Source organism: Cyanobacteria bacterium QS_8_64_29, assembly GCA_003022125.1.
In the GTDB taxonomy this organism is placed as follows: domain Bacteria; phylum Cyanobacteriota; class Cyanobacteriia; order Cyanobacteriales; family Rubidibacteraceae; genus QS-8-64-29.
Genome location: PXQH01000001.1, coordinates 1 through 55,443, shown reverse-complemented (window position 1 = coordinate 55,443; position 55,443 = coordinate 1). Strand labels below are relative to the sequence as shown.

Below are 55,443 nucleotides of genomic sequence, written 5' to 3'. Positions count from 1 at the left end.
TTGACGAACAGGGGCACGGCCAGAGCATGCTAAATAGGAACTGATGGCATTGTAGGGGACTGGCTGTGGCTGGCGATCGCTGCCTGGGCCTGATTGCGCTGCTTCCGCCCAAGCGCGTGGCGCGCGAGATCGAAGCGATCGAGCAGTACTTTGCCCGGACCTACGGCAGCCGCCACGCCCTGAAGTCACCGCCTCACCTAACGCTGCAGCCCCCGTTTCGCTGGCCGGTCACCCAGTGGAGCCCCCTCGAGGAACGCGTGCAGCAGTTTACCCAGGGCCATCCGCGCTGGCGCTGCAACTGTCGGGCTTTGGGGCTTTTGCACCGCGCGTTATTTACGTCGCGGTTGCCAAGACCCCCAAGCTGGAAGCCCTCCACCGAGCTCTGGTGGCTTCGCTGTCCGATCCGCTGGGCATCAGCGATCCCAAGGCCAAAAAGCGCCCGTTCAATCCCCACATCACCGTCGCGCACCGCGATTTGAGCGAGCGCGCCTTCCACCAGGCCTGGCCGGCGTTTCGCCAGCGCGAGTGGCGCGAGCGCTTTACTGTCTCGCAGCTGACGCTGCTGGCCCATAACGGGCAGCAGTGGCAGGTCAGCCGCGAGTTCCCGCTCCAAGGAGCGGAGGAGCCTACTCGATCTGGAGCTTGAACGGCAAGCGAGCATAAGCGCCGTGGGGATCGTTGAGCGTTGCCAGCACGGCGGCTTCTGGGCGCCAGCGGCGCCATGCCTGCCCCATCAAGCGGCGCTCGAGCGGCAGTTCCAGCGCTAGCTCAGTCTGGCCCAGCAGCGCCTCCAGAATCCGTTGCTCCAGCGAGCGCTGCTCGGGATAAACGCGCACGGCCCAATCTTGGCCCAGCTCGGCTGCTTGCGCTGCTGTTTTGATGGCTGCATCGACTCCACCCAAGCGATCGACCAGGCCGCGCTGTTGGGCGGCTCGGCCGGACCAAACGCGCCCACGCGCGAGCTGAGCGACACGCTCGCGCGATAGCTCGCGCGATCGGGCAACGCGCTGGAGAAAGCGGTCGTAGATGCGCTCGACTTGCTGCTGGTAGACAGCCAGCTCTCGCTCGGTTTTGGGGCGCGCAACTGTGGTGATATCGGCTAACTCGGCGGTTTCAATGGTCTCGACGGTGACGCCGTTATCGTTGGCGAGGTTCTGGAGGTTGGGCAGGAGGCCAAACACCCCAATCGAACCGGTCACTGTCGTGGGCTGGGCCAAGATGGTGCTGCCGCCGGTGGCGATCCAATAACCGCCCGAGGCAGCCGTATTGCCCATGGAGACAACGACCGGCTTGCGCTCGCGCGCAAGCTTGAGCTGGCGCCAGATGGCCTCTGAGGCGACCGCGCTACCGCCGGGGGTATTGAGGCGCAGCACGATCGCTTCAACGGCCTCGTCTTGGCGCAGGTCGCGCAGCTGTCCGACCAAGCGCTCGCTACCGATGGTCTGCAGGGTGCCTTCGCCGCTGACGATGGGCCCATCGGCGCGGATCAAGGCGATCTGGTTGTTGGCGTCGCGCTGCCGCTCGGCCACCACAGGGGCCTGGGCGTAGGCGCTCAAGCCCAGATGCGGAAACGACTCGGGCTCGGTGGATCCCGAGATTGTCTGCAAGCGCGCGCGCACGCGATCGCGATAGGCGACCTGGTCAATCAGGCCGGCTTCGCGTGCTTGCTCGGGCAGCAGCGTGCCGCGCTCGTCGGCGATGGCCTGCAGGCGCTGTTCGCTCAAATCGCGGCTCTGGCCCACCGCCGAGCGGAATTCGTTCCACAGATCGCCCAACAGCGCTTGCGTTTGCTGCCGGTTCTGGGGGCTATAGCCCTGTCGCGTCAGCGGCTCGACAGCCGATTTGTAATCGCCCACCCGGATCACCTGGATGCCAATCCCCAGGCGCTCGAGCGCACCGGCAAAAAAGGCCTGCTGGTTGCTAAAGCCGTTCCACTCCAGCGATCCCACCGGCGCAATCGCGATCCGATCGGCCACCGAGCCCAGGTAGTACTCTTTTTCGCTCCAATCGCTATCGGCAGCCACAATGGGCTTGCCGCTCTCGCGGAATGCCTGCAGCGCCTGCCGGACTTCTTGGAGCGCGGCATAGCCGCTATCGTTGCCCCCGCCACGGTTACCGGCCAACCACAGCCCGGCAATCCGGTCGTCCTGGGCAGCGGCCTCGATGGCCTCAGTTGCCTGACGCACAGTCAGCACAGGCGGACCATCATCGGTCAGAGCGCGACCGAGGGTCGTGGGGGGCTCGGTCTCGCGAATTTGACTCGAGAGGTCAAAACGCAAGATCGTGCCGCTCTCCACTTGCGGGCCGGTATCGCGCGAGGCGATCCCCACGAGCAACGCAATCGCGCCGCCCATTCCCAAAGCAAAGAACAGCGCCAAGCCGGCAAAGCTAGCCAGCGCTTGTCGTAGAAAGCTGCGCATGGTTGGGGAGGTAATCGGCAGGACACGGCACCCGGGCTGCGGGCGCGAACACCGCCCATCCTACCGGGCACCGGCCTTAATCGGGGGGAGCTTTCTGTAAGGTTACGGCCGTGCGGCCGTCGGTCGCCTCCAGTGCCACCTGGACCTGCTCCTCCAGGGCCGTGGGGAGCGTTTTGCCGGTAAAGTCAGGGTGAATGGGGAGCTGGCGGTGACCGCGATCGACCAGTACCACTAGCCAGATGGCCTCAGGGCGGCCGTATTCGGTGATGGCATTGAGCGCTGCCCGCACGGTGCGCCCCCGATAGATGACATCATCAACCAGCACGACAATCCGGCCGGTGAGATCGCAGGGAATGTCGCTCTGGGCAGGCGGCCGCATCCCCACCCGGTCGAGGTCGTCGCGGTAGAAGGTGACATCGAGCGCGCCCACTGGCAGGCGGACTTCTTCCAGGCGCTCGATTTGCTCTGCCAGCGAGCGCGCGAGCGGCACGCCGCGCGTCTGCACCCCAATCGGCGCCAACCGGTCCAACGTTGGCGCTACTTCCACTAGCTGAGACGCCAGGCGCTTGAGGGTGCGCCGGATCTCCTCGGCCGATAGGATCTCGATTTCGGCGGCCGACATGGCAGCCGAGCCCGCGCGATTGCCAATCGGCTCATCCTAACGCGATCACCAGGTAGGCAGTTACAGTACCTGGGCGCCCAGCACTCCTGCCACGCCCAGCAGCAGCCCCGCCAGCGCGCAATCGCGGGTCAGCCGCAGCGCGCGCTCGACGTGCACCGGTGCAATGGGCTCGAGGGGCTCCCCCAGCAAGGGCTTGTCGGTCCGGATGCCGCCGTACCAGTTGGGCCCGCCCAGCTGAATGCCCAGCGCAGCCGCGTAGGCGCACTCGCTCCAGCCCGCGTTCGGGCTGGGATCGCGGGGGGCGTCGCGATAGCACCAGCGCCAGACGCGCTTGAGCTTGCCCGAGCGCAGCGCCAGCGCCACCACGGTCAGGCGGCAGGGCAACCAGCTCAGGCCATCCTCCAGGCGGGCGCTGGCCCAACCCAAATCGGTGTAGGGCTCGCGCCGGTAGCCCACCATCGAATCCAGGGTGCTGGCCGCTTTGTAAGCCATTGCCAGGGGCGCACTTCCAATGCCAGGTAGGAACGCGCCGGCAATGGCATAAAACAGTGGGGCCATGACGCCGTCGGTGGCATTCTCGGCCACGGTTTCGACCGTGGCGCGCCGGATCTCATCCGGCGACAGGCCGTCCGTATCGCGGCCGACGTATTGCCCCAGCCGCTCGCACGCCTGGGCCAGCTGCCCGGCCGCCAGCGGCTGCATGATTTCCTCAGCTGCCGCGCGCAGGCTGCGGCCAGCCAGGCAGCTCGCGACCAAAACTGCCTCAATACCGCTACCCAAAAGGGGCTGGATCGCAGCTGCCCCGCGCACCAGCAGCCAAGCCGCCAGCCCGCTGGCCAGCACCAGCCCAACGGCAAGGCCTGCCCCCGCCCAGCGGCGCCCGAGTGGGTGTCGCACCCGCTGCTGCAGGATGCGGGTGCTGCTGGCGATCGCTAGCCCCATGCCGCGGACAGGATGGGGCCAACCGGGCGGATCGCCTAAGAGGCGGTCCAAACCGGCAGCCAACAGCAAGACCCAGGCAGCAACCATGGCAGCGACTCAGACGACAAAGTTGGTGCCTTCGCCCTGCGCGGCTTGCCAACTGCGTGCGTCGTAGTAGAGGTCGGCTAGCGTGATGCCGTAGAGCGCCTCGGTCAGCTTGCGGTGCAGCTGCTGCCAAACGCTATAGGCAACCCAGTCTTCGGCCCGCTCGGCCTCGGGGGTGCGGGCGGCGAGCGGATCGGCGGTCTCGCCGACGGCTTCCAAAATCTGGCCCAGCGAGATATCGGTCGGCGGTAGCGCGAGCCGGTACCCGCCGCGGGCGCCGCGCACCGAGCTCACCAACCCGGCGCGGCGCAGCTCGATCAAAAGCTTTTCCAAATAGGGGGCTGGAATGGCCTGCCGGTGCGCGATCGCAGCTGTCGAGGCGGTCGCGCGAGCAGGCTGCAAGCTCAAATCGAGCAGCGCCTTGACGCTGTAGTGGCCGCGGGTGGTGAGTTTCATGGTGCTGCCGCAGCACTTACCGCAAATAGATCAGCGTCGCCTGCAGGATCCCCACCAGGAACCCCAGCGCGCCTCCCAAGTTGACGATCGCGCGCAGCTCGCGCCGCACGATGCCCTGGATGTTGGCTTCTAGCTGCTCGGGGGAGGTGGCGTTGACGCGCTCGACGATGGTCTCATCGATCGCCAGAATGGGCACGATTTGGGCCACGAGATTGCCCAAATCGCGCTCCAGGTAGCGCTCGAGCACCAGCGCCAGTTCTTCGCTGACCACCTCTAGCGACGCGTTCATGGTCTCGGAGGCTTGCAAGCGCCGCACGAGCAGTACAGCGACATTGTCCCAATCGAACGATTCGCTCAGGCCGCGCAGGGTCGTTGCCCCGCGCTCGCGCAGATAATCGCGAATGGTCTCGCGCGTGGTGGCGCGCAGCTGCCGCACGGTCGAGACCGGCAGGTTTTGTAGCGACAGCTCCTGCAACCATGCCTGCAGGCGATCGCGCACCTGAAACGACTGCACGATCTCGGCCAGCCGGGCGTTGGCGGTCTCTTTTTCATCCAGGCAAAAGGCCCGCAGGCGGGTGAGGATGTTGCGCATCCCAATCACATTGGCCACAATCCAGTAGGCGCCCGTGCTGCGGCGGCGCGAATAATCGTCGATCAGTTCGATGTTGCGATCGGTAAGAACGTCGACGATCGCTTGCCGCAGGACGTTGGGCGGCAGTGCCTCTTGCAACAACCAGTCCGAGAGCTGGCGGGCTTGGGTTTCGGTGAGCCGGAAATCCAGCAGGACCTGGTCGAAGATGCGGTCGATCTGCTGCTCGAGAAAGTCCTCGCGCCGCGCCAAAACCCTCACCAGCCGGGGCAATGACTCCTCAAACAAATCGCGCAGGATATCGGCTAGGATGCGCGCCGTTCGATCCTGCTTGTCCCGGCCGACTTGCTCGAGGGCCAACTGCAACAGCCACAAGATGGCCGCTTTGACGCGCTCGGTTTGCAGCAGCCGCCCGGCCAGCCGCTGCAGCTCCTCGGGGGTCAGCAGCGACCCCATGATGGTCTGGGAGACGCGCTGAGCCAAGTTGGGCTGGTTGCGCGGGATCAGCCCCGGCGTGAACGGAACTCGCCGGCCGAAGGCATACCAGGGCTTGTAGGGGCGAAACAGCATCTTAATGGCTAAATCGTTGGTGAAATAGCCAATGATGCCCCCCGCAATCGGCGGGACGAGCAGCAGCCAGAACTCAGAGGAATCCAAAACTTGCTCGGCAATGGCGTCAGTAGGCGCGGGCGCCGCGGCGCCCGCTATCCCAAAGCGATGGATGGAGAGCGCTAAGCGGCTCGATCGCCGAACGCTCGCCGCTTGCCTCCCCTATTGTAGGGAGCTGTCTGCAGTACCAAAACGCCCATCAGGCCGTGCGCGATGGGATAGTGAGTTGCCCGAGCGAATCCCGCACGCTCGGCCAGTTGCAGTTGTTGCCCGCGATCCAAAAAACGCTCGACGCTGGCTGCTAGGTAGGCATAATCGGCTTCTAGTCCGAGCTGCCGCGCCGCGGGGACAACCACCGCGTTTAAGTACTGCCGCTGGAACCAGTGCGCCACCGGCGTTTGGGGACGGTTGAACTCCAAAATGGCGGCGCGGGCACCCGGCTTGAGAATGCGATGCAGCTCTTGCAGGCAGCGCAGCCGGTCGGCAACATTGCGCCAGCCGTAGCCCAGGGTGGCGCCGTCAAAGCGCGCCCGGGCAAAGGGCAGATCGAGCGCGTCGGCTTGCAGCCACCGAATGGGGGCAGCGCGGGGCGCAGGCGGCGTTCGCTGGCGCGCGATCGCCAGCTGGGTGGGGGCAAAATCGGCGCCCACCACTTGACCCGTTGGGCCCACGGCATGCGCTAGCAGTCGGGCCAGATCGCCACTGCCACAACACAGATCCAGGACAGTGTCGCCGCGCTGGGGCTGCACCCACTTGACCGTCATGCGCTTCCATATCCGGTGCTGCCCCCAGCTCAACCAATCATTGAGCCGGTCGTAGATGGGGGCAACACGCTCGAAGCGAGCGCGAATGGCGGCCGCATCCGAGTCCACGAGTCCCGTTCGTTCCGGCCAGCGGCCCAACTAACAAAAGCCAGCTAGCACCAGCGGCACGAACAGCAGGGCGGTAATGACGGCTACTGCCGTAGCCGGATCGCTTTGGCGGCGGGGCGGAGGCGCGCTCACCGAGTAGGCTCCTGCCAGTCGCTAGGATCGTAGCAAACGCACGCGTTGGCTGCGCGAGGCACTCGCTCATGGCCCCCTATCGGCAAGCTCAAGCGCTTTTGGCTCAGCTCAAGCGCGGTCGCTCCCTTCCGCCCGGCGCCCTCATCCGCTTGGGTCGCTGGGTTTGGACGGCGATGTGGCAAATCATGATGTCGGAGCTGGCACCGCGCGATTGCGAGGGGGCCTACGTTCGCCCCGAGAGCCAGTTTCGCTGCTGGATCGGTAGCAACCATCCCTACCCCCCCGAAGCCGGACGCTACCGCCTGTATGTGGGCATGAGCTGCCCGTGGGCCCATCGCACGCTGGTGGTGCGCGCGCTCAAGGGCCTCGAGCAGACCGTCCCGGTCTCGCTGGTGGTGCCCTCGCCCGAGGATGGGGGCTGGGTGCTCGAGCGCGGCGACTACGGCTGCCGCCGGCTGGCCGATCTCTACCGCCGGGCCGAGCCTGATTATGCGGGGCGGGCCACCGTGCCGGTGCTGTGGGACGAGCGCACCCAAACCATCGTCAATAACGAAAGCGCCGACATCATCCGCATCCTCAATAGTGCCTTCGATGCCTTTGCCGCCCACCCCGAGCGGGACCTGTATCCGCCCGAGTTGCAAGCCGCCATTGAGGAGTGGAACACTGCCATCTACCCGGCGGTCAACAACGGCGTCTACCGCTGCGGGTTCGCTCAGACCCAGCAAGCCTACGATCGCGCCTGCAGCGAGCTGTTCGCCCAGCTCGATGCCATTGATCGCGCGTTGGCGAACCAGCGCTATCTCTGCGGCGATCGCCTGACCCTAGCCGACGTGCGCCTGTTCACCACGCTGTTTCGCTTCGATGCCGTGTATTTTGGGCTATTCAAGTGCAACCGGCGCCGGATCCGGGACTATCCTCACTTGGGCCCCTACTTGCGCGATCTCTACCAGTGCCCCGGCATCGCCGAGACTTGCGACCTCGAGCGCGTCAAGCAAGACTACTACGGCAACCTCTTCCCACTCAACCCGGGCGGGATCGTGCCGGCCGGGCCGGACGGCAGCGATTGGAACGAGCCGCACGGCCGCCAGGCCCTGAGTGCCGCCGCCGCCTCCCAGGGGTAAGTCCCCTGCGCTACACGCTCGATAGGGCAGCGCGCAGGTTGCCCTGGTGGGCCTCCAGGAGCCGCTCAGCTTGGTGCAGATCGATGCCGCCCCAATGCATGAGCAGCGCGTGCTTGACGCGGTAGTTGCTATCCGCCAGCAGGCGGGCCGCGCTCTCGCCATCCAAGTCGGTGAGCTCCTCGACCATGCGCTGGGCGCGATCGCGCAGCTTGGCGTTGGTTGCCGCCACATCCACCATGCGGTTGCCGTAGGTTTTACCCAGCCGCACCATGACGCCGGTCGAGAGGATGTTGAGCGCCATCTTGGTAGCCGTTCCGGCCTTGAGGCGCGTTGAGCCCGCTAAAACCTCCGGGCCCACTAGCAAGCGGATGTCGATATCGACCTCGGCGTTGGCTTGCTCGGCGGGGACGCAGGCCAGCATGAGCGTCGTTGCCCCAACCGCGCGCGCGGCTTGCAAGGCACCCACCACAAAGGGCGTCGTCCCGCCGGCGCTGATGCCGGCAACAATATCGCCGGCGCGAACGCCGCGCTGCGCGATGGCGCTTGCTCCGTCCTCGCTGCGATCTTCTAGGCCTTCGGCACTGCGGACCAGCGCCTCGCGGCCGCCGGCAATAATGCCCTGGACCAGCTCGGGTGGCGTACAGAAAGTAGGCGGGCACTCGGCCGCGTCCAGAACGCCCAGGCGACCGCTCGTGCCGGCGCCGACATAAAACAGCCGCCCCCCATCGCGCAGGGCAAGGCTGGTTGCGTCAATGGCTTGGGCCAGCGGCAAGCGGGCCGCAGCGATGGCCGAGAGCGTGCAAGCGTCCTCGCCGTTGAACAGATCGACTAGCTCCAGGGCAGTGAGCCGGTCGAGATCGCAGCTGTTGGGGTTGCTTTGCTCGGTTAGCAGGTGTCCGCGCGAGCCCGGTACCTCCATGCCCCTATCTCCGTGGCGGCGGCCTCAGAGGAGCTTTTCCAGGCGCTCGCGCACGCTATCGAGATCGGTGTCTTGTTGCAGTTGCGGCTGCTGTTGCTTTTGGTTGGCCTGCTGCCAGTCTGTCTCGTCCACGCTCTGCTCGGGCGGCGTTACGAGCTGACCTTCATCGATCGTTTCGCACTCGTAGCCCGCTTCGCGGCAGAATGCCTCGATTTCGTCCGAGTCGATTGCTTCCACAGTGGGCTGTGGGAAGTCCTGCGCCTCCAGCATGAGCGCATAGCGGGTGGCATCATCCTCGGAGCGAAACATCAGAACCTTATTGTGGCCGTCGGCTTGGACGGAATGGATGCCTTCGTTTTCCGTGCGAGCGTTAAACAGCAAAACGTACACGCGCATGGGCAGGCCGGTCAACTCGGCGAGAAACGACAGCAGAGGTGGCTTCGTTTTCCTACGGTAGCTGACAAAGCGCTCCTGTGCTACTGCCGCCCGCAGCTACCCCGAGGGTGACTCGGCCCGCCCGTAGTAGGCCACCCAAGCTTGCTGCGGGGCTTCGCGCTGGCGCTGCTGCGCCCACATGCGATCACCGTAGGAAAAGTGCCACCACTCGCGCGGATGGCGCCGGAAGCCCCCCGCCAGCATGACCTCATGCAACAGCTGCCGCTGGGCGGCGTAGCGGCGTCCCGGCTCGCTCGGGCTGCCATCGTAATGCCCGGGCCGCGATCGCGGCGAGAGCTCGTCGATGGCCGAGCCCATATCCAGGGGGTGGCCGTCGCCATCAACGACGGTCAGATCGATGGCGGCGCCGGTGCTGTGGGGCGGCGGCGTTGCCGGATCGATGCTGGGAGGCGCCCAAATTTCGCGCACGCGCGCCCAAAGGGCTTCCCGCTGTGCCGGCGATGCCGCCTCAGGCGAGATGCCTTGCGCCCGCGCAGCCGCCGCAAAGGCTTGCTCGACCATAAACTGCTGCACTGCCAGCGGCCGGTAGGCATCGAAAATTTGCAGGGTCCAGCGCGGGTAGCGCCGCTTGAGATCCGCTCGCGCCTCAAGCAGCCCAGCCAGCACGCTTTGCCGCAGCCAGTAAGGCGATCGGTTGCCGTACGGGGCGCCCAGGCGCCAGTAGGGGTGCGGCGATTCAAAGGCAAACACCTCGGCGGGCAGCGGCACCAGCGGCTCGCCGCACTCGCAAATGGGAATGCGCGCATCAGGGTTGGCGATCGCGGACCTCCTTATCCTCCAGCTCGGCTACCGTTGGCACCGGATCGTAGCCGCCTGGCTGCAGGGGATGGCAGCGCAGCACCCGCTTGAGCGCCAACCAACTCCCCCGAGCGGCTCCGAAGCGCGCAATGGCCTGCAGCGCGTACGCCGAGCAACTGGGATAAAAGCGGCAGCTGGGTAGCAGAAGCGGCGAGATCGCTGCTCGATACACCGTGATCGTGCCCATCAGCACGCGCTTTATAGGCGCCAAGCGATTTAATAGAGTAGGGATACCTCTCAATCGAGTTGAGTGCCTTGCCCGACGTTGCTGTCTGGTCGCCAACGCCCGATGCCTGGCCGAATGCGTTTGGCACCATTTTTGCGTATTTGGCGGGGGTGTTTGCGCTGGCCGAGGGGCTCAACCGCTGGCTCGCTATTGACTCGGAGCTAACGCGCAAGATCGTTCACATTGGGACCGGCAACGTTATCGGGCTGGCATGGTGGCTGCAACTGCCGGCTTGGCTGGGTGTGGCGGCTTCGGCTAGTGCCAGCTTGCTGGCGCTGCTCTCCTACTTTGTCGCGATTCTGCCCAGCATCAACAGCGTCGGCCGCAAAAGCCTGGGGACCTTTTGCTACGCCGTGAGCTTTGGCGTCCTGTTTGCCTGGTTTTGGCCGCTGGGCCAGCCCCAGTACGCAGTCATGGGCGTTGGGATCATGTGCTGGGGCGATGGGCTGGCTGCCTTGGTGGGGCGCTACTGGGGCCGGCATCGCTATCGCATCGGCGGCATGACCAAAAGCTGGGAAGGCTCGCTAATCATGGCAGCGATCACCTATGGCATCAGCAGCGCTGTCTTGGTGGGAACCTTGGGCAATATGGGCGCTGCATGGCTGGCCTCGCTGGCAGTGGCTGCCCTGGCGACAGGCCTAGAAGCGGTTTCCCAATGGGGCATTGACAATTTGACTGTCCCGCTCGGCAGTGCCGCCTTGGGATTCGGTTTGGGGCAGTGGTTGGGATAGGCAGCGGCTGTGCTAGACTTTCAAACCGTGAAAATTCGCCGCGGGTCGGTAGCTCAGCCTGGTAGAGCACTCGGCTTTTAACCGATTGGTCCAGGGTTCGAATCCCTGCCGACCCACATTTGACCTGCAAACGAATCCCCTGGGCTTAAGCTCAGGGGGTCCGTTTGGGATAGTTGCTAGCCGCTAGCGCTTAGACGGTCGCAGGCTGCTTCTCCAGATCGGGAGTGTAGCTGCCGCTGCTGGCGGCGCTGTTGCACTTGGCGCGATGGTGCAGCAGCTGCTGGGACTCGGGAACCTTGGCGCTGTCGCCCTTCCAGTTCGCGAGTGCAGGCTCCTGGATGGCGCGCGCGTAGGAGAAGGTGATGGGCCAGGGAGCCTGCGAGCGCAGCGGCTCGGAGTTCATGGCATTGAGGTGCTCGGCTGCCTCTTGCGGCGTCTGGCCACCGGAGAGGAAGGCAATGCCAGCAACGTCGGCCGGGACCGTCTCGCGCAGGCACTTCACTGTCCACTCGGCAACTTGCTGGATGCCGGCCCGGTTGGGGCAATCCAGCCCGGAGATGACCATGCTGGGCTTGAGCACCATCTGGTCGAAGGCAATGCCGTGGCGGTAGAGGTGGTCGAAGACCGTCCAGAGGGTTTGCTTGGTGACCTCGTAGCAGCGCTCGATGGTGTGATCGCCATCGATGAGCACCTCAGGCTCAACGATGGGCACGAGCCCGCCCTCTTGGCACAGCGCGGCGTAGCGAGCCAGCGCGTGGGCGTTGGCTTCGATGCAGGTGGGCGTGGGAATGCCATCGCCGATGGTGATGACGGCGCGCCACTTCGAAAAGCGGGCGCCCATCTGATAGTACTCGGCGATGCGATCCCGCAGGCCGTCCAGGCCTTCCGTGACTTTCTCCTCAGGGAAGCCAGCCAGCGGTTTGGCCCCCGTGTCAACCTTGATGCCCGGGATGACGCCCTGCTCGTTCATGACCTGCAGGAAGGATTTGCCATCCTGGCTCGATTGCCGGATGGTTTCGTCGTAGAGGATGGCGCCGCTGATGTAGTGGCCCAGATTGGGCGTGGTCAGGATGAGCTCGCGGTAAGCGCGGCGCATCTCCTCAGTGGAGGGGATGCCTTGCTTATCAAACCGCTTGTTGCAAGTCCGATTGCTTTCGTCCATTGCGAGGATGCCTTTGCCCTCGGCAACCATCGCTTGGGCCGTCCGCCGCAATTCCTGGGCGTATTGGCTCTGCATGCTGATACCTCCTTATACTCCGCTACCGCTGTCCCGGGGACGCTTTCCAGTCAAGCAGTATAACGGACCGATTAAAGCATTATTAAGCTTTTCGCTAGAAAATCATAGCGAATGCTCCCAGGTGAGCCAAACAGCCTCCCCGGCATTCCCCTGCTGCCATCAGGCGCCTTGCTGTAGGGTGGCAGGCGAGCGCTCGCGTTGCGAGCGTTGGCGCTGTTGGAGGAGCGATCGTGCTGATTGGAACGGGAGAATTGCTGCAAATTGCGCGCCACAATGCTTTTGCCGTGGGCGCATTTAACGTTTACAACTTAGAAGGCGTCAAAGCGGTGGTAGCGGCCGCCGAGGCCGAGAACAGCCCGGCCATGCTGCAAGTCCATCCCAGCTCGCTGACCTACGGGGGCACGCCGCTGGTGGCGCTTTGCCTGGCGGCAGCCAAATCGGCAGCCGTTCCCATGGCCGTACAGCTCGATCACTGCAGCGAGGAAGCCGACATTCGCACTACCCTTGAGGCCGGCATCCAGTCCGTGCTGGCAGACGGCTCGAAGTGGTCGTTTGCCGACAACTTGGCCTTTACCCGGCAGATGACGGAGCTGGCCCACGCTCGTGGTGCTGCCGTTGAGGCTGAAGTGGGGCGCATCAGCGGCACCGAGGACGGCCTAACCGTGGCTGAAAAAGAAGCCAAAATGACCGATCCCGAGCAGGCGCGCGAGTTCGTGCAACAGACTCAGGTCGATGCGCTGGCGGTCACCATCGGCAACGTCCACGGCACCTACCAGGGCGAGCCCCAACTGGATTTCGAGCGGCTCGATGCCATCCGTCAGGCGCTCAGCCTCCCGTTGGTGCTGCACGGCGCTTCGGGCCTGCCAGCCGAGCTTATCGATCGCTCGATTCAGCTGGGGGTGGCTAAATTCAACGTCAACACCGAGGTACGCCACGCCTACTTAGATTTTTGGCGCGAGTACGGCCAAGCCAACTCGCAAGCCGATCTGCTCGATTGTATGAAATCGGCGACGGAGCGGATGCAGGCCATTGTGGCTGACAAGCTGCGGTTGTTTGGCTCCCGCGAGCGCGCCCCGCTCTACCAAGGGGTCGCCAGCCCCGATCGCTCGGCGCTCTCGGTGGCGGCATCCTAAGCCTCTACCCCTGATGGCGCCGGCCAGCGGCGGTGCTGCAGGCAGGGCAGCTGGCCGCGCACCCGCTCGAGCCGGTCCGGTTCGACAGTTGCAATCGCGGCCCCCGGGCGCTCGCCGGCCTCGGCCAACACTGTCCCCCACGGGTCCGCAATTAGGGCATGGCCGTGGGTCTGGCGCGCGGCATCGTGCTGCCCGACTTGCGCCGGCGCAATGACGTAGCCCGTATTTTCGATGGCCCGGGCGCGCAGCAGGACCTCCTAATGGCCCGCGCCGGTATAAGCAGTGAAAGCAGACGGCACAAAGGCGATCGCGGCGCCAGCACTGGCCAGGTAGCGGTAGAGCTTGGGAAAGCGCACGTCATAGCAGATGGAGAGTCCTAGCGTCCCCTAGTCAGGGGATGCCCACACCGGTGGCGGGGCCGATCCAGGTGCGATCGTGCGGGATTCGCGGTAGGTGCGACCGTCGGGCAGATCGGCATCGAACAGGTGTATTTTGCAGTAGCGAGCGCGCTCGCTACCGTCGCGATCGACCAAAACGGCCGTGTTGGAAGCGCGATTTTCCCCCGCAATGGGAACGGGGAAGCCGCCACCCAGCAGTCTGATGCGGAAACGCTGCGCCACGCGCTGCAAAAAACGCTCGCTATGGTGTGCGATTTGAGGAGCTTGGGCGAGCTTGTCGGCGTCCTCGCCCATAAAGGCAAAGTTCTCCGGCAGCGCCACCAAATCGGCTCCCTGGCGGACGGCGCGCTCAATGTGCACTTCAGCGCGCCTCAAATTGTCGGCCCAATCGGCCGTACTAGTCATCTGGATGGCGGCGGCGCGATAAGCCTCCATGGCTTTGACCCCGCAGGCAATTCGGCATCTCAAGGGCTGGCTCTGCACCGCTGAGGCGGCACAGCGCTTTGCAATCTTGACCTTTTACGCACGCGAGCGGGATCCGGTTACGCTCCGGGCAACCGCGCGCTAGATTGAAAGCACTCCCGTACCTGAATCAGCGCCCATGACGAACGGGCCGGACTCCAACCAGCAACCGGATGCCCCTTCCCCAGGCCGCCCGCGGCGCAGGCGGCAGCTGCTGCTGGGGGCACTGCTGGTGCTGGTGTTGGGCCTAGGCGGCGGCATGGGCTACGCCTGGTTCTTCATCCAGCGGCAGCTGGCCCCGTTTGTCTCGCAAACGCTCAGCAAGGGGTTCGACCGACCGGTCGAGCTGGGCAAGGTCGAGCGGGTCACGCTCAACAGCATTCGCTTTGGCGAAACTCGCATCCCCGCCACCTCAACCGATACCGACCGGGCAACTGCTGAGGCCGTCCACATCAAATTTAACCCGCTGCTGGTGCTGGCTCAACGCACGTTGCGGTTGCAGGTCACCCTAGTTGAGCCCAATGCTTACATCGAGCAAGACAAAGACCGCGGCTGGATCGCGACGCGCTTCAAGCCCGCCAAAAAGCGCGGACCGCTCCGGATCAAGCTGCGGCAGCTGAACGTACGCGATGGCAGCATGCTGCTAGTGCCGCGCTCGGCGCAAGGGGAGTTGCAATCTCCCATCTCCATTGCCCTGCCGCAGCTGCGAACGCGCTTTGGCCCGCAATTAAACCGCATCCAATACCGCATGCGCGCTTTGCTGGGCGAGGCGCAAGACCAGGGCAAGCTCCGCGTTCGCGGTCAGGCCCGCCGCAAGCAGCGCCGAGTCCAAGCCCAGATTGCGGCCCAGGGGGTTGAGGTTGCCCCACTGAACCGCTTGCGGCCGTCTCCCATCGACCTTCGCGGCGGAACCGTCGATGGCGATCTCGAACTTACTTACCAGCGGGGCGAGCCGCTAGCGCTGCAAGGGCAAGCGCAGCTCAACGAGATTAGCGGCCAACTGGCTCAGCTTAGCGAACCCTTTACCCAAGTCAACGGCCCCATTCGGTTCCGCGGCTCGACCATTCAACTTGATGGCGTCTCGGCCCAGTTGGGCAAGCTGGGCGCCCGCGCCGAGGGGACTGTCGATCTGGAATCGGGCTTCGATTTGGCCATCGAGCTCGATCCCACGCCCATTCAGGTGCTGCTGGGACTCGCGCGCGTCGAAGCGCCCCCTGTTCCGCTGGCGGGCATTGTCGGCGCCGATTTGCAAGTGACCGGGCCGCTGGCGACGCCCAATATTGCCATTCAGGCCCGCAACCAGGGCACGGCGCGCGTCGATCGCTTCCGCTTTGAGTCGCTGCAGGCCAATTTGAACCTGCTGCTCGAGCGCGACAACCCGGACGCTCCCCGCCGGGCGACGCTGGCCATCCGCAATTTAATCGCCCGCCCGGTAACGGGCGGTCAGCTTGGGGGCGAAGGCCGGATCGAGCTTGCCCCCACCGGAGGGCTGTCGTTGGACATTAGCGCGCGTAATATCGCCAGCGAGGCGATCACGCGGCGCTATCGCCCCGACCTACCGCTCGCCTTGGGACCGCTCGATGCAACGGCTCGGGTCAGCGGCTCGCTCGACGATCTGCCTGCTGTTACGGTCACAGGCTCAGCCGAGCTCGCCGCCGGTGGCGGCCGCTTGGTGGCCGAGCGCTTTCGCGTCAGCGAGGGGCGCTGGCAGAGTGCGCTCCAAGCTTTAGGGGTCCGGCTGAGCAGCCTGACGGCACTCCCCAAGCGCTTCCAGAGCGGCCAACTCAACGGCCGATTCGAGCTAGCCGGCAGCTTGAGCGAGTTGCGGCCTAGCGCCATTCGCGGGACAGGCTCGGCCAACTTGCTGCTAGCAGGCGGCAGCATTGTGGCCCAACAACTGCAGCTCCGGCAGGGACGCTGGCGCGGCCAACTGCGGGCGCAGGGCGTGCGAATCGAGCGGCTGGTGCCGCAGCTCTCGCCGCAGCCGAATGCTCCCCTATCGGGCAGCTTTACGCTGGCTGGCAGCCTAACGGATCTATCGCCCAATGCCCTTCGTGCGCAGGGATCGGCTCGCTTGCCCATTGCAGGCGGCACCGTCCGGGCTAGCAGCTTGCAGTTGCGCAACGGTCGCTGGCGAGCCACGGTCTTGGCCGATGGCATTCGCACCGAGCAACTCTCTGATCGCTTGCCCAGCCAACTGCAAGGACCGCTCAACGGCCGCGTGGCGCTGCAGGGAAGCCTGAGCGAGTTGAGCGCGCGCGGTGTTGGCGGCCAGGGCTCGGTCCGCTTGAGCGGAATTGCCGGCGGCACCGTCCGGGTGCCCGATCTGCAATTTGCCGACGGCCGCTGGCAAGCCACGCTCGTTGCGAGCGGCTTGCGCGCCGAACAACTCTCGGATCGGCTGCCGCCGCAAGCGGAGGGTCGCCTGAGCGGCCGCTTCAACTTGGCCGGTAGCCTCACCAACCCCAGCCTAGCCACCATTAGCGCGCGCGGCTCGGGGCGTCTGGCCGGTATTGCGGGTGGCAACATACAGGCGAGCCAGGTGCGCGCTGGCGGCGGCAACTGGCAGGCCAACCTAGTTGCTGATGGCGTCCGAGTGCGCCAGCTCAGCGATGCCTTGCCGCCGCAAGCAGAAGGTCGTCTGAGCGGCCGCTTCAACTTGGCCGGCAGCCTGACCAATCCTAGCCTTGCCAACCTCAGCGCTCGCGGATCGGGGCGCCTAGCCGATATTGCGGGCGGAACCATCCGGGCGGACCAGGTGCGCGCTGGAGATGGCAGCTGGCAGGCTGACCTAATCGCCGACGGCGTCCGGGTGCGCCAGCTCAGCGACGCCTTGCCGCCGCAAGTTGGGGGGCGCTTCAACGGTGAGTTTGCCCTACAGGGCAGCCTGGCCAACCTGAGCCCTCAAAGCATCAGCGCCCGCGGCTTGGGCCGCTTGAGCGATGTTGCTGGCGGAACCGTCCGGGCCACCCAGGCCCGCCTCCAAAACGGCGAATTTAGCGCCACCCTGCTGCCTGATCGCATCCAACTGGGACGCTTTTCGCAACGGCTCGATAGCGAACTCTCGGGCGGCACGGTCGAAATTCAGGGCAATCTGGCCAACTTGAGCCCGAGCGCCATCCAAGCGCAAGGCCAGCTGCAATTCGAGCAGGGGCTGGCGATTGTCGATCGCGCCTTGAGGACTGACTTTCGCTGGGGCAACGGCCGCTTGCAAATCCGCGAGCTCGCGGCTCAGGGGCTCGAGGCCAGCGGTTTTGCCGATCTCGATCTGAACCAGCGCGGGGCAGCTTTGGTCGAGCGCTTCAACTTTGAGGTGGATGCCGATGGGCTCAACCTTGATCGCCTGCCGCTGCCGCAGTCGGGACCGGCAGCTGCAGTAGATGCCAACGGCCTGGCCAGCTTCGACGGCACCCTGCGCGGAACGCCGACGGCCCCAACGGTCAACGGGGATGTGGCGCTGCGCGACTTCAACGTTAACGATCTGAGCTTTGCGCCGCTTCTGGAGGGCACGCTAAGCGTTTCCCCGCAGCAGGGAACGCAGCTGCGCCTCAGCGGCGACGGTGATCGCATCCAGCTTGCGCTTGCCCCCGACTTTCACCCCAACAGCTTCCTGGTGCGCAGCCAGCAAGCTCGGATCGAGGGCGAGCGCCAGGGCGACATCCTGCAGGTGACAACGCAGGACCTGCCCATGCAGCTCGTCCAAACGCTCGCGCCGCTGCCGCCCACGCTAGAGGCGCAATCGGCCTCCGGCAAAATTGCCGGCGATCTCGATATCAACCTCGAAACATTGGGCGCTTCGGGCGATTTGACCGTCACGGATCCGTTTTTAGGTGGCTTCTCCGGCGATCGCCTGCAGGCCGATTTTCGCTATCGCGACGGCACGCTCCAGCTCGAGCAAGGGCAGTTCCGCAAAGGCGAAAGTCAGCTCCAGGCTAGCGGCCGCCTCGCGCTCGCCCCTAGCGGACCGAAGTTCCGCGGGGAAGCCGAGCTCGTGCGCGGCCGGGTCCAAGACATCCTAACGGCACTGCAGGTCTTTCGCCTCTCGGACTTGCAGCGCGGTGCGGCATTCCCCGACTATGCTGAGGCCAGCGAGCTCAACCTGAGCCCCATCGATGTCCAGGGGATGCCGCTGGAGGACCAGCTCCGCCGCCTGGCCGAGATTCAGGCGCTGCTGGCCCAGCAATGGGCCGCTCGCGAGGACCAGTCGCGACTGCCGCCGCTCGCCGAGGCTGAGGGGCAGCTCTCGGGAACGGCAACCTTTAGCGGCGGTCCCCAAGCAGGCATCGAGGCCCAGTTCGACGTCCAAGGCCAGGATCTGGACTGGGGGCCTTACCAAGCCCAACGCGCGGTCGCCCAAGGGCGATTTGCCGACGGCCAAATTAAGCTGCAACCCGCGCGCCTGGAAGGATTGGGGCAAAAGGAGAGTGCCATCACCTTAGTCGGCACGCTCGGGGGCGAGTCGCAGTCCGCTCAGTTGCAAGTGACCGAGCTGCCGGTCTCGCTGCTGCGCGAAACCATCGAGCTGCCGGCTGGCATTGAGGTTGAAGGGAACATTAACGGGCAAGCCACGATCGCGGGTAGCCCAAGCAATCCCCAGACGCGCGGCGAACTGACCCTGACCGAGGCCACGCTCAACGGCGAGGCCTTGCAGTCGGTTGAGAGTAGCTTTCTGTACAGCGATGCCCGGCTGGCGTTTTCGGCGGAAGGGATGCTGCGCGAGCAAAGCGAGCCGCTTGTGGCGCAAGGGAGCATTCCCTACCAACTGCCATTTGCCACCCAAGCCCCCGAGAACCAGCAGTTTGAGGTCTCGTTTGACCTGCAAGATGAAGGGCTGACCCTAGTCAACATTCTCACTCAGCAGCAAGTGCAATGGGTCGAGGGTCAAGGCCAGGTGCAGCTCGATCTGGCCGGCACCTTCAATCCCCAGCAAGGCGGAGTTAGCAACCTCACCACCGATGGCAGCGCTCAGCTTGCGGACGCCGTCCTGCGCGCTCAGGCCCTGCCCGAGCCGCTCACCGAGGTTAACGGGCAGGTTAGCTTTGACTTCAATCGCGTCAATGTCGAGCGCCTGCAGGGACAGCTAGGGGGCGGAACGGTTTCTGCGCAAGGGACCTTACCGCTCAATGAGCCCGAACCGCAGCAGAATCCGCTGACTGTCACCCTCGATGGGCTCGATCTCGCGCTCCAGGAGATCTATAACGGCGGCGTGAACGGCCGCATCCGCCTGACGGGCACTGCGCTCGAGCCCACGCTCGGCGGGAAGGTCACGCTCGCCGATGGCAAGGTCCAACTGCAGCAGCGAGGTGAAGGCGAGGAGGGCAGCAGCGCTGATAGTGCCGATGGGGCGGCTCAAGGCAATAGTGCGGCCGAGGGCAATGGAGCTGGCTTTCGCGATGCCATTACGTTCAACGACTTTCAGGTTGCCCTCGGGGAAGGCGTACGCGTGGTGCGCCCACCGCTCATTAAGTTTGGGACTAGCGGGCAGCTAACGCTGAACGGCCCCCTCAGCGACCTGCGCCCGCAAGGAACCATTGCCCTAGAGAGCGGGCGCATCAGCTTGTTTACCACCCGCTTCCGCCTCAAGGACGGCTATCCCCAAACGGCAACCTTCGTGCCCAGCCAGGGGCTCGATCCCACCCTAGACGTACGCTTGATCGCCTCGGTGGTCGAATCGAGCGGTAGTTCCTTGGTAAGCGATGCGCAGGGGTCCGAAATCGTGGGGCGCCGCAAAATTCCCACTGGGACAGTGGGTCGGTTTGAAACGATCGATGTTGAGGCCACCGTTCAGGGGCAAGCGAGACGCCTGCGCGAGAACCTCGCGCTGAGCAGCAACCCGTCACGCAGCGAAGACGAGATTGTAACGTTGCTGGGTGGTAGTTTTGTTGGCGGTGCTAGCGCCGATCGCGGCACGCTCGGCCTAGCCAAGTTTGCCGGTTCGGCTTTGCTCAACCGCTTTCAAAACACCATCGGCGAGGCCATCGGCTTGGATGAACTCCGCCTCTCCCCGACCTTCGTTCCCAGCGACGAACGCAAGGAAGGGGACGCCGTTTTGGGCTTGGCTGCCGAAGCGGGGATCGATCTCAGTGATCGCCTTTCGTTCTCGGTCCTGAAGATCTTCAACAGCGAGCAGTCCCTGCAGTACGGCCTGCGCTACCGCCTCAACGAGAATACCGTTCTGCGCGGCGCGACCGATCTATCGGGCGACAATCGCGCCGCGATCGAGTACAACCTGCGGTTCTAGCGCTCAGGCAGCGCCAGACCAGGCAGGGGCGCTTGGGCCAGTCCCACCTGGTTCGAGGCCGAGGCCACCAACCCCTATTGGCCCACCGACTGCAGCTGGCCCTGTAGGATGGCATCCTGCTGCAGGAAGTGATCCAAGTGGTAGGCGCGCTCTTCGGTGGCGAGCAGGATCTGCTCGTAGAGATAGCGCGTTCCGCGATCGCCCAAGCTCTCCGCCTGAGCGGCCTGGCGGCGCAGGAACCCGACGATCACCTGCTCGGCGGCCAGATTGTGCTCTAGCATCTGGCGGCAGGCATAGGCTCCATCCGCTTCGGGTTCGAAACAGCACAACTCGCCTAGCTTGCTAAAGCTAGCGGCCGGAACGCCGCCCAGTCCGTTGAGGCGCTCCCCGATTTGATGGGCGTGGCCTTGGACCTCTTGATAGCTCGACTGGAAGTAATCGTGGATGTAGTAAAAATCGGCCCCCTCAACGACAAAATGATGCTTTTGATACTGCAGGTACAGGGCTTGGAAGCTGGCCAGCGCCACGTTGAGTCCCTCGCAGACCGGTTCGGTAACGCTGCGATCGAGCTGGATGGGATTGTCGGCGACTTGGCCGAAGGGAACGAGCAAACCGTTAGCAGTCATAGGTGCTGCGCTTAATTTCATCAATTAACTTTAATTGCGAGTATAGCAAGCGCGATTGCCCCCTCAGAGTGACTGGAGCCGGCAGCTGCGAGCTATTCCCGCGTTAGTTGCAACCGATTGCGCGCTGCCGGCCGCGTGCATGTAAAGAAACATTACGACCTTCCTGGTAATTGGGCTGCTCCCCCACCTCGATCCGCTATAAAGGGAAGTAGGTTTAATTGCGACTGGATTGCACTTAGTGGGCCATGACCGCCTCCGAAGGGCAGCGCGCGCAGTTCCAGACGGTAGCCGTCAACTGGACGGATCGCTGGCAGGTCTACCAACGCCTGCAGCAGCTCTCGATTCCGTGTCGCTGTGCTGCGTCGCAGCCGCTGCAGGTGCGTTTGGATGACCCGCTAGCTGCGGTTCAGTTGTGGAGCATTTCGCAACAACTAACGGCGTCGCGAGCGGAATTGCTGGCACGGCTGCGGCGCTGCTGGAACAAGCACAGCCAGCAGGGCGTGCGCTGATCCGCGCTCGCAGCTCCGAACTACTGCTAATAACTGGCGACAAAGCAACTGCACGCGAATCGCTAACCGTAACGCGCCTGGGCCGTACCGCTCCAATGGCACCCGGCACCCGCTTTAGGCAGCCAGGCGAGCCAACAGTAGCGAATGGGGTTGCAGCCAGAGCGATCCTTTGCTCGCTTGTAGGGGCTCGGCCGTCAAAAGAGGCCCGCGCTGGGTGTCGATGGCGCACTCCCAGCGGCAAGCGCGCAAAAACGCCGGCAGTACGAACGACATGGCTTCGGAGTGGGCGTTGAGAAACAAAAAGAAGCTACTATCGCTTGCCAGCTCGCCGCGATCCTCGGCGTCCGGCGGTGCCCGACCGTTAAAAAAAATGCCCAGTGCCTGGGTGAGGCGCTCCTGCCATTGGGCCGGGGCAATTTCGCTGCCGTCCGGGTTGTACCAACCAATGTCGCCGGCGTCATGGTCGGCCTGGCTCTGAACCCAGTGCCGGCGGCGAAAGACCGGGTGCTGGCGGCGCAAGCGAATGAGCTGGCGCGTGAATTCCAGCAGTTCGCGATCGGGGGGCTCGAGGTTCCAATCGAACCAGGCAATTTCGTTGTCCTGGCAGTAAGCGTTATTGTTCCCGCCTTGGGAGCGGCCCATCTCGTCGCCACCCAGCAGCATGGGAACCCCTTGCGAGAGCAGCAACGTTGCCATTAAGTTACGCTGCTGCCGGTGCCGCAGGGTCAAAACGGCCGGGTCATCGGTTTCGCCCTCTACCCCGCAGTTCCAAGCGCGGTTGCAGTCGTCGCCGTCCCGGTTGCCTTCGCCGTTGGCGTCGTTGTGCTTGTGGTTGTAGCTCACCAGGTCGTTGAGGGTGAAGCCATCGTGGGCGGTGAGGAAGTTAATGCTGGCATGCGGCCGCTTGCCGTCGGCAGCGTAGAGGTCGGCGCTGCCGGTCAAGCGGCGGGCAAACTCGGCCAGGCTGCCTTGACTGCGCCAAAAGTCCCGCACGCTGTCCCGATAGCGCCCGTTCCACTCCGACCAGAGCAGCGGAAACCGGCCCACCTGGTAACCGCCTTCCCCCACGTCCCAAGGCTCGGCAATGAGCTTGACATTGGAGAGCACCGGATCTTGGTAGATGATGTCAAAGAAGGCGGCGAGGCTGTCGACTTCGTAGAGCTCGCGCGCCAAGGCGGGGGCCAAATCGAAACGGAACCCATCAACGTGCATGACTTGGACCCAGTAGCGCAAGCTATCCATAATGAGCTTGAGAATTTGGGGATGCCGCACGTTGAGGGAGTTGCCGCAGCCACTAAAGTCCAGGTAGTAGCGCGGGTTGCCTTCCACTAGGCGGTAGTAGGCGGCATTGTCGATACCGCGGAAGCACAAGGTAGGGCCCAAGCGATCGCCTTCGCCGGTGTGGTTGTAGACCACATCCAAAATGACCTCGATGCCGACCGCATGCAGGGCTTTAACCGCCGATTTGAACTCGGTCACTTGCTGTCCCTGGCAGCCGCTGGCGCTATAGCCCGAGTAGGGGGCAAAGTAGCCTAGCGGGTCGTAGCCCCAGTAGTTGCGCAGCCCGCGCTCGACCAGATGGCCAGGATAGGCATTGAAGTGCTGGACGGGCAGCAACTCCACCGCCGTGATGCCCAGCGACTGCAAGTGCGCGATCGCGGCTGGGTGCGCCAGGCCGGCGTACGTGCCGCGCAAGGCAGGGGGCACCTCTGGGTGCTGTTGGGTGAACCCCTTGATGTGGAGCTCGTACAGGATGGTCTCGGACCAGGGAATTTCCAGCTGGCGATCGCCTTCCCAGTCGAAGGTTCCATCAACCACCACTGACTTGGGGACCCGGGCGGCGCTATCAGCCTCGCAGCGAGCGCCTTCCTGAACCGGGTCGCTGCCGCGGTAGTCAAAAATCTCAGGGCCGTAGCTGACATCGCCCGCGATCGCGCGGGCGTAGGGGTCGAGGGTGAGCTTGGCGGGATTGAAGCGGTGGCCGCGCTCGGGCGCGTACTCGCCATGCACCCGAAACCCGTAGTGCTGCCCGGGCCCAATCCCGGGCAGGTAGCCGTGCCAGACCAAGTTTTCGCCCGCTACCAGCGGCCAGCAAGTCTCGCGGCCCTCGCCATCGAACAGGCACAGTTCGACGCCTGTGGCGTTTTCGGCAAACAGGGCAAAATTGGTGCCGCTGCCGTCCCAAGTTGCCCCGAGCGGCTTGGGCTGGCCGGGCTGGCACTCGCGCTCCATACGGCGACTGCACCGGATGCGATTGCTCCCAATCTAGCGTTGCTGCCGGCTCAGGCAGCACCCACCCCAGGCGCTCGATTGTAGCGAGAGGGGCAGTGACGCGGGCCCGATCCGGCAGCGTGATCGCGCGCCCCAAACGCCACAGCCCGTCCGGTTCGGACGGGCTGCAAGCTGGCAGGAGCAGTTGGGGTCAGGCACTACATCATGCCCATGCCCCCCATACCACCCATGCCGCCCATACCACCCATACCGCCGTCGGCGGCACCGGCACCTTCAGATTCTTCTTCGGGCTTCTCGACCACCAAGCCTTCGGTGGTCAGCAGCATGCCGGCGATGGAGCCCGCATTTTGCAGCGAGCAGCGGATGACCTTGGCCGGGTCAATGATGCCGGCGGCCAGCATGTCTTCAAACTCGCCGGTCATGGCGTTGTAGCCCACATTGAAATCGCTCGAGCGCACTTGCTCGACCACGACCGAGCCCTCGGCGCCCGCGTTATCGGCCATCTGCTGGAGCGGGGCTTCTAGGGCCCGCGCCACGATGTTGGCAGCGACTTTTTCTTCCTCGTCGCTCAAGGTCTGCTTGATGCTATCGACCCGATCAGCAAGGCGGACCAACGTGGTGCCACCGCCCGGGACAATGCCTTCTTCCACGGCAGCCCGCGTGGCGTTGAGGGCATCTTCAATGCGGAGCTTGCGGTCCTTGAGCTCGGTTTCGGTCGCGGCACCGACCTTAATGACAGCCACCCCGCCGACAAGCTTGGCAATGCGCTCTTGCAGCTTTTCGCGATCGTACTCGGAGTCGGTCTCTTCCAGCTGGGAGCGGATCTGCTTGACGCGCTGCTCGACCTCGGAGCGGTTTTGCTCGCCGGCCACGATGGTGGTGTTGTCCTTATCGATGGTGACCTTGCGGGCCGTGCCCAGCATGTCGAGGGTGGCGTTTTCTAGGGTCAGGCCCACATCTTCCGAGATCACCTGGCCGCCGGTTAGCACGGCAATGTCTTCCAGCATCTGCTTGCGCCGGTCGCCAAAGCCCGGCGCCTTGACGGCTGCCACGTTGAGCACGCCGCGTGCCTTGTTGACCACCAGCGTTGCCAGGGCCTCACCCTCGATGCTCTCGGCAATGATGAGCAGCGGACTCCCTTCCTTGGAGACCTGCTCCATGACCGAAACCATGTCCTGAATGACGTTGATCTTTTTGTCGGTAATCAGAATGCGCGGGTTTTCGTGCTCGACTACCTGCCGCTCTTGGTCGGTAACAAAATAGGGCGAGATAAAGCCGCGATCGATCTGCATGCCCTCGACGACCTCCATCTCGGTCGCCAGGGAGCTCGATTCCTCAACGGTGATGACGCCGTCTTTGGTGACGCGCTCCATGGCCTCGGCGATCATCTTGCCGACTTCTTCGTCGTTACCGGCCGAGATGGAGGCCACTTGGGAGATCCCTTCGTCCTGGACTGGCTTGGCCACCTTCTCGATTTCTTGCACCAAGCCCTCAATCGTTTTTTCGATGCCGCGCCGCAGGGCAACCGCGTTGGCGCCAGCCGCTACGTTGCGCAGGCCCTCGCGCATCATGGCCTGCGCTAGCACGGTTGCTGTCGTCGTGCCGTCACCGGCGGTGTCGTTGGTTTTCGAGGCGACTTCGCGGATGAGCTGCGCGCCTGTGTTTTCGTAGGGATCCTCAAGCTCGATTTCTTTGGCGGCCGTAATGCCGTCGTTGACGATTTGGGGGTTGCCGTATTGCTGCTCGAGCAGGACATTGCGCCCGCGCGGGCCGAGGGTGATGCGGATGGCATCGGCAACTGCGTCGATCCCGCGCTCTAGCGAGCGCCGCGCTTCGTCCCGAAACGAAACCATTTTTACCATAGTTTTCCCATCCCAACTTGCTGACGTTCAATACAAAATTTAGCACTCTGGCAGGCAGAGTGCTAAGCCACGGGCGGCGGCCGAGCGCGAGCCCGCGTCAGTGCATGACCGCACCGCCATTCACGTTCAGGGTTTGGCCGGTGATGTAGGCCGCAGCCGGATCGGCCGCCAGAAAGCGGACGGCGCCAGCCACTTCCTCGGGCTGACCGTAGCGGCCGAGCGGAATTTGGCTCAGGATCTGCTCCGAGTCCAAATCGCGGGTCATATCCGTGGCAATAAAGCCGGGGGCCACGGCATTGGCGGTGACGCCGCGCTCGGCCATCTCGCGAGCCACCGTTTTAGTCAAGCCGATGAGGCCCGCCTTGGCAGCGCTGTAGTTCGCTTGGCCGGGGTTGCCCATCTCGCCTGCCACCGAGGCGATATTGACGATGCGGCCGCTGCGCTGCTTGAGCATGATCTTGCTGGCTGCCTGGGTGCACAGGAAGGCACCGGTCAGGTTGAGATCGAGCACGGCCTGCCAGTCCTGGGGCTTCATTCGCAGCATGAGCCCATCGCGCGTTATTCCGGCGTTGTTGACCAGTACATCGAGGCGGCCGTACTGCTGGCGCAGTTGGCTCAGAAGCGCCTCAACTTGCTCGGCTTGGCTGACATCGGCCGCCAGCGCGATCGCGCTCCCGCCAGCTTGGGCGATTTCATCGGCAACCGCTTGCGCCGCCTCGCTCGAGCGCGCGTAGTTGACCGCCACGGTTGCGCCTTCGTCGGCGAGGGCAAGCGCCACGGCCCGACCGATACCGCGCGAGGCCCCTGTTACTAGGGCAACGCGATCGCGCAAGTGCTGCTGGGACGCCATGCCGCACTCCTTATCCATCCGGTGGGCTCTGCAGCCTCTCTATCGTCTCACACGGCTCGTGCAGCGCGCTTGCTAGGATCCAACTAGGGCGAGCTGCAGGCAGCACGATGGCAGTCAAAAAGCAGTTCTCGAACTTGCAAGAGCTGCTCCAACGCGCAGGGGTCCCCGTTCTGGTTGACTTTTACGCGCCCTGGTGCGGCCCGTGCCAAATGATGGCGCCCATCCTGAGCCAACTCAGCCAGCGCTTGGGGTCACAATTGCAAGTGGCCAAAATCGATACGGATCGCTACCCGCAGCTAGCCAACCAGTACGGGGTGCGCACGCTGCCGACGCTGGTGCTGTTCCGCGACGGCCAACCAGCAGATCGCATTGAAGGGGTCATGCAAGCCCAGGAGTTGATTGGGCGCTTGCAGCCCCAGCTCGATGCGGCCCGCTAGCAGCGCATTGCCGCCGCTCAAGCGTCCGAAGAACCTTCGTCTTGCTGGGAGGTGACTGTCGGCTGCTGCTCGTCGGCCGAGCTGCCAGCTTGCTCCCCATCGCCTGGCTCATCCGGCGACTGGTTCTGCTGAGCGCGCCGCTCGCGCTGCTTGCGATCGGCTTTGACCGCATCTTGCATGACGCTGCGCGCTTGCTCCAGCTTCTCTAGATTGCTGCGATAGAGGTCCAGATCTTTTTCCAGCTTGTCGAAGGGCAGGTTCAGCGCTTGGCAGCACTGCTGCAAGACCTCCTTGCAGCGCTGTTGGTCCTGCACTAACTCGGAATCCGCTCGATCGAGCAACTCGTACAGGCCAATGCCAAACAGGCGGCTGTATTTGAAGTGCTCGGCCTCAGCGATCGCCTGGAGGGTGGCATCCATATCCTCGGCGCCGGCCGGTACCTGGCGCTGCGCCAACCACGCTACGGCTGCCTCGCTGGAGAGGCCGTCAACCACCGCCAGCAGCCGCTCCGCATCCTGGCGGTACTGCTGCGGGTCCTGCTCGATGGCGCGGCAGAGCGCGTTGAAAATCGAGCTTTTATCGCCCTCGGGTTGGTAGCCGGCCATAAAGCGTTCGAAGGAGTTGACCACCCCCAGCGCATAGATGGGGTCGTAGCGAAAATCCGCATTGACCGAGAGCAAATGCATCTCCACCAGCAGCTCTTCCACCACCTGGCGGTAGATGGCGCTGATAGGACGCGGATGGTAGTGATAAAAATTGCGCTTGGTCTGGGAGAGGGTGCGAACGGCGCTCACAAAAGGCTCGCTTCCAATTAAGCTTTATCCTTTCATTGTCTCGCTCGGGGGGCGCATTTGCCAACTGCCAAGGGAGCGTCCTTTCAGGTCTCCCAGTGGACCCAATCTTGAGGATGCAAAAACGTCTGGTAGAGTTCGGCCTCGGGGGTGCCCGGCTCGGGCGCGTAGCCGTACTCCCAGCGCACCAGCGGCGGTAGCGACATCAAAATCGACTCGGTGCGACCGCCGGTCTGGAGGCCAAAAATAGTGCCGCGATCATAGACCAAGTTGAACTCCACATAGCGCCCGCGCCGGTAGAGCTGAAAGTTGCGCTCCCGCTCGCCGTAAGGCTGCTGTCGGCGTGCCTGCACGATGGGTTCGTAGCTGGGCAGGAACGCGCGGGCGCACTCGCTGACAAACGCAAAGAGCGCCTCCCAATGGCGGGGCGCTAGCTCACCCAGGCTGTTGCTGTAGCGGGCTGCCTCCCCGTCCGGATCGGGCCCCTGGTACAGCGGCCGGCACCCATCCTGGTAGTCGAAAAAGATGCCGCCCACCCCGCGCATCTCCTGGCGGTGCTTGATGTAGAAGTACTCGTCGCACCAGCGCTTGAAAGCCGGGTAGTAATGCGGGTGGTGGGCGTCGCAGGCCTGTTTGAGGGTGCGGTGAAAGTGCGCGGCGTCGGCAGCACAGGGATAGTAGGGGGTCAGATCCGCCCCGCCGCCGAACCACCAGATGGGGCCGGCCTCGAAGTAGCGATAGTTGAAGTGCACGGTGGGGATAAAGGGGTTGCGCGGGTGCAGCACCGAGGAGAGGCCGGTGACGTAAAAGGGGTTCTCCTCGGCCTCAGGCCGCTGCTGCAGGATGGAGGGCGGCAGGCGATCGCCCATGACCTCGGAGAAGTTGACGCCGCCTTGCTCGAGGGCGGCACCACCTTTCATGACCCGAGAGCGGCCGCCGCCGCCGTCTTCGCGGGTCCAGCTATCTTCGCCGAACTGGCCCCGGCCATCGAGCCGCTCCAGTGCCTGGCAAATCTCATCCTGGAGCCGGTAGAGGAACTGGCTCACCCGCTGCTTGGAATCGGTAGGGGGTGGGCCGGGTTGGGGGGCCGTTTGGGACGAAGCGCTCGGGTCTGCCATGGAATGCGTTGCAGCCGGCGCAGCCCATTTTGCCGTATTTTGGTGCCGGCCATTGTGCCCGTCGCCGGCGTGCCAGCGGGCCAGCCGTTACCATCGGGGGCAGTCATGCCGTCGCCTCGCGATCCGCAACCGCCCAAGCGGCCAATGCCCTATGCCCGATACCAACGCCGTTATTGAAGCCCTCCGCCCCGTCCAAGATCCCGAGATTAAAAAGAGCCTGGTCGATCTGGACATGATCCGCGATGTTCGGATTGAGGGGGGCCAAGTCAGCTTCAAGCTGGTGCTGACCACACCCGCTTGCCCGCTAAAAGACTTCATCGTCGAGGAGTGCCAAAACGCCGTCAAGCAACTGCCCGAGGTGGAGAACGTGGATGTCGAGGTGACCTCGGAGACGCCGCAGCAAAAATCGGTGCCAGACAAGAAAGCGGTCGAGGGGGTCAAAAACATCATTGCCATCTCCAGCGGCAAAGGCGGGGTAGGCAAGAGCTCGGTTGCCGTCAACGTTGCCGTTTCGCTGGCGCAAAAAGGGGCCAAAGTGGGGCTGCTCGATGCCGATATCTACGGCCCGAACGCCCCGAGCATGCTGGGGCTAGCCGATGCCCAGGTCATGGTGCGCCAGGACGAGCAGGGCAACGAAGTGCTGGAGCCAGCCTTCAACTATGGGGTCAAGTTGGTCTCCATGGGCTTTCTCATTGACGCCGACCAGCCGGTGGTTTGGCGCGGCCCCATGCTCAACGGCGTCATCCGCCAGTTTCTGTACCAGGTGCAGTGGGGCGAGCTGGATTATCTGATCGTGGACATGCCGCCCGGCACCGGCGATGCCCAGCTCACGCTAGCCCAGGCAGTGCCCATGTCGGGCGCTGCCATCGTGACCACCCCGCAGGCGGTCTCGCTCATGGATGCCCGGCGCGGCCTCAAAATGTTCGAGCAGCTGGGCGTTCCCATCTTGGGCCTGATCGAGAACATGAGCTATTTCATTCCGCCGGATTTGCCCGATCGGCAGTACGATTTGTTCGGCTCGGGCGGCGGCGACAAAGCGGCGCAAGAGCTCAACGTGGCGCTACTGGGCTGCATCCCGCTGGAGCTGGCGCTGCGCGAGCGGGGCGACACGGGCATGCCCATCGTCATCTCCGATCCGGACTCGGCCTCGGCTCAGGCCCTGAGCGCGATCGCTCAGCAGGTGGCAGCCAGCGTCTCGGTTGCGGCCTTAACCTAGCTTGGGAGCAAACGGCGCCATTCCCTACCATGTCGGCTCGCTCTCTGTCCCCCTCCCGCTGGCAGCAATGGCAGGCGCGCCTGGCCCCCTGGCGCCGCCTGGACTGGTGGCTGTTGGGCGCGGTCGTGCTGCTGACGGCCTGGGGCGGCTTGACGATCCGCAGCGTGCAGGGCCAGGGCGCTTACGACTGGGTCCAACACTGGGTCACTGGGGCTGTCGGGCTCGCGATCGCGCTGCTGCTGGCGAGATCGCCCTACTGGCTGCTGCAGCGCGTGCATTGGGGCGGCTACGCGCTCATCAACCTGCTGCTGCTGGCGGTTATGGTGGCGGGCACGACCGTTCAGGGCGCCCAGCGCTGGGTTGCCGTTGGCGGCCTGCAGTTCCAGCCGGCCGAGATTGCCAAGCTCGGGATCATCGTGACGCTGGCGGCCCTGCTGCACCAGCGACCGGCCAGGACGCTGCCGGCCTTTTTGCAGGCGCTGGGGGTGGTGGCGATTCCTTGGGGCCTGGTCGTCCTGCAGCCCGATCTGGGCACGGCCCTGGTCTTTGGCGCGATCGCGCTGGGCATGCTCTACTGGAGCGGCGCTCGCCCGGCGTGGCTGGCGCTGCTGGTGTCGCCGCTGGCGGCTGCACTGCTGTTCAACCTCTACCTGCCGGGGTGGTTCGCGTGGGCAGCGCTGACTGTGCTGTTGGCGTGGCGGAGCTTGCCCGCGCGGGCTTGGGCGGCTAGCGCCACCTTGGCGCTCAACTACGCCGCCGGCGAGCTCGGCCGCTGGCTGTGGGAGTTGCTAGAGCCCTACCAGCAACAGCGGTTGCTGCTGTTTTTGCACCCAGAGCGGGATCCCACCGGCGGCGGCTACCAACTGATCCAGTCGCGCATTGCCATCGGCGCAGGCAAACTCTGGGGCCAGGGCCTCAATGACGGTACCCAAACCCAGCTGGATTTCATCCCCGAGCAGCACACCGACTTCATTTTTGCTGCCGTGGGCGAAGAGTTGGGGTTTGCGGGCGGCTTGGCCTTGCTGCTGGTGTATTGGCTGATTGCGCTGCGCCTGGTGGCCATCGCCTGCCGGGCACCGGATCGCTTTGGGGCGCTGCTGGCGGTCGGGTTTTTAACGCTGGTGTTTTTCCAGGTCACGGTCAACATTGGCATGACCGTCGGGCTCTCGCCCATCACCGGCTTGCCGCTGCCCTGGATGAGCTATGGCAGCTCGGCCTTGCTGGTCAACTTTATGGCCCTGGGGCTGGTGGAGTCGGTGGCTTACCACCGGCAGCCGCGAGCGCGCTGGGGGCGGCGCTAGGCGGGCTTGCTAGGCTAGGGCTCGAGCGAAGCGCTAAGGAAGCCCAATGCTGCTGCCTGGAGCCAACGTCCGCATTACCAATCCCGACGACACCTACTACCGCTTTGAAGGCGTGGTGCAGCGCGTCACCGACGATCGCGTGGGCGTGCAGTTTAGCGGGGGCAACTGGGAGCACTTGGTCACCTTTCTGCCCTCGGAGCTAGAGGAAGTGACGGTCCCATCCAGCGGCAAAAAGCAAAAGTAGCCGCCGGGTGCTGGCTGTTAGCGGAGCGAGAGCATGCGCTTGCCCTTGCCGCAGTTCGAGGCCGGCGATCGCCAGAGCGGTCGCATCGCCGAGGTCATCGAGACCGCCACGACCGAGCTCCACGCCCAGTGCTTGGAACCCCAGGAGCTGGATTTCCCCGAGATGCCGCCGTTTGGCAGCTGGGTCAAAGCGGCGGATGAGGAAACGGGCAACCAGGTCCTGGCGGTGGTTACCCATGCCACCACCAGCCCCATTGACTCGGTCCATCGCGCGCGGGCCCTAGGCCTATCGCTGGATGAGCTGCGCGAGCAGCAGCCGCAGATTTTTGCCATGCTCAGAACCGAGTTTCGGGCAGCCATTCTGGGCTTTGAGGTCGCCAACGACCCGGCGGGCGGCGGCCCGCGCGCCTACCAGTACGTGCCGCCGCGCCCGCCGCAGATGCACCAAGGGGTCTATCGCTGCGAGCCGGCCGAGGTCATCCGCTTTAGCGAGCAGCTCGATTTCCTGCGCCCGCTGCTGGAGGTCCAGGGAACGCCGGTGGAGTCGCTGGTGGCGGCCGTCATTCGCGAGGTCTATCGCCTGCGCGGGGGCGATCGCGCCTGGCTGGTCGCGGCCGGCCGCGCTTTGAGCCGGTTGCTCAACGAGGACTACGACCGCCTGCGCTACATCCTGGGCCAGATTCACGCTTGACGCCGGTTACTGCAGGCGCGCCAAGCGCCGCTGCAGGATGGCAGACTGCTTTTGGGCTTCGGCCAGGTCCTCGCGGGCGCCGCGCACCACGGACTCGGGCGCTTTGCTGACAAAGTCGGGGTTGTTGAGGCGCGCCGTGAGCGTCTCGACATCGCCCTGGACGCGATTGAGGTTTTTCTCCAACTTGGCGCGCAGTGCCGGAATGTCGGCGATGCCCGATAGCGGCACCAGCACCTGAACGGTGCCGACCACATCCGCGATCGCCTGGCCGGGATCCGATGCCAGCTCGCCCACCACGGTCAGCTCATCCACCTTGGCCAAATTTTGAATGTAGGCGCGCCCGGCCTCCAGCGCGGCTCGCTCCCCGGCGTCCTCGCTCTGCAAGATGGCGGGGATGCCTTCCCCGGCAGCAATACCGGCCTCAGCCCGCAAGTTGCGGATCGCGCGGATGGTATCGAGGATGAGCGCGAACTGCGCCTCCAGTTCGCTGGTTGCCTCGGGCTCGGCGGCCTCGCCTTTGGCTGCGGGCGAGCGCACCGCTTGCAACTGCCCGATGAGTTCGCGCGAGAGCTGCCCCAGGCGCGCGCGCAGCTCGCGGCGCCCCTGCACCCAGAGCAAGTAGCGGTAGGCAAACCACACCGTATAGCCCAGCCCCAGCAGCTGCAGTAGGGGCGCCACCACCAGCAGGCTGTGAATGGCAGCTACGACGGCTGCCAGCACTTGCAGTGCCACCAGGGCCGCTGCCCCCGCAGCGGCGGCCGGTTGCGCCGCCGCGGCAGGTTCGGGGGCGGGCTCGGGGAGCGCGATCACCGCCGGATCCGGATAGGGCTGCCGGGCCAGGACCGTGCCTTGGGGGGACTGGGTGAGCGTGTGCCAGATCTCTTCGCTGAGGTGGGGCATGAACGGATGCAGCAGCCGCAGCAAGCCATCCAGCACGCTGGCCAGCATTTGCTGGGCCACTGCGCGCGAGGCCGAGTCTTGGGGTTGCCGCAGCCGGGGCTTGACCAGCTCGATGTACCAGTCGCAAAACTCGCCCCACGCGAAGGCATATAGCCCCTTGGCGGCTTCGCCCAAGCGGTAGTCCTCGAGCGCCTCTCGGGTTTGGCGCGCTACCCGCTGGAAGCGGGTCAGGATCCAGCGATCGGCGAGCTCTAGCGCCTGCGGATCCGGCTGCCCCAGCTGCGCGGGCGTTCGCTCGTCCAGATTGAGCGCCACAAAACGGGCAGCGTTCCAGAGCTTGTTGGCAAAGTTGCGCGAGGCCTCGACTGAGGCCGATTCGTCGCTGCCGCGATCGTATTCCAGGCTGATGTCTTGGCCGGCACCGGTGACCTTCTCCACCAGCGTGAAGCGCAGGGCATCCGTGCCGTACTTGTCCATCAGCAGCAGCGGATCGATGCCGTTGCCCGCTGATTTGGACATTTTTTTGCCGTTTTCGTCGCGCACCAGGCCGTGAATGTAGACATCCCGGAACGGGATCCGGCCGGTGAAGTAACGCCCCAGCATGGTCATGCGGGCGACCCAGAAAAAGATGATGTCAAACCCGGTCACCAGCACGGGCTGGGGATAAAACGCAGCCAGATCGCGGGTCTCATCCGGCCAGCCCAAGGTCGAAAACGGCCACAACCCCGAGGAGAACCACGTATCGAGCACGTCGGGGTCGCGGACCAGCTCGGCTTCGGGGCCGTATTGCTGCTGCGCTTGCTGGCGCGCTTCGGTCTCGCTATCGGCCACGATAAAAGGCGTTTCGTCCTGGATCTGGCCGGCCGTTTCGCTGACGACGTACCAAGCGGGGATCTGGTGGCCCCACCACAGCTGGCGCGAGATGCACCAGTCCTTGAGCTGGACCAACCAATCGCGATAGACCTTGCGCCAGCGCTCGGGTACAAAGCGCGGCTCGCCGTCGCGATCCAGGCTCTCGAGCGCTTGCTGCGCCAGCGGCTGGATGGCGACAAACCACTGGGTCGACAGCAGCGGTTCGATGGGGACCTTGCCGCGATCGCTGTAGGGGACGCTGTAGGTGTAGTCCTCCACGCAGCTCAGCAGGCCCTCGCGCTCGAGCTGCGCCACCACCCCTTCGCGCGCCTGAAAGCGATTCTGCCCGGCATAGGGACCGGCCTGGGCGTTGAGCGTCCCGTCCGGGTTCATGATGTTGATGAGCGGCAAGCCGTGGCGCTGCCCCAGCTCAAAGTCGTTGGGATCGTGGGCAGGGGTAACTTTGACGCAACCGGTGCCAAAGCTGGTGTCAACGGCACGATCCGCCACCACCGGGATTTCGCGCGCCACGATGGGTAGCTTGATGGTCTTGCCGATGGCGTGCTGGTAGCGCTCGTCCTCGGGGTGAACCGCGACCGCCGTATCCCCCAGCATGGTCTCGGGGCGGGTGGTGGCCACCTCAAGCGCGCCCTCACCGTGGGCCAACGGATAGCGAAACTGCCAGAGCTTGCCCTGCTCTTGCTGGCTCTCCACCTCGAGGTCGGAAACGGCGGACTGGGTAGCCGGGCACCAGTTCACCAGGTATTTGCCCCGATAGATCAGCCCCTGCCGGTAGAGGCGAATGAAGGCCGTTCGCACGGCCCGCGAGAGGCCATCATCCATGGTGAAGCGCTCGCGGGACCAATCCGCCGAGAGCCCCAAGCGCTTGAGCTGATTGACGATCTGGCCGCCCGATTCCTGCTTCCACTGCCAGGCGCGCTCCAGAAAGCGCTCGCGCCCGATTTCGTGCCGGCTTTGCCCCTCGGCCTGCAGCTGCTTGTCCAGAATGGATTGCACGGCAATGCTGGCGTGGTCCGTTCCAGGCAGGCAGAGGGCGTTGTCGCCGCGCATGCGGTGGTAGCGCACCAGCACATCCAGCAGGGTCATGTTGAAGGCATGCCCCATGTGGAGGTTGCCGGTTACGTTGGGCGGGGGAATGACGATGCAGTAGGGCGATCCGCTGGCCCCGGGATCGGTTTCGAAGGCGTGCTGCTCTTCCCAAATCCGCTGCCACTTGGCCTCGGTGGCAAAGGGATCGTATTGGCGGGTCAAGCGCGTTGCAGTGGCAGTCATGGTGCGGAAGCTGGCCGATGCGCCTCCAATTCTGCCACGCCGGCGGCTATCAAAAATTGGTCGAGATGGCCTGCACCGGGCAAGTGGGGATGCACTGCTCGCAGACGATGCAGCGCGAGCGCGTGAACTCGAGCTTGAAGCTTTCGGGGTGGAGGGTGAGCGCCTCGGTGGGGCAAACGCCGGTGCACAAGCCGCAGTCAACGCAGCTATCCTCGTCGATGAAGATCTCGCGGCTAGCCAGCGAGACGCCGATCGCCTGGGCCCCCATCCACTCGATCGCGGCCTCGAGCGCGTCAATGTCCCCCGAGAGCTCGACCACGAGCTTGCTGACCTGATTGGGCGCGACTTGAGCGCGAATGATGTTGGTGGCGACGTTGAAGTCGTTGGCCAGCCGATAGGTCACCGGCATGGGGACTTTGCTTTGCGGGAAGGTAAGCGTGACGCGCTTTTTCATGGGGGTTGCTAGAGTATTGAGAGGCAGTACCCGAGCCGTCTGATGAGCGATTTTGCCCCCTCAGATGGGACCGTTCGCCGCAGCCGGTGGCTGCGCAATGCCCTGATTGCCTTGGGCGCGATCGCAGTAAGCGTTGCGCTATTTGCGAGCCTGCGAACCGAAGCCGACTCGGCCTCGCTGCAAGCCCAAGCCGAGCGCTCGGTACCGCTTGAGGTGGCAACTCAGAACCAGAAGCCCACGCTGGTGGAGTTCTATGCTAACTGGTGCAGCTCGTGCCAGGCGATGGCGGGCGAGCTGGATGCGCTCAGGCAAACCTACGGCTCGCGGGTGGATTTCGTCATGCTCAATGTCGATAGCGACAAGTGGTTGCCGGAGATGCTGCGCTACCGCGTCGATGGCATCCCGCATTTTGTGTTTCTGGACGCGGCTGGCGAGCCCCAAGCGCAGGCCGTAGGCGAGCAGCCGCGCCCGGTTCTGGAGGCCAACCTCCAGGCGCTAGCGGCCGGCGAGCCGCTGCCTCACCGCCAAGCCAGCGGCAGTGTCTCGGCCTTGCAAGGCCCGACCGAATCGCAGCAGGCCACGCCTCGCAGCCACGGCTCGCGCGCCCAGTGAGCGGCTCGAGCGCCTGTTACGATAGGAACTAATATTAAGGTCGCTGCGATCGTCGCGCGGCAGTTTCCCTATGAGCTCTGCAGCTATCCTAGACAAGCACAACGCCAGCGCACCGCCGCTCCCGTTGCACTACCTGGGCGACCGGGTGTTGCGCCAGTCGGCCAAGCGCATTGCCCGCGTGGATAAAAGCACGCGCCAGCTGGCCCAGGACATGCTGCAAACCATGCACGCCGAGAGCGGCATCGGCCTGGCTGCCCCACAAGTTGGGGTCAACAAGCGGGCGATCGTCATTGACTGCGAGCCGCGCAACTCGGCCACACCGCCGTTAGTACTGATCAATCCCCAAATCCAGTCCTACAGCCCCGAGCTGTGCCAAATGGAGGAAGGGTGCCTGAGCGTACCCGGGGTTTTTCTCGAGGTCACGCGCCCGCAGGCCATCGAGGTCAAGTTCAAAGACGACAGCGGCCGGCCGCGCAAGCTCAACGCCTCCGGGCTACTGGCACGTGCGATCCAGCACGAGATCGATCACCTCGAGGGCGTGATGTTCGTCGATCGCGTCAGCAACGACCTCGCCCTAACCGAGACGCTGCGCAAGCAGGGCTTCTCCAGCCGCGACGTTCGCCCCATCGAGGCCGATCGCTAAGGAGCGCGTCCGTGACGGCCAAAAGCGGTACGTTGCTAGCAGCGGCCTGCGTTGCGGCGATCGCGGCGGTGGGGTCGATCTTTGAGCTGGCCTACGGCGATCCGGATTTGGGGGCAACGGCGACGGGCGCCATCTTGGCTGTCACTGCCCCGCTGGGGGGCGCGCTGCTTTGGGCGGCCATCCGGGCGGGGCGCGCGCCATCCGAGTAAGAGCGCGCTTGCTGCTCGCGCTTCAGGACTCAGGCGGCGAGGCCTCGCCATCCGAGCGCAGGTAAGCGGCTGCAGCGCGCGGCCACAGGATCAAAAACACCCACCACCAAGCTGCCACTGGAACCGCCACTAGCAGCGTCACCCAGAGCGCGCGCCAGCAGCCACGTTCCGCCCACTAGGGCAGCCCCGGTCAGCAGAATGGACCAGGGCCGGCACCAGCGCGGCTTGAGCTGCCACGGATCGAGGCGTTGGTGCGATGGCGACGGCATGGCGGATCCGCGTGCGCTGCCGGGCGGGGCGGCTCACGCGCTGAGCTCGGACAGGCTTGCCTGCGGGAAGGCCACGTTCGTGCCGCCCAGGCCGCAGTAACCCCAGGGGTTTTTGGCCAGGTACTGCTGGTGGTAGTCCTCGGCGTAGTAAAACGTGGGGGCCTCGGCAATCTCAGTCGTAATATCGCCTTGGCCGGCATCGTAGAGGGCCCGTTGGTAGGCAGCCCGGGAAGCCTCGGCAAGCTGGCGCTGCTGCGGCGAGTAAACGTAGACGCCAGAGCGATACTGCGTGCCAACGTCGTTGCCCTGGCACATCCCTTGGGTGGGATCGTGATTTTCCCAAAACAGCTTGAGCAGGTCCTGGTAGCCGATCCGATCAGGGTAATAAACGATGCGAACCACCTCGGCGTGACCGGTCATGCCCGAGCAAACTTCTTTGTAGGTGGGATTGGGCGTGTAACCGCCAGCATAGCCCACTGCCGTGGAATAAACGCCTGGCTGCTGCCAAAAGACGCGCTCGGCGCCCCAGAAACAGCCCATGCCAAACAAAGCTAGCTCCGTTCCGTCCGGAAAGGGTGGCTCGAGCCGATTGCCGTTGACGTAGTGTTGGGCAGGCACCTTCATTGCCTCGGCACGCCCCGGGAGGGCCTCATCCGGATTGGGAAGCGTTGCTCCCTTGCCCTTGCCAAATAGTGCCATGGGCCTGATTCCTTACCAATGCGCGACAGCATCCGCTTCCCATTATGCGCTACTGGGTAAGCTGCTTATGCGCTACTGGGTAAGCTGCACGCTCGGCCTGCGATTGGGTAGCTGGCAACTCCCCAGGCAGGATTCGAACCTGCGGCTAACCGGTTAACAGCCGATCGCTCTACCGCTGAGCTACTGGGGACTGTAGCGCCTGCCGTTCGGCGGCATGCGCCAACAGTGCTGGATTATAGCGGGCCCCAGCAGTGCTTGGCAAGCAGCTGGACGCTGCGAGCGCGCGCCTCGCCAACCGGCCGCCAGGACTGCAGTACACTGCAATCAGCCCTGCTCCCAAACGGGCAATACCGAACGCAGCAACGACACACCATGGGAAGCGATACGATCGCACTGCTCTCCAACCGAGAACTGGATAAAATGCGCGACGCCGGGCGGCTGGCGGCCGATTTGCTCGATCGGCTCGAGTCCATGGTGGCCCCTGGCGTCACCACGCTCGAGCTCAACGACGAAGCCGAGCGTTGGACGCAAGCGCACGGCGCGACCAGCGCCCCGCTGGGCTATCACGGCTTCCCCAAATCCATCTGCACCAGCGTCAACGAAGTTGTCTGCCACGGCATCCCCGACGCCCAGCAGGTGCTGCAAGACGGCGATATCATCAACATTGACGTGACGCCCATTCTGGACGGCTATCACGGCGACACCTCGCGGACGCTTTTGGTCGGCAATCCGCCCGAGCATGCGCGGCGGCTCGTGGAGACGACGCGGGAGTGCCTCATGCAGGGCATTGCCGCGGTTGAACCGGAGGGCCGCATCGGCGACATTGGCGCTGCCATTCAAGAATACGCCGAGGCGCGCGGGTTTTCAGTGGTGCGCGACTTTGTCGGCCACGGCATCAACCGCGTCTTTCACACGGCCCCGCAAGTACCGCACTACGGCAAGCGCGGCAAGGGCAAGCGGCTCCGCCCCGGGATGGCCTTTACCATCGAGCCCATGATCAACGAAGGCACCCACGAAACGGAAGTGTTCGAAGGCGGCTGGATTGCGGTGACCCAAGATCGCAAGCTTTCGGCGCAATTCGAGCATACGCTTGCCGTTACGCACTCGGGGGTGGAGATCCTGACGCGCAACGATTGAGGGATCGCGCATGGCCCTGCACCCCCAAGCAGCGCTGGTAACGCTGGCGAGCCCTCAACTCGAGGCGCTGGTACCGTTCTACCGCCAGTTACTGGCCCAAGATCCCCATCCCTACCTACCCGGGCGGTACGCCGAGTTTGCCGTTTGCGGCCTGCGGCTGGGCATTTTTGTCCCCCGCGCTTCGCATCGGGCAGAATTCAGCCAATCCGCCGGGAGCGGCATGAGCCTGTGCCTGGAAGTTGCTAGTTTAGAGGGCGCAATCGCCTGTTGCGAGCGTTTGGGCCATCCGCCGCCTGCGCCCATTACGGAGGCTTCCCACGGTCGCGAGACCTACGCCTACGATCCGGGCGGGAATCGCCTCATCTTGCATCAGTCGCTTTAAGGGGGGCCGCGCCATGACAGCCAGCGGCGAGCTCAGGGCCAATTTGGTCGAGGTTTTCTCGGCCATTCAAGGGGAAGGCGCCCAGGTGGGGGCGCGCCAAATTTTTATCCGCCTGGCCGGTTGCGACCTGCGCTGCCATTTTTGCGACAGCGCTCACACTTGGCACGCGAGCGCGAGCTGCCGCATCGAGCAGACGCCCGGCCGGCGGAACTTCGAAGCGCACTCCAATCCGGTTTCGCAGGGGCAGCTGCTGGCGTGGGTGATGCAGCAAGCCCAGCCCCACCTCCACGACAGCATTAGCCTCACCGGTGGCGAACCGCTACTGCAAGCCCGCTTCCTGCAGGCCTTTTTGCCCGAGGCGATCACGATTGCGCAGCTGCCGGTCTATCTAGAAACGGGCGGCCACCGCCCCCAAGCGCTCTCGCGGCTGCTGCCGCTGCTCGATACAGTCGGCATGGACATCAAGCTGCCCAGTACCAGCGGCGAGCGGCGCTGGCACGCGCATCAGGCATCCTTGCAGCGCTGCCACGCAGCCGGGGTCACCGCATTCGTCAAGCTGATTGTTGCCGAGCGCACCGATCCTGACGAGCTGGCGCAGGCAGCTCGCCTGGTTGCCAGTGTCGATCCGGCCATTGAGGTCTTTCTGCAACCCGTCACGCCGCTGGCCGAGCCGCTACCGGCCGGCGAGCTGGCACCGCCTGCGGCCGAGCAAATGCTGACTTGGCAGGCCGAGCTCAAGCGTACGCTCGCTCGCGTGCGCGTCGTGCCGCAGACCCACAAGACCCTCGGTCAGCTCTGAAGGTTTTGCTCGGGCTCGCCCTCGCGGCGGCGCTGGCGCGGTACGCGCTCGGGTTCCTCCAGCGGCGACTCGGCTGGGGTCCCTGCTTGCTGCTGTTGCTCGGTTTTCATTTGGGCTTTAGCTTGCGAGGCGCTTTTGCGCAGGGCCTGCAAGCGTTCCTCGTATTTTTTGCGCTGGCGGGCGTTGGGGGTTTGCTCGATGAGCTTTTTTAGCGCGCTCCCCAAGCTCTTGTAGGCATTGGGCAGCGTGTAGTCAAAGCGCGTTGCCAGCGAGATGGCCTTGCGATCGGCCTCAATCGCCTCGTCAATGGCGCGCTTGCTGTTGTTTTTCTGCCAGAGGCGATACCCCGAGACCCCACACAAGCCGAGCGCGAGCAGCAGCAGCAGTCCGTCCTGCACCCAAAGCTCGCCGACAGCACCGCCCAGCCCGATTGCCAGGGCCGCCATTTCCCAACCCTCTTTAGGGACCGTATCGTTCTGGATGCGGGCCACCTCGTGCCAGAACAGGAGGTTGCGCTGGTCGATCGCCAGGTTTTCCCACTTGGCCAGATCGATTTGAATTTCGATTTCGTCTTTGCCAATTTCTTCGCTGCGAACGAGCGGCGGATTGACCTCGGTGGTCCCCTCGACCATGACCCAGCTCTGCAGCTCGGGCGGCAGCAGCCCCTTCAGCCGCCGGAGCTCGCTCATCTCGGCTTGCGCGGAAGCAGTGGCTTGCGATGTCATAAGATGTCCCAGCCGTCCTAAACCGATGCTACCTGCATCTTAGCGATTTGGGGGACCGCCCCCAATTAAGATAGAGCCAACCCGCGCCGAGCTGGGTGAGGAGAACGCGATGCAAAACTACGTTTGTTCGGTCTGCGGCTACGTCTACAACCCGGATGAGGGCGATCCCGATAGCGGCATCGAGCCGGGGACCCCATTCGACAGCCTGGCTGACGATTGGACTTGTCCGGTTTGCGGGGCCGAGAAGGAAGATTTTGAGGCTGAGTGAGCGAGCCGCGTTGCTAGCGGCGGCGAGCGAGTTTGGCTGAGCGCCCGCATGCCATTTTCATCGGCGGTGGCGCGGCCGGGTTCTTCGGTGCCATTGCCTGCGCCGAAGCCAATCCAGCCATGGCCGTCACGCTGCTGGAGGCGGCGCGGCAGCCGCTGACCAAGGTGCGCATCTCGGGCGGCGGGCGATGCAACGTCACCCACCACTGCTTCGACCCGGCCCGCCTGGTGCAGGCTTACCCGCGCGGCCATCGCGAGCTGCGCGGGCCATTCTCGCGGTTCCAGCCCCGGGACACCGTGGCCTGGTTTGAATCGCGCGGCGTGCCGCTCAAAACCGAGGCCGACGGGCGCATGTTCCCCACCACTGACAGCTCGGAAACGGTCGTGCGCTGCCTGTTGCACCAGGCGCAGCAAGCGGGAGTCGCTTGGCAGGCAGGCACTCGCGTGCAAGCCGTGCGATCGCCGGCCGAGACCCAACACGGCCGGTTTGAGCTGGATCTCAAACCGGGCGGGCCCTTGCGCTGCGATCGCCTCGCCATTGCGACCGGCAGCAGTGCCTGCGGCTATCGGTGGGCCCGCCACTTGGGCCACACCGTCCGGCCGCCGGTGCCGTCGCTGTTTTCGTTTCGCGTCGACGACGCGCGCCTGGCCGAGCTGGCAGGCATTACCGTCGATCCGGTCAGGTTGCGCCTGCTGGGGCACGGTCGGTCCCTGCAACCGCAGACGGGATCGCTTTTGATCGCCCACTGGGGCCTAAGCGGTCCGGCCGCGCTCAAGCTCTCCGCCTGGGGCGCGCGCGTGCTCCACGACTGCCGCTACCGCCTGCCGCTGGCCATCGATTGGGTGCCCCAACAGGACGCCGAAACCCTGCGGCAGCGACTGCTCGCCCTCAAAACCGAAACCCCCCAGCGCCAGCTCACCCGCCAGAACGCCGTCGCGCTGCCCAAGCGGCTGTGGCGCAACTTACTCCAAGCCGCCGGCGCGCAGCCCACCCAACGCTGGGCCGAGCTGTCCAAGCGGCAGCTGGAGCGGCTCGTTGCCGAGCTCAAACAGGGCCACTACGCCATTGGCGGCCGGCGCCCCTACGCCGATGAGTTTGTCACCTGCGGGGGCGTCGAGCGCAAGGAGATCGACTTTAAAACCATGGCGAGCCGCCGCTGCCCGGGCCTCTACTGGGCGGGCGAGGCCATCGATATTGACGCCATTACGGGCGGCTTTAATTTCCAAAACGCCTGGACGACCGGTTGGTTGGCCGGGCGCGCCATGGCCGGCTGGGATGGCAAGCGATGAAATTCAGCGAGATTGCGCGGCAGTTGAGCGAGGCAGCCGGCGGCGCGCTTGCCTGCGATCGCGGCAGCGACCCCGACATCGCCGGCGTGGCCGCGATCGATGCGGCGGTCCCCGGGACGCTCAGCTACATCGAAGGCGACGCCTTTGCCGATAGGGTAGCAACAACGGCGGCGAGCGCCCTGGTACTGCCGGCCCAAACCGCCCTACAGCAGCAGGCCAGCGATCGCGGGCTTGCCTGGGTCGCCTCCGAGCAGCCGCGACTGACCTTCGCGCAGGCCATCGCCCTGTTCTACCGGCCCTTCCAGCCCGCGCCGCACTGCCATCCCAGCGCCAGCATCGATCCCAGCGCGACCCTGGGCCAAGACGTTGCCGTGGGCGCCGGTGCGGTCATCCAAGCGGGTGCCACCCTGGGTGAGGGGGTGCGCGTTCATCCGGGTGCTGTTGTCTATCCGCAGGCCGAGGTGGGCGAGCGGAGCGTGTTGCATGCCAACTGCGTTGTCGAGGAGCGCGCTTGCATTGGGCCCGACTGCGTCATTCACAGCGGGGCCACCATCGGCGGCGAGGGGTTTGGGTTCGTGCAGACGGCCCAGGGCTGGTACAAAATGCCCCAATCCGGGCGGACGGTTTTGGAAGCTGGGGTTGAGGTGGGCTGCAACAGCAACATTGATCGCCCGGCGGTGGGGGAGACGCGAGTCGGCCGCAACACCAAAATTGACAATGCCGTCCAGATCGGCCACGGCTGCCGCATTGGGGAGGCGTGCGCGCTAGCGTCCCAAGTGGGGCTGGCGGGCGGCGTCACCATTGGCAACCGCGTGCTGCTGGGCGGGCAAGTGGGCGTCGCCAACCAAGCCCACGTTGGTGACGGGGCAGTGGCCACGGCCAAGGCTGGGGTCACTAGCAATGTCGGGGCCGGCCAGGTGGTCTCGGGCTACCCATTGCTGCCCCACTCGCTGTTTCTGCGCGTTAGTGCGATCTATCGCCGCTTGCCCGAGCTCTACCAAAGCATCAAAACGCTCAAGCAGCGATTGCCAGGCTAGCGCCCCTCACAGCGCGACGTTGGCCTCGATCGCCCAGCGCGCCAGCTCGGTGCGATTGTGCAGGCGCATTTTGTTGAGCATGTTGGAGACGTGGCTCTCGACCGTCCGCTGGCTGATGTTGAGCTGCTGCGCGATGTCGCGATTGGACAGTCCTTGGGCCACCCAACGAACCACGCGGGTTTCGGTGCGCGTCAGGCGGACGTTGGGCGGCACGGGCGCGGCCTCGCGCCCGTCACCGTCACGCTCGTTGCGCTGGAGCAGGCGGTGGGTCTGCTGCAGCGATGACTCCACCTGCGCCACCAGCTCCTCCGGCTCGAACGGCTTGGCCATGTAGACATCCGCGCCCCGATTGAGCCCCTTGACCCGGTCCTGACTGCTGTCTTTGGCCGTTAGGAACAGCACCGGCAGCCAGCTCGTGCGCGCATCTTGCCGCACCCGCTCGACAAACTCGTACCCATCAATGCCGGGCATGAGAACGTCGCAGACAATCATGTCCGGGATTTGGCGCGACAGCAGTTGCAGGGCTTCGCCGCCGCTTTTGGCCGCGACAACCTCGTAACCGCGGAAGCCCAAATAATCCTGGATTAAAACGAGCAGGTTCTCGTCGTCATCGACGAGCAAAATTTGCGGTGCCTGCCGGATGGCGCTGCCTGTCATCCCCCTGGGGCGCCGTTGCTCCATACCGCAATGGTATGCCACCCCACGTTGCGCGTTGGGGCCTCTCTAGCGCCGGTCCTCCTTGAGGGCTACCCGGGGCAATGCCCATGCCGGTTCTCCCCATCGCCGCCAGGCGCCTCATGCCAATCGGCGGCGATGGACCCCATAACTGCCGCACCAATGGCGGCGGCCGTCCGGTTCGGGAACCCGTACAACCCCGTTTGTTGCGATCACCAACGGCGCTCGGGTAGATTAGCACTCAGAAAACGAGAGTGCTAACCGAGTCGGCAGTTCTGCAAGCGAGGTTCCTATGGCAACCGTATCCCTAAGCGTCTCCACCGTTAAGCCCCTAGCCGATCGCGTCTTTGTCAAAGTCAGTCCCTCCGAAGAGAAAACCTCCGGCGGTATTGTGCTGCCCGACACGGCGCAAGAGAAGCCCCAGGTGGGCGAAGTGGTCGCCGTCGGGCCCGGCAAGCACAACGACGATGGCAGCCGCACCGCCCCTGAGGTCAAAGTGGGCGACCAGGTCCTCTACTCCAAATACGCCGGAACCGACATCAAGCTGGGCGGCGACGATTACGTCCTGCTCTCGGAGAAAGACGTTCTGGCCAGCGTCGAGTAGCGCGCTCGTCCGACCGGCTCAAGCCCGCAGTGCAGTGAAGTGCAGGGAAGATTCGAACTATGGCTAAATCCATCATCTACAACGACCAAGCCCGCCGTGCCCTGGAGCGAGGCATCGATCTGCTGACCGAATCAGTGGCAGTCACCCTGGGGCCGCGGGGGCGCAACGTCGTCCTCGAGCGCAAGTACGGCGCGCCCCAGATTGTCAACGACGGCGTCACCATCGCCAAGGAAATCGAGCTCGAAGATCGCATCGAAAACACGGGCGTCTCGCTCATCCGGCAAGCCGCTTCCAAAACCAACGACAACGCCGGTGACGGTACCACCACGGCCGTGGTGCTCGCGCACGGCATGGTCAAAGAAGGCATGCGCAATGTCGCAGCCGGTGCCAATGCCGTCTCGCTGCAGCGCGGCATCAACAAAGCGGCCGAGTACGTGGTCGAGCAAATCGGCAAGCACGCGCGCCAGATCTCGGACTCTAACTCCGTCGCCCAGGTGGGCGCCATCTCGGCCGGCAACGACCAGGAAGTGGGCGAGATGATCGCCCAGGCCATGGATCGCGTCGGCCGCGAGGGCGTAATCTCGCTCGAGGAAGGCAAGTCCATGACCACCGAGCTGGACGTTGCCGAGGGCATGCGCTTCGATAAGGGCTACATCTCGCCTTACTTCGTCACCGACAACGAGCGCATGGAGGCGGTTCTGGACGAGCCGCAGCTGCTGATTACCGACAAGAAAATCACGGTCATCCAGGATTTGGTGTCCATCCTGGAGCAGGTCTCGCGCTCGGGCAAGCCGCTGCTCATCATTGCCGAGGACATTGAAAAAGAAGCCCTGGCCACGCTGGTGGTCAACCGCATGCGCGGCGTGCTGAACGTCACCGCCGTCAAGGCACCGGCCTTTGGCGATCGCCGCAAGCAGATGCTCGAGGACATCGCCGTGCTCACCGGCGGTCAGGTCATCACCGAGGACGCCGGGCTGACACTAGAAAACGCCACCACCGACATGCTGGGGACGGCCCGCCGCGTCACGGTGGGGCGCGAGAACACCACCATCGTGGCCGAGGGGGACAACCCAGATGTCAGCAAGCGCTGCGAGCAGATCCGGCGCCAGCTGGAAGACACCGAATCCTCCTACGAGCGCGAGAAGCTACAAGAGCGCCTCGCCAAGCTCGCCGGTGGCGTGGCCGTAATTAAAGTGGGTGCGGCCACCGAGACCGAGATGCGCGATCGCAAGCTGCGCCTGGAAGACGCCGTCAACGCCACCAAGGCCGCTGTGGAGGAAGGCATCGTCCCCGGCGGCGGTACCACCCTGGCCCACATTGCCCCCGATCTGGAGCAATGGGCCAAATCCAACCTCAACGGTGAGGAGCTCACCGGGGCCATGATCGTCTGCCGGGCGCTGACGGCACCGCTCAAGCGCATCGCCCAGAATGCCGGCCAAAACGGCGCCGTGATTGCCGAGCGCGTGAAGTCGAAGGACTTCAATATAGGCTACAACGCCGCCAACAACGAGTTCGGCGACATGTACCAAGCCGGCGTCATCGATCCGGCTAAGGTCACCCGCTCGGCGGTGCAAAACGCGGCCAGCATCGCCAGCATGGTCCTCACCACCGAGTGCATTGTGGTGGAAAAAGAACAGGAGAAAGCCTCCTCGAGCGCCGGTGGCGGCGGTGACTTCGACTACTAACGCCGCGCTCAGTCTCGAGTTGAGCGAGCTGCCCGCAGCGGGCAGCTCGCTTTATGCGTTGCTGGCGCCAGTGCCCAAGTTGGCAATCGCGACGGGGGCGATGGCATCGGCCGGCTCGAAGCCGAAGATGCGCCCGTAAAAGTACAGTTCGGCCTCGAGGGCGCGCTTGATGTTGTCGGCGCGGCGGAAGCCGTGCTGCTCGCCCTCAAACGGCACGTAGGCCACTGGAATGCCTTTAGCGCGCAACGCCTCCACCATGCGCTCGGCCTGGTTGGGCGGCACGATGCGATCTTCGAGCCCCTGGAAGAAAATGACCGGACAGGCGAGCTGCTGCGCGTGCGCGATGGGCGATCGCGCCTGGTAGACATCGCGGTGCTGGGGATAGGGGGCAATGAGCAAATCCAGATAGCGCGATTCGAATTTGTGCGTCTCTTGGGCCAGCGCTTCGGGATCGCTGATGCCGTAGTAGCTCGCCCCTGCCCGAAACGCGCTCTCGAAGGTCAGCGCGGCCAGGGTGGTGTAGCCGCCGGCACTGCTGCCGCGAATGGCCAGGCGCTCGCCATCGACCCGGCCTTGCCGGGCCAGGTACCGCGCCGCCTCGGCACAGTCGCGGACGTCGACAATCCCCCAGTTGCCGTAGAGCCGCTGGCGGTAGTCGCGCCCGTAGCCGGTACTGCCGCTGTAGTTGACATCGACGAAGGCAAAGCCCCGGCTGGTCCAGTACTGGATGCGCAGATCCAGCGCGGCCGAGCTGGCGGCGGTGGGCCCGCCGTGACTTTTGACCAGCAGCGGGGGGCGCTCGCCCTCGGGGCCGCGGTAGTCGCGGTTCTGCGGCGGGTAGAACCAGGCATAGGCGGTCTGCCCGCCCTCGGTGGAGAACGCGATCGCCTCGGGGACCGAGAGATAGCCCGCCTCGACCGCCAGCGAGCTGGCTTGCCGCAGCACAGTTTGGGTGCCGCTGCCGCGGTGCCAGGACACGACGCTGGCAAACTCGGTGGGCGAGCTGCCGACGAACGCGGCCCCCTCAGCGGTTGCATGCAGCGACCCAATATCGGTATAGCGGGTCTCGATGGGCGAGAGCGCTCCGCTGGCCAGATCCAGGGTCGCCAGGTACCAGTAGCCCTGCTGGGTGTAGGTGCAAATCGCCTCCTGGGCCGATAGGAAGGCATAGGGCGACTGGCCAAAGACCCAGTGGGGTACCCCAAACTCGGCCGCCCGCTCGCAGGCGCAGGCCACCGTGCCGTCCGGACGCTGGCGGTAGAGGTTCCACCAATTGCTGCGATCGCTGACAAAGTAGAGCTCGCCCGCTGGCGACCATTGCGGGTGGCACACCGACTCGGCCTCTCCACCGGCGACGCAGCGCGCCTCGCCCAGGGCGCCATCCGCTGCCACCAGTGCCACCCAGAGCCGCGTTCCGTCCCACGGCATGTGGGGATGGTTCCAACTGACCCAAGCCAGCCATGCCCCGTCCGGACTCAGGCGCGGCGCCGAATAGAAGTCGCTACCAGCGACCAAGGGGGCCACCGCACCAGTGCGCAAATCGATGCTGGCGAGGGTGTTGGTGGGCTCTCGCTCGGGGTCGCTGCGGTCCTCGCAGACGCTAACCAGGCGCTGGCGCCCGCGATCCAGGACAAAATCGGCGTAGCAGCGATCGGCGGGTTCGGTCAGCGGTTGCGGGGTTCCCTCGGGGCGCTGCCAGTACAGGCGCTGGTCGTCAAAGTGGACGAAATAAATCGTGCCCGCTGCTACCAGGAACGCCCCGCCGCCGTACTCGTGGACGCGGGTGCGGACGTTGTAGGGAGCAGGCGTCACGTCCGCAACGCCACCCTCGGGCGTGCGGCGCACCAGCACATAGCGCCCGCCCTCGGCAGGGCGGCCTTCCAGCCAGTACAGGTCGCCGCCATCGGGTGCGACTCCGCCTAGGCGGATGGCGTCCGAGACGATCGCCTCGGCGGTAATGGGGGAGCGCCAGGTCCCGAACGGGGCAGTTTGCGCGGCCATGGGTAGAGCTGACGGGGCGTGCGCCCTCAATCCTAATGCCTGCGATCGCGCGCCGCTGGGTTGGGTTAGCCCGGGGCCAGCACGACCTCCGGTTTGAGCAGCAGCGTCTCCGCTGCGGCCAGCTTGCCAATGCCCAGCAGCCCTCCCCCCTCATCCTGCACCCGGACGAACGCGCCGGGCTGGCCGATGGAGGCTGGCTGGGCCAGCGTTTGCCCCTGGCACCAGCGCCGGGCCTCGCGCGATGGCAAAACCACGGCTGCCAAGTGAGCCAGGCCCCGCTCGGGCGGCACCAGCGCCACGCTGCCTTCGCTTGCTTGGCGCTCGAGCTGCTCGGGCGGTACGCTCTGTTCCAGCTCAAAGCCGCAACTGGCAGTGCGCACGAGCGCGGCTAGCGTTCCCACCGTTCCCAGGGCCGCGCCCACATCCCGCGCGAGCGCGCGCACGTAGGTGCCAGGGCCGCAGTCAATGGCAACCTTGAGCTCGGGCTGGGGCGCAACCCGCCAATCCAGCAACCGGATCCGATCCAGGCGCACGGTGCGCGCGGGGATGGCCACGGCCTGGCCGGCTCGGGCCAGCTCGTAAGCGCGCTTGCCGTGCTGCTTGATGGCACTGTAGGCCGGCGGTTGCTGCGCGATCTCGCCTTCAGAACGGGCGAGCGTAGCGGCGATGGTCTCGGCATCGAGGGCAGGCACGGGCTGGCGCTCGAGCGCCTCCCCTTCCAGGTCGTCCGTTGCCGTGCGCACCCCCAGCCGGATCGTGGCGCGATAGGCTTTGCCTTCGGGCAAAAAGCGCAACAGCCGGGTTGCCCGCCCGACGGCAACCGGCAGGACGCCCGTCGCCAGCGGATCCAGGGTGCCCCCGTGCCCGACGCGCTTGATGCCCAGGCTGCGCCGTACCCGGTTGATGCAATCGTGCGAGCTGACCCCGGCGGGCTTGTTGAGATTGGCAAATCCGAGCAACGCTCCCATCGCCCCATCGCGCGATCGCGATCCTAAGGGCAATGCGACCGTTCTGCCTTGCCGCCTTCGCGGTGTGGGTGGGATGGCGGCGGCTGTTGGTGCTCTTGCAGTTGCTTAATCTCGGCGGCCAAGGCCTCTACCTCACTCAGCCGCTGCTCGATCGCGCTCAAGCGCTCCCGGCAGGGCGCCGTTCCCAAATAGGCTTGCAGGGCGGCCACCACAATGGCGGATTTGGACTCGCCCGTTTCGGCCATGCGATCCGCGATCGCGCCCTCCAGCTCGGGCGGAATTCTGACGCCAAGGAACGGATTGGCCATAGCCACATGGGGGCGCCAAGGGCCCTCACCCGCGCGCTAAAGCTAGTGCCGATCAGCCTATCCAGAATGGCTGGGCGCCACTGCGTTAATCCGTTGAACCTAAACGAAATCCAAAGCCACAGCGCCCTAAGTGTTAAAAACCTTAAAATCGGTCGCGCCGGGCGCGCTGCGGCGCGTTGACTGCTGAAGTGGTCTCGGCGACCGGTTGGGATCGGGGGCGCCAAAGCGTTATCATTTTGATAACGAGCGAGCCGCTCGGGCGGCAGCACGAGCGGAAAGCAGCCATCTGCTCCCCAAGTTCCCCCATCGCGCTTCTGCAGGGGTCGCCTTGCACAAGCGCCATCGCGGTAGGGTTGCCAAGGCGCAGGCTTAAGGAGTGCCAAGGTGAGCGAAGCGGCAGACAAGATCCTGGTGGTCGACGATGAGGATGCCGTCCGCCGGATCCTCCAGACGCGCCTCTCCATGGTGGGCTACGAAGTCGCCACCGCTGCCGACGGCGAGCGGGCGCTAGCAGCCTTTAGCGAGCAAGCACCGGATCTGATCGTGCTGGATATCATGATGCCCAACGGGGACGGCTACTACGTCTGCCGAGAGCTGCGCAAGCAGTCGGATGTCCCCGTCATCATGCTTACGGCCTTGGGCGATGTGGCCGATCGCATCAACGGCCTGCAGATTGGGGCGGATGACTACTTGACCAAGCCCTTCTCGCCCAAGGAGCTGGAAGCGCGCATCGGCTCGGTGCTGCGGCGCTTTCGCGATCGCGAAGGGAGCCAGCTTCCCAGCTCCGGCATTATCCGCGTCGGCCGGCTCTGCTTGGATACCAACAAGCGCCGCCTCTACATCGACAGCGAGCAAATGCGGCTGACGGGCAAAGAATACAGCCTGCTAGAGCTGCTGGTGAGCCGCTCGGGCGAGTCGATCTCGCGCGCCGAAATCCTAGAGACCGTTTGGGGGTATCCGCCCCAACGCCAGAGCGATTTGCGCGTGGTGGACGTCCACGTCTCGCGCCTGCGCAGCAAAATTGAGAACGACCCCAAGCAACCGGAGCTAATCCTGACCGAGCGCGGGACGGGCTACATGTTCCAGCGCATTGTCAATCGCTCCGAATTTGCCGGCGTCTCGCACCCCACAACAGCCGAGCGATCCCAGCCCGGCCCGCGCCAGCCGCCAAGGGAGACGGATGCCTAGCTAGCCGGCCTCCCTCAAGTTCAGGCCAACGAACCGGCCCATTCGCCCATGGGCAAAACCCTCTATCTGGCCCACCCCTATGGCTTCTCCGCGCTGGAGCGCGATCCCTGCCTGCCGCCGCTCGTGCAGCAGCTCGAATCGCTCGGTCTCACGGTCTGGGAACCGTTCGCGCGCAACAATCAGCTTGAGGCGAGCGACCCCCAATGGGCCCACCGGGTGGCGGTCGCGGACAAGCAAGACACCCTCAACGCCGATGGCGTGCTGGCAGTGCTCAACGGCGTGCCGCCGGATGAGGGCGTCTGCGTGGAAGTGGGCATGGCGATCGCCTGCGACAAGCCCCTGTTTCTGTTCCGCGATGACGTTCGCCGCTGCACCGACAGCGGCGAGTACCCGCTCAACCTGATGCTGTTTGCGAGCCTAGGCGCCGAGACCTGGCGCGCGCGTTACTACACCGCGCTAGCCGAGCTCGCGGATCCAGGCAAGGCGCTCTATCAGTGGGCGGCTACGCCTCGATAGCGTCAACGAACGCCAAAAACGCCGCGAGCGTTCCCTCTGGGTCTTCTAGCGGTGGATAGTGCCCAATGCCCGGGTCGAGCTGGACGAGGTCCGCATTGGGCACGGTTTGCTGCCACAGGCGCGGGATGTCGGTCCCCGATACCGGATCTGCAGCACCGTTGATCAGCCGCAGCGGAATGTCAGCCTGCGCGAGCGCGCCTACCCACCGCTCGCGCTGAGCGTAGCGCTCCTTGAGGTATTGCAGCACCTCCGGGACCACGCGATCGCCGCCGTTAAACCGCAGCAACTGCCACAGCTCGCGCAGCTCGGCCTCGCTGGGCGGTTGGCCGAAGTTGCGCGCCAGCTTGCGGCTAAAGGTGCGAAACGGCGTCGGTCCCCAGCGGGCAATGAGGCGACCGGGCGGCGTCATGAGCAACCGCTGCAAGGGCGTGGGGTGCGATCCCTCCGGGAACAGGCCGCCGTTGACAAAGCAGACCGAGCGCAGCGGCAGCCCGCCGCCGGCCAAGTGGCGCGCCAACAACTCTTGCGCGGTCGTGACGCCGTAGGCGTGGGCCAGCACATGGGGCGCTCGGACGCCTCGCGCTTGCAACAGCGCCTCCACGCCATCGGCTAGGGAGGCAATGTCGTAACGACCGCCTAGCGGTTTGTCGGAAAAGCCCGACCCCAACAAGTCCGGCGCGATCGCGCGGAACCGCTGCGTCAGGCGAGGCCATACCTTGTGAAAGCCCCAGGAGGCCGTGGGGTAGCCGTGCAGCAACAGCAAAGGCGGCCCATCCCCCGCCTCGCGATAGAACCAGCGATCGCCTTGGAAGGAAAAGTAGCTGCCGTTGCGGTACCACGCCTGCAGGCGCTCGCTCAGCTGCGGTACTGCTGCCATGGGAAGCGGGCGCGATACGATTGGGCTGGCTGCCGGGCAGCCACCGGCACGATTGCTGTTGTTGTGAGGAGTGACATGGTATTCCCGACCGCGTGCCAGAAGCGGCCGCTGCAGAGGGTGGCGCTCATCGTAGCAGCGAGCGCCGCCGCCAGCTGGGCTGGCAGCGCAGCCGCTTCGCCCCAGGCCCTCAGCAGCACCCAACCAGCCAGCCTGGATTCGCCCCCCAGCGAGTCCCAAACGGCCCAGCTTGCCCAAGATCGCGAACCGTCGGTGGGCCGCCCTACCCAATCGGGGTCTAGCTACATTGGCGTTGGCGGCAACATCGGCCTGGGTGACTCGGGATTGGGCGATGGCGGCTTTGCGCTCAACTCCAAAATCGGGCTCACCCAACAGCTGTCGCTGCGGCCGGCCCTACTGTTTAACGATGGCTTTGACAACGCGACCGTAACTTTGCCCCTGACCTACGACTTCCCGCTGCGTACCGGCACGCCGGGCAACCAGCCGGTCGCCTACGGGCCTTACCTCGGGGGTGGGGCGTTCTTTACCGGTGATGATGAAAGCAGCAGCGATGCCGGGCTATTGCTCACCGGCGGCATCGACGTTCCGCTATCGTCCCGCTTCACGGCCAACGCCGCCGTCAACATCGGGTTTGGCGACGATACTGAGGCCGGCATCTTGGTGGGGGTGGGCTACAACTTCACCAACGGCACGCGCTAGGTAGCGCTCGTCCCGCCGGTCGGTAGGATGGGCTGCGGCGCAACCGCTAGGTAGCCCATCCTTGACCGAATTGCCTCGTTCCCGCTCGCTCTACAGCCCACTGGTGGCGCGATCGCCGATTTACTACGGCTGGATCGTGCTGCTGGCGGGCACGTTAGGAACGATTATGACCACCCCCGGCCAGACAGTGGGGGTGTCGGTTTTTGTTGATCGCATTGTGGCCGATCTGGGGCTGCCGCGATCGCAAGTGTCGTTGGCCTACGCCCTGGGGACGCTGGGTGGGTCCTTGGCCCTACCCTTTGTCGGGCGCTTTTTGTCGGGCGCTTTACCGATCACTTTGGGCCCCGGCCGACTGTGACGCTGGTCTCGGCGGGCTTGGCGATCGCGTGCGCCGGCATGAGCTGGGTGGGCGGCCTGCTCGCGCTAACGTTGGGCTTTTTGCTCGTTCGCGGACTGGGCCAAGGCGCCCTCACGCTGGTCAGCCTGCACGCCATCAACATTTGGTTTCGCCGGCGCCGCGGTTTGGCAGTGGGCATTGCCAGTTTGGGCTTTGCCATTGGCATTGCCGTTTTGCCGCGCGGCATTGAAGCGCTCATCAGCCAGGTGGGCTGGCGCCAAGCTTACCGCCTGTTGGGGGTAGCGGTTGCTGCCACCATTTTGCCCGTCGGCGCGCTGCTGTTTCGGGGATCGCCGGAGCTGTTTGGCCTGCAACTCGCGCCCTCCCCTGCTGGGGACAGCGCTGCCACCTCAGATGGCGAAGCTCACTACACAGCTGCCCAAGCCCGCCGCAGCCTGGTGTTTTGGGCGTTCACGCTGGGCGATGCGTTTGTCTCGGCGCTGGCCACGGGCTTGACCTTCCACCACTTCGACATCATGCAGCAAACGGGCGGTCTGAATGCCGAAACGGCGGTTGCCGTGTTTGCGCCCCTGGGCATTGTCAGCGCTGGCGCCAATCTGCTACGGGCTACGCCATGGACCGCGTCGAGCCGCGCTGGCTCCTCGCCCTCATGCTGCTGCTGTTGTGCGTCTCGCTGGTGCTTCCGGTCTATACCACGAGCTTGGCCTGGATGTGGGCCTACGGAACCGTCTCCGGTCTGGCACAGGGCATGAAGGGGGTAATTCAAGGAAGCGCGTACGCGCACTATTTCGGACGGACGGCTCTGGGTGAAATCAAAGGCTGGGCAACGACTGTCTCGGTCGCGGCGACCACCGCCGGACCGTACCTGTTCGCGCTCGGGTTTGAGGCGTTCGGAAGCTACGTTCCCATCCTGGTGCTGTCAGCCGTCCCGCCGCTGCTGCTGGCGCTTGCCCTGCCGCGCCTGTCGCCCTATAGGGCCGATGGCGTGGTCCGTTGACACTCCGCTAGCCGCCAGTGGCTGAGCTAGCGGATTCTTGGTTCGGCGACAAAACTTGCGCCGCCCGGCTCTCACCGAGCGGCGTAGCGGTCTCCTCTCCCAAAGCGTGACTTCGGGCCTGCCCGGCCCTAGTTGCATCTGCACCTGCTTGTCGCAGCCCTTGCTGCAAGATGTTAAGGGCTGCGTTTTCATCGCGGTCCAAGGTCGTGCCGCAGCTCGGACACTGGTGGGTTCGGGTACTTAGGGTCTTGGAGACCCGCGCCCCACAGGCTGAGCAGTCCTGGCTGGTGTATTGCGGTGGGACCGCCATAACCACCTTGCCGAAAACCTGCCCGAAATACTGCAACCAGCGCGCGAACTGCGACCAAGCCGCATCCGAGATGGACTTGGCCAAGTGACGGTTGCGGACCAAGCCGCGCACGTTCAAAGCCTCAAACGCCACGACATCTGCCGATGTCACCACGCACCTCGCCTGCTTGACGGCGAAGTCTTGACGCTGGCGCTGAACCTTAAGGTGCTGGCGGCCTAGCCGGTTGACCGCCTTACGGCGGTTGTTAGAGCCTTTAGGCTTTTTGTGAACCCGCCGATTGAGCCGTTTTAGCTTTCGCTCCGAACGCTGCAGGTAGCGCGGGTTGGCTACCCGATCGCCCTCGGAGT

Annotated in this window: 52 protein-coding genes, 2 tRNA genes and 5 pseudogenes (1 of these 59 only partly in view); 28 read left to right on the top strand and 31 right to left on the bottom strand. The window is 64.8% G+C overall.

From position 1 onward, the window contains the following. Window positions 1-17, bottom strand: partial view of a hypothetical protein gene (locus BRC58_00295; GenBank protein PSP19581.1) — the 5' end (the start) only. Its footprint begins 250 nt before the window's first position; only the first 17 of its 267 coding nucleotides appear in the window; the start codon lies at window positions 15-17; the stop codon falls past the left edge of the window. 48 nt (window positions 18-65) lie between these two features. On the opposite strand from BRC58_00295, the pseudogene BRC58_00290 reads away from it, so the two are divergent. After that, window positions 66-646, top strand: a pseudogene (locus BRC58_00290) (2'-5' RNA ligase). Here the strand turns inward: BRC58_00290 and sppA are convergent. The 6 genes from sppA to BRC58_00260 form a co-directional block, all read right to left on the bottom strand. After that, a complete protein-coding gene (gene sppA, locus BRC58_00285) occupies window positions 627-2,420 on the bottom strand; it encodes a signal peptide peptidase SppA (GenBank protein PSP19580.1) in 1,794 nt (597 codons plus the stop codon). The pseudogene BRC58_00290 and the gene sppA overlap by 20 nt on opposite strands. A 76-nt stretch (window positions 2,421-2,496) precedes the next feature. Next, window positions 2,497-3,042 carry a bifunctional pyr operon transcriptional regulator/uracil phosphoribosyltransferase PyrR gene (locus BRC58_00280; GenBank protein PSP19579.1) on the bottom strand — a complete coding sequence of 182 codons (546 nt, stop codon included), beginning with the start codon at window positions 3,040-3,042 and terminating at the stop codon, window positions 2,497-2,499. Window positions 3,043-3,102: 60 nt separating this feature from the next. Further along, the gene (gene cobD, locus BRC58_00275; GenBank protein PSP19578.1) at window positions 3,103-4,071 is read right to left on the bottom strand and encodes a cobalamin biosynthesis protein CobD; all 969 of its coding nucleotides are present in this window, start codon (window positions 4,069-4,071) and stop codon (window positions 3,103-3,105) included. Window positions 4,072-4,080: 9 nt separating this feature from the next. Continuing rightward, a complete protein-coding gene (locus tag BRC58_00270) occupies window positions 4,081-4,524 on the bottom strand; it encodes a transcriptional regulator (protein ID PSP19577.1) in 444 nt (147 codons plus the stop codon). 16 nt (window positions 4,525-4,540) lie between these two features. Further along, the gene (locus BRC58_00265; GenBank protein ID PSP19576.1) at window positions 4,541-5,770 is read right to left on the bottom strand and encodes a DUF445 domain-containing protein; all 1,230 of its coding nucleotides are present in this window, start codon (window positions 5,768-5,770) and stop codon (window positions 4,541-4,543) included. A gap of 74 nt (window positions 5,771-5,844) precedes the next feature. After that, window positions 5,845-6,594, bottom strand: coding sequence for a bifunctional demethylmenaquinone methyltransferase/2-methoxy-6-polyprenyl-1,4-benzoquinol methylase UbiE (locus BRC58_00260; GenBank protein PSP19575.1), 750 nt, complete (start codon window positions 6,592-6,594; stop codon window positions 5,845-5,847). Window positions 6,595-6,794: 200 nt separating this feature from the next. Between BRC58_00260 and BRC58_00255 the strand changes: the two genes are divergently transcribed. Next, window positions 6,795-7,847, top strand: coding sequence for a glutathione-dependent reductase (locus BRC58_00255; protein PSP19574.1), 1,053 nt, complete (start codon window positions 6,795-6,797; stop codon window positions 7,845-7,847). 10 nt (window positions 7,848-7,857) lie between these two features. On the opposite strand, the gene murQ is transcribed toward BRC58_00255, so the two are convergent. From murQ to BRC58_00235, 4 genes are all read right to left on the bottom strand, one after another. Continuing rightward, window positions 7,858-8,766 carry an N-acetylmuramic acid 6-phosphate etherase gene (murQ, locus tag BRC58_00250; GenBank protein ID PSP19573.1) on the bottom strand — a complete coding sequence of 303 codons (909 nt, stop codon included), beginning with the start codon at window positions 8,764-8,766 and terminating at the stop codon, window positions 7,858-7,860. 24 nt (window positions 8,767-8,790) lie between these two features. Further along, a complete protein-coding gene (locus BRC58_00245; GenBank protein PSP19572.1) occupies window positions 8,791-9,162 on the bottom strand; it encodes a DUF3110 domain-containing protein in 372 nt (123 codons plus the stop codon). 96 nt (window positions 9,163-9,258) lie between these two features. Then, window positions 9,259-9,981, bottom strand: a complete 723-nt coding sequence (locus tag BRC58_00240; GenBank protein ID PSP19571.1) for a D-alanyl-D-alanine dipeptidase — start codon at window positions 9,979-9,981, stop codon at window positions 9,259-9,261. Beyond that, window positions 9,968-10,222 (bottom strand): membrane protein insertion efficiency factor YidD, encoded by a 255-nt coding sequence (locus BRC58_00235; GenBank protein PSP19678.1) that lies wholly within the window; start codon window positions 10,220-10,222, stop codon window positions 9,968-9,970. Before BRC58_00235 ends, BRC58_00240 begins: the two co-directional genes overlap by 14 nt. A gap of 113 nt (window positions 10,223-10,335) precedes the next feature. Between BRC58_00235 and BRC58_00230 the strand changes: the two genes are divergently transcribed. Together BRC58_00230 and BRC58_00225 are read left to right on the top strand one after the other, a co-directional pair. Further along, complete coding sequence (locus BRC58_00230) at window positions 10,336-10,977, top strand: phosphatidate cytidylyltransferase (GenBank protein PSP19677.1); 642 nt, start codon at window positions 10,336-10,338, stop codon at window positions 10,975-10,977. 42 nt (window positions 10,978-11,019) lie between these two features. After that, window positions 11,020-11,093, top strand: a tRNA-Lys gene (locus BRC58_00225). A 74-nt stretch (window positions 11,094-11,167) separates the two neighbouring features. Here BRC58_00225 and BRC58_00220 read toward each other — a convergent pair. Then, window positions 11,168-12,214: a fructose-bisphosphate aldolase class I gene (locus BRC58_00220; GenBank protein ID PSP19570.1), complete on the bottom strand. Its 1,047-nt coding sequence runs from the start codon at window positions 12,212-12,214 to the stop codon at window positions 11,168-11,170. Window positions 12,215-12,444: 230 nt separating this feature from the next. Here BRC58_00220 and BRC58_00215 point away from each other — a divergent pair, with 230 nt between their 5' ends. Next, a complete protein-coding gene (locus BRC58_00215) occupies window positions 12,445-13,347 on the top strand; it encodes a ketose-bisphosphate aldolase (GenBank protein PSP19569.1) in 903 nt (300 codons plus the stop codon). Here BRC58_00215 and BRC58_00210 read toward each other — a convergent pair. Further along, a pseudogene (locus BRC58_00210) lies at window positions 13,344-14,180 on the bottom strand (hydrolase). The gene BRC58_00215 and the pseudogene BRC58_00210 overlap by 4 nt on opposite strands. A gap of 166 nt (window positions 14,181-14,346) precedes the next feature. On the opposite strand from BRC58_00210, the gene BRC58_00205 reads away from it, so the two are divergent. Beyond that, entirely contained in the window at window positions 14,347-20,448 is a 6,102-nt protein-coding gene (locus BRC58_00205) for a hypothetical protein (GenBank protein PSP19568.1), read from the top strand. Window positions 20,449-20,522: 74 nt separating this feature from the next. On the opposite strand, the gene BRC58_00200 is transcribed toward BRC58_00205, so the two are convergent. Continuing rightward, entirely contained in the window at window positions 20,523-21,074 is a 552-nt protein-coding gene (locus BRC58_00200; protein PSP19567.1) for a DNA starvation/stationary phase protection protein, read from the bottom strand. Between the two features lie 245 nt (window positions 21,075-21,319). On the opposite strand from BRC58_00200, the gene BRC58_00195 reads away from it, so the two are divergent. After that, window positions 21,320-21,583, top strand: coding sequence for a hypothetical protein (locus BRC58_00195; protein PSP19566.1), 264 nt, complete (start codon window positions 21,320-21,322; stop codon window positions 21,581-21,583). Between the two features lie 114 nt (window positions 21,584-21,697). On the opposite strand, the gene glgX is transcribed toward BRC58_00195, so the two are convergent. The 3 genes from glgX to fabG all read right to left on the bottom strand — a co-directional run bounded on the left by glgX (window position 21,698) and on the right by fabG (window position 26,527). Further along, window positions 21,698-23,815, bottom strand: a complete 2,118-nt coding sequence (gene glgX / locus BRC58_00190) for a glycogen debranching enzyme GlgX (GenBank protein ID PSP19565.1) — start codon at window positions 23,813-23,815, stop codon at window positions 21,698-21,700. Window positions 23,816-24,012: 197 nt separating this feature from the next. Further along, on the bottom strand, window positions 24,013-25,677 hold the full coding sequence (gene groL, locus BRC58_00185; GenBank protein ID PSP19564.1) for a chaperonin GroEL: 1,665 nt from the start codon (window positions 25,675-25,677) through the stop codon (window positions 24,013-24,015). A 97-nt stretch (window positions 25,678-25,774) separates the two neighbouring features. Continuing rightward, entirely contained in the window at window positions 25,775-26,527 is a 753-nt protein-coding gene (gene fabG, locus BRC58_00180) for a 3-oxoacyl-[acyl-carrier-protein] reductase (protein ID PSP19676.1), read from the bottom strand. 107 nt (window positions 26,528-26,634) lie between these two features. Here fabG and trxA point away from each other — a divergent pair, with 107 nt between their 5' ends. Continuing rightward, window positions 26,635-26,964 carry a thioredoxin gene (trxA, locus tag BRC58_00175; protein ID PSP19563.1) on the top strand — a complete coding sequence of 110 codons (330 nt, stop codon included), beginning with the start codon at window positions 26,635-26,637 and terminating at the stop codon, window positions 26,962-26,964. A 17-nt stretch (window positions 26,965-26,981) separates the two neighbouring features. On the opposite strand, the gene BRC58_00170 is transcribed toward trxA, so the two are convergent. Both BRC58_00170 and BRC58_00165 read right to left on the bottom strand, forming a co-directional pair. Further along, entirely contained in the window at window positions 26,982-27,758 is a 777-nt protein-coding gene (locus BRC58_00170) for a photosystem II biogenesis protein Psp29 (GenBank protein ID PSP19562.1), read from the bottom strand. Between the two features lie 83 nt (window positions 27,759-27,841). Then, complete coding sequence (locus BRC58_00165) at window positions 27,842-28,873, bottom strand: oxygen-dependent coproporphyrinogen oxidase (protein PSP19561.1); 1,032 nt, start codon at window positions 28,871-28,873, stop codon at window positions 27,842-27,844. Between the two features lie 151 nt (window positions 28,874-29,024). On the opposite strand from BRC58_00165, the gene BRC58_00160 reads away from it, so the two are divergent. From BRC58_00160 to BRC58_00145, 4 genes are read left to right on the top strand one after another with little or no spacing between them, the layout of a single operon-like run. Beyond that, window positions 29,025-30,089, top strand: coding sequence for a sodium:proton antiporter (locus BRC58_00160; GenBank protein ID PSP19560.1), 1,065 nt, complete (start codon window positions 29,025-29,027; stop codon window positions 30,087-30,089). A 29-nt stretch (window positions 30,090-30,118) separates the two neighbouring features. After that, the gene (locus BRC58_00155; protein PSP19559.1) at window positions 30,119-31,390 is read left to right on the top strand and encodes a rod shape-determining protein RodA; all 1,272 of its coding nucleotides are present in this window, start codon (window positions 30,119-30,121) and stop codon (window positions 31,388-31,390) included. 46 nt (window positions 31,391-31,436) lie between these two features. Further along, window positions 31,437-31,634, top strand: coding sequence for a DUF3252 domain-containing protein (locus BRC58_00150; GenBank protein PSP19558.1), 198 nt, complete (start codon window positions 31,437-31,439; stop codon window positions 31,632-31,634). A gap of 33 nt (window positions 31,635-31,667) precedes the next feature. Beyond that, window positions 31,668-32,324: a hypothetical protein gene (locus BRC58_00145; protein PSP19557.1), complete on the top strand. Its 657-nt coding sequence runs from the start codon at window positions 31,668-31,670 to the stop codon at window positions 32,322-32,324. A 6-nt stretch (window positions 32,325-32,330) separates the two neighbouring features. Here BRC58_00145 and BRC58_00140 read toward each other — a convergent pair whose 3' ends face one another. Both BRC58_00140 and BRC58_00135 read right to left on the bottom strand, forming a co-directional pair. Then, the gene (locus BRC58_00140) at window positions 32,331-35,369 is read right to left on the bottom strand and encodes a valine--tRNA ligase (protein ID PSP19556.1); all 3,039 of its coding nucleotides are present in this window, start codon (window positions 35,367-35,369) and stop codon (window positions 32,331-32,333) included. A gap of 49 nt (window positions 35,370-35,418) precedes the next feature. Then, window positions 35,419-35,823 carry a ferredoxin gene (locus BRC58_00135; protein ID PSP19555.1) on the bottom strand — a complete coding sequence of 135 codons (405 nt, stop codon included), beginning with the start codon at window positions 35,821-35,823 and terminating at the stop codon, window positions 35,419-35,421. A gap of 42 nt (window positions 35,824-35,865) precedes the next feature. Here BRC58_00135 and BRC58_00130 point away from each other — a divergent pair, with 42 nt between their 5' ends. The 3 genes from BRC58_00130 (at window position 35,866) to BRC58_00120 (ending at window position 37,287) form a co-directional block, all read left to right on the top strand. Next, on the top strand, window positions 35,866-36,435 hold the full coding sequence (locus BRC58_00130) for a thiol:disulfide interchange protein (protein ID PSP19554.1): 570 nt from the start codon (window positions 35,866-35,868) through the stop codon (window positions 36,433-36,435). A 70-nt stretch (window positions 36,436-36,505) separates the two neighbouring features. Continuing rightward, window positions 36,506-37,078 (top strand): peptide deformylase, encoded by a 573-nt coding sequence (gene def, locus BRC58_00125; protein PSP19553.1) that lies wholly within the window; start codon window positions 36,506-36,508, stop codon window positions 37,076-37,078. 11 nt (window positions 37,079-37,089) lie between these two features. After that, window positions 37,090-37,287 carry a hypothetical protein gene (locus tag BRC58_00120; GenBank protein ID PSP19552.1) on the top strand — a complete coding sequence of 66 codons (198 nt, stop codon included), beginning with the start codon at window positions 37,090-37,092 and terminating at the stop codon, window positions 37,285-37,287. Window positions 37,288-37,309: 22 nt separating this feature from the next. Here BRC58_00120 and BRC58_00115 read toward each other — a convergent pair. The 3 genes and pseudogenes from BRC58_00115 to BRC58_00105 all read right to left on the bottom strand — a co-directional run bounded on the left by BRC58_00115 (window position 37,310) and on the right by BRC58_00105 (window position 38,443). Beyond that, window positions 37,310-37,556 (bottom strand): annotated as a pseudogene (locus BRC58_00115) (hypothetical protein). 33 nt (window positions 37,557-37,589) lie between these two features. Then, the gene (locus BRC58_00110) at window positions 37,590-38,255 is read right to left on the bottom strand and encodes a peptide-methionine (S)-S-oxide reductase (protein PSP19551.1); all 666 of its coding nucleotides are present in this window, start codon (window positions 38,253-38,255) and stop codon (window positions 37,590-37,592) included. A 112-nt stretch (window positions 38,256-38,367) separates the two neighbouring features. Further along, window positions 38,368-38,443 (bottom strand) — tRNA-Asn (locus BRC58_00105). A 184-nt stretch (window positions 38,444-38,627) separates the two neighbouring features. Here BRC58_00105 and map point away from each other — a divergent pair. The 3 genes from map to BRC58_00090 are packed head-to-tail and all read left to right on the top strand — an operon-like array spanning window position 38,628 to window position 40,573. Further along, entirely contained in the window at window positions 38,628-39,392 is a 765-nt protein-coding gene (gene map / locus BRC58_00100; protein ID PSP19675.1) for a type I methionyl aminopeptidase, read from the top strand. 10 nt (window positions 39,393-39,402) lie between these two features. Beyond that, window positions 39,403-39,774, top strand: a complete 372-nt coding sequence (locus tag BRC58_00095; protein ID PSP19550.1) for a glyoxalase — start codon at window positions 39,403-39,405, stop codon at window positions 39,772-39,774. 13 nt (window positions 39,775-39,787) lie between these two features. Beyond that, window positions 39,788-40,573, top strand: a complete 786-nt coding sequence (locus BRC58_00090; GenBank protein ID PSP19549.1) for a radical SAM protein — start codon at window positions 39,788-39,790, stop codon at window positions 40,571-40,573. Here BRC58_00090 and BRC58_00085 read toward each other — a convergent pair. Next, complete coding sequence (locus BRC58_00085; protein PSP19548.1) at window positions 40,564-41,298, bottom strand: hypothetical protein; 735 nt, start codon at window positions 41,296-41,298, stop codon at window positions 40,564-40,566. The genes BRC58_00090 and BRC58_00085 overlap by 10 nt on opposite strands. A 109-nt stretch (window positions 41,299-41,407) precedes the next feature. Here BRC58_00085 and BRC58_00080 point away from each other — a divergent pair, with 109 nt between their 5' ends. Genes BRC58_00080 through lpxD form a run of 3 tightly spaced genes read left to right on the top strand, consistent with a single transcriptional unit; the run spans window position 41,408 to window position 43,892 of the window. Next, a complete protein-coding gene (locus tag BRC58_00080; protein ID PSP19547.1) occupies window positions 41,408-41,566 on the top strand; it encodes a rubredoxin in 159 nt (52 codons plus the stop codon). 53 nt (window positions 41,567-41,619) lie between these two features. Then, the gene (locus tag BRC58_00075) at window positions 41,620-42,855 is read left to right on the top strand and encodes an aminoacetone oxidase family FAD-binding enzyme (GenBank protein PSP19674.1); all 1,236 of its coding nucleotides are present in this window, start codon (window positions 41,620-41,622) and stop codon (window positions 42,853-42,855) included. Continuing rightward, window positions 42,852-43,892, top strand: a complete 1,041-nt coding sequence (lpxD, locus tag BRC58_00070; GenBank protein PSP19546.1) for a UDP-3-O-(3-hydroxymyristoyl)glucosamine N-acyltransferase — start codon at window positions 42,852-42,854, stop codon at window positions 43,890-43,892. The genes BRC58_00075 and lpxD overlap by 4 nt, the downstream gene beginning before the upstream one ends. Window positions 43,893-43,898: 6 nt before the next feature. Here lpxD and BRC58_00065 read toward each other — a convergent pair whose 3' ends face one another. Further along, window positions 43,899-44,549: a DNA-binding response regulator gene (locus BRC58_00065; GenBank protein ID PSP19545.1), complete on the bottom strand. Its 651-nt coding sequence runs from the start codon at window positions 44,547-44,549 to the stop codon at window positions 43,899-43,901. Window positions 44,550-44,859: 310 nt separating this feature from the next. On the opposite strand from BRC58_00065, the gene BRC58_00060 reads away from it, so the two are divergent. After that, window positions 44,860-45,171 (top strand): co-chaperone GroES, encoded by a 312-nt coding sequence (locus BRC58_00060; protein ID PSP19544.1) that lies wholly within the window; start codon window positions 44,860-44,862, stop codon window positions 45,169-45,171. A 59-nt stretch (window positions 45,172-45,230) separates the two neighbouring features. After that, on the top strand, window positions 45,231-46,856 hold the full coding sequence (gene groL / locus BRC58_00055) for a chaperonin GroEL (GenBank protein PSP19543.1): 1,626 nt from the start codon (window positions 45,231-45,233) through the stop codon (window positions 46,854-46,856). Between the two features lie 51 nt (window positions 46,857-46,907). On the opposite strand, the gene BRC58_00050 is transcribed toward groL (BRC58_00055), so the two are convergent. From BRC58_00050 to BRC58_00040, 3 genes and pseudogenes are all read right to left on the bottom strand, one after another. Beyond that, window positions 46,908-48,857, bottom strand: a complete 1,950-nt coding sequence (locus BRC58_00050; GenBank protein PSP19542.1) for a peptidase — start codon at window positions 48,855-48,857, stop codon at window positions 46,908-46,910. 65 nt (window positions 48,858-48,922) lie between these two features. Continuing rightward, window positions 48,923-49,816, bottom strand: coding sequence for a tRNA pseudouridine(55) synthase TruB (locus tag BRC58_00045; GenBank protein ID PSP19673.1), 894 nt, complete (start codon window positions 49,814-49,816; stop codon window positions 48,923-48,925). Window positions 49,817-49,917: 101 nt separating this feature from the next. Beyond that, window positions 49,918-50,133 (bottom strand): annotated as a pseudogene (locus BRC58_00040) (hypothetical protein). A gap of 399 nt (window positions 50,134-50,532) precedes the next feature. On the opposite strand from BRC58_00040, the pseudogene BRC58_00035 reads away from it, so the two are divergent. Both BRC58_00035 and BRC58_00030 read left to right on the top strand, forming a co-directional pair. Beyond that, window positions 50,533-51,321: pseudogene (locus BRC58_00035) on the top strand (DNA-binding response regulator). 48 nt (window positions 51,322-51,369) lie between these two features. After that, entirely contained in the window at window positions 51,370-51,837 is a 468-nt protein-coding gene (locus BRC58_00030; protein ID PSP19541.1) for a nucleoside 2-deoxyribosyltransferase, read from the top strand. Here the strand turns inward: BRC58_00030 and BRC58_00025 are convergent. After that, a complete protein-coding gene (locus tag BRC58_00025; GenBank protein PSP19540.1) occupies window positions 51,824-52,714 on the bottom strand; it encodes an alpha/beta hydrolase in 891 nt (296 codons plus the stop codon). The two genes, BRC58_00030 and BRC58_00025, sit on opposite strands and share 14 nt — an antisense overlap. Before the next feature lie 117 nt (window positions 52,715-52,831). Here BRC58_00025 and BRC58_00020 point away from each other — a divergent pair, with 117 nt between their 5' ends. The 3 genes from BRC58_00020 (at window position 52,832) to BRC58_00010 (ending at window position 54,786) form a co-directional block, all read left to right on the top strand. After that, window positions 52,832-53,431, top strand: coding sequence for a hypothetical protein (locus BRC58_00020; GenBank protein PSP19539.1), 600 nt, complete (start codon window positions 52,832-52,834; stop codon window positions 53,429-53,431). 240 nt (window positions 53,432-53,671) lie between these two features. Further along, on the top strand, window positions 53,672-54,541 hold the full coding sequence (locus BRC58_00015; GenBank protein PSP19538.1) for a hypothetical protein: 870 nt from the start codon (window positions 53,672-53,674) through the stop codon (window positions 54,539-54,541). Further along, a complete protein-coding gene (locus tag BRC58_00010; GenBank protein ID PSP19537.1) occupies window positions 54,499-54,786 on the top strand; it encodes a hypothetical protein in 288 nt (95 codons plus the stop codon). Before BRC58_00015 ends, BRC58_00010 begins: the two co-directional genes overlap by 43 nt. A 7-nt stretch (window positions 54,787-54,793) precedes the next feature. On the opposite strand, the gene BRC58_00005 is transcribed toward BRC58_00010, so the two are convergent. Then, window positions 54,794-55,443, bottom strand: a 650-nt coding sequence (locus BRC58_00005; GenBank protein ID PSP19536.1) for a transposase, incomplete at its 5' end; no start/stop codon positions are given.

Excerpts from the sequence above, each read along its gene's own strand:
- BRC58_00060 (PSP19544.1), top strand. The coding sequence starts at position 44,860 with ATGGCAACCGTATCCCTAAGCGTCTCCACCGTTAAGCCCCTAGCCGAT.
- BRC58_00025 (PSP19540.1), bottom strand. The coding sequence starts at position 52,714 with ATGGCAGCAGTACCGCAGCTGAGCGAGCGCCTGCAGGCGTGGTACCGC.
- BRC58_00095 (PSP19550.1), top strand. The coding sequence starts at position 39,403 with ATGGCCCTGCACCCCCAAGCAGCGCTGGTAACGCTGGCGAGCCCTCAA.
- BRC58_00195 (PSP19566.1), top strand. The coding sequence starts at position 21,320 with ATGACCGCCTCCGAAGGGCAGCGCGCGCAGTTCCAGACGGTAGCCGTC.
- BRC58_00030 (PSP19541.1), top strand. The coding sequence starts at position 51,370 with ATGGGCAAAACCCTCTATCTGGCCCACCCCTATGGCTTCTCCGCGCTG.
- BRC58_00255 (PSP19574.1), top strand. The coding sequence starts at position 6,795 with ATGGCCCCCTATCGGCAAGCTCAAGCGCTTTTGGCTCAGCTCAAGCGC.
- BRC58_00110 (PSP19551.1), bottom strand. The coding sequence starts at position 38,255 with ATGGCACTATTTGGCAAGGGCAAGGGAGCAACGCTTCCCAATCCGGAT.
- BRC58_00010 (PSP19537.1), top strand. The coding sequence starts at position 54,499 with ATGTGGGCCTACGGAACCGTCTCCGGTCTGGCACAGGGCATGAAGGGG.
- lpxD (PSP19546.1), top strand. The coding sequence starts at position 42,852 with ATGAAATTCAGCGAGATTGCGCGGCAGTTGAGCGAGGCAGCCGGCGGC.
- BRC58_00155 (PSP19559.1), top strand. The coding sequence starts at position 30,119 with ATGTCGGCTCGCTCTCTGTCCCCCTCCCGCTGGCAGCAATGGCAGGCG.
- BRC58_00130 (PSP19554.1), top strand. The coding sequence starts at position 35,866 with ATGAGCGATTTTGCCCCCTCAGATGGGACCGTTCGCCGCAGCCGGTGG.
- BRC58_00270 (PSP19577.1), bottom strand. The coding sequence starts at position 4,524 with ATGAAACTCACCACCCGCGGCCACTACAGCGTCAAGGCGCTGCTCGAT.
- def (PSP19553.1), top strand. The coding sequence starts at position 36,506 with ATGAGCTCTGCAGCTATCCTAGACAAGCACAACGCCAGCGCACCGCCG.
- groL (PSP19564.1), bottom strand. The coding sequence starts at position 25,677 with ATGGTAAAAATGGTTTCGTTTCGGGACGAAGCGCGGCGCTCGCTAGAG.
- BRC58_00090 (PSP19549.1), top strand. The coding sequence starts at position 39,788 with ATGACAGCCAGCGGCGAGCTCAGGGCCAATTTGGTCGAGGTTTTCTCG.
- BRC58_00150 (PSP19558.1), top strand. The coding sequence starts at position 31,437 with ATGCTGCTGCCTGGAGCCAACGTCCGCATTACCAATCCCGACGACACC.
- cobD (PSP19578.1), bottom strand. The coding sequence starts at position 4,071 with ATGGTTGCTGCCTGGGTCTTGCTGTTGGCTGCCGGTTTGGACCGCCTC.
- map (PSP19675.1), top strand. The coding sequence starts at position 38,628 with ATGGGAAGCGATACGATCGCACTGCTCTCCAACCGAGAACTGGATAAA.
- BRC58_00220 (PSP19570.1), bottom strand. The coding sequence starts at position 12,214 with ATGCAGAGCCAATACGCCCAGGAATTGCGGCGGACGGCCCAAGCGATG.
- BRC58_00160 (PSP19560.1), top strand. The coding sequence starts at position 29,025 with ATGCCCGATACCAACGCCGTTATTGAAGCCCTCCGCCCCGTCCAAGAT.
- groL (PSP19543.1), top strand. The coding sequence starts at position 45,231 with ATGGCTAAATCCATCATCTACAACGACCAAGCCCGCCGTGCCCTGGAG.
- BRC58_00080 (PSP19547.1), top strand. The coding sequence starts at position 41,408 with ATGCAAAACTACGTTTGTTCGGTCTGCGGCTACGTCTACAACCCGGAT.
- trxA (PSP19563.1), top strand. The coding sequence starts at position 26,635 with ATGGCAGTCAAAAAGCAGTTCTCGAACTTGCAAGAGCTGCTCCAACGC.
- sppA (PSP19580.1), bottom strand. The coding sequence starts at position 2,420 with ATGCGCAGCTTTCTACGACAAGCGCTGGCTAGCTTTGCCGGCTTGGCG.
- murQ (PSP19573.1), bottom strand. The coding sequence starts at position 8,766 with ATGGAGGTACCGGGCTCGCGCGGACACCTGCTAACCGAGCAAAGCAAC.
- BRC58_00065 (PSP19545.1), bottom strand. The coding sequence starts at position 44,549 with ATGACAGGCAGCGCCATCCGGCAGGCACCGCAAATTTTGCTCGTCGAT.
- BRC58_00165 (PSP19561.1), bottom strand. The coding sequence starts at position 28,873 with ATGGCAGACCCGAGCGCTTCGTCCCAAACGGCCCCCCAACCCGGCCCA.
- BRC58_00280 (PSP19579.1), bottom strand. The coding sequence starts at position 3,042 with ATGTCGGCCGCCGAAATCGAGATCCTATCGGCCGAGGAGATCCGGCGC.
- BRC58_00135 (PSP19555.1), bottom strand. The coding sequence starts at position 35,823 with ATGAAAAAGCGCGTCACGCTTACCTTCCCGCAAAGCAAAGTCCCCATG.
- BRC58_00085 (PSP19548.1), bottom strand. The coding sequence starts at position 41,298 with ATGACATCGCAAGCCACTGCTTCCGCGCAAGCCGAGATGAGCGAGCTC.
- glgX (PSP19565.1), bottom strand. The coding sequence starts at position 23,815 with ATGGAGCGCGAGTGCCAGCCCGGCCAGCCCAAGCCGCTCGGGGCAACT.
- BRC58_00205 (PSP19568.1), top strand. The coding sequence starts at position 14,347 with ATGACGAACGGGCCGGACTCCAACCAGCAACCGGATGCCCCTTCCCCA.
- BRC58_00050 (PSP19542.1), bottom strand. The coding sequence starts at position 48,857 with ATGGCCGCGCAAACTGCCCCGTTCGGGACCTGGCGCTCCCCCATTACC.
- fabG (PSP19676.1), bottom strand. The coding sequence starts at position 26,527 with ATGGCGTCCCAGCAGCACTTGCGCGATCGCGTTGCCCTAGTAACAGGG.
- BRC58_00200 (PSP19567.1), bottom strand. The coding sequence starts at position 21,074 with ATGACTGCTAACGGTTTGCTCGTTCCCTTCGGCCAAGTCGCCGACAAT.
- BRC58_00145 (PSP19557.1), top strand. The coding sequence starts at position 31,668 with ATGCGCTTGCCCTTGCCGCAGTTCGAGGCCGGCGATCGCCAGAGCGGT.
- BRC58_00245 (PSP19572.1), bottom strand. The coding sequence starts at position 9,162 with ATGCGCGTGTACGTTTTGCTGTTTAACGCTCGCACGGAAAACGAAGGC.
- BRC58_00140 (PSP19556.1), bottom strand. The coding sequence starts at position 35,369 with ATGACTGCCACTGCAACGCGCTTGACCCGCCAATACGATCCCTTTGCC.